The 56900-nt window shown below is 68.0% G+C and carries 44 protein-coding genes, 1 pseudogene and 1 riboswitch (2 of these 46 cut by a window edge); of the genes and pseudogenes, 19 read left to right on the forward strand and 26 right to left on the reverse strand.

What is annotated here, in order from left to right; genetic code table 11:
- Positions 1-1121 carry the start of an acyl-CoA dehydrogenase gene (locus tag JMO03_RS13905; protein WP_202844263.1) on the reverse strand. 1357 nt of this gene lie to the left of the window's left edge, so only the first 1121 of its 2478 coding nucleotides appear in the window; it begins with the start codon at positions 1119-1121; the stop codon falls past the left edge of the window.
- A 162-nt stretch (positions 1122-1283) separates the two neighbouring features.
- Between JMO03_RS13905 and JMO03_RS13910 the strand changes: the two genes are divergently transcribed.
- The gene (locus JMO03_RS13910) at positions 1284-1916 is read left to right on the forward strand and encodes a TetR/AcrR family transcriptional regulator (protein WP_202844265.1); all 633 of its coding nucleotides are present in this window, start codon (positions 1284-1286) and stop codon (positions 1914-1916) included.
- Between the two features lie 248 nt (positions 1917-2164).
- Here the strand turns inward: JMO03_RS13910 and JMO03_RS13915 are convergent, their stop codons facing one another.
- Positions 2165-2980 (reverse strand): DUF2145 domain-containing protein, encoded by an 816-nt coding sequence (locus JMO03_RS13915; RefSeq protein WP_202844267.1) that lies wholly within the window; start codon positions 2978-2980, stop codon positions 2165-2167.
- Positions 2977-3396: a hypothetical protein gene (locus JMO03_RS13920; RefSeq protein WP_202844269.1), complete on the reverse strand. Its 420-nt coding sequence runs from the start codon at positions 3394-3396 to the stop codon at positions 2977-2979. Before JMO03_RS13920 ends, JMO03_RS13915 begins: the two co-directional genes overlap by 4 nt.
- A 117-nt stretch (positions 3397-3513) precedes the next feature.
- On the opposite strand from JMO03_RS13920, the gene JMO03_RS13925 reads away from it, so the two are divergent.
- From JMO03_RS13925 to JMO03_RS13940, 4 genes are all read left to right on the forward strand, one after another.
- Entirely contained in the window at positions 3514-4254 is a 741-nt protein-coding gene (locus JMO03_RS13925; protein WP_202844271.1) for a helix-turn-helix domain-containing protein, read from the forward strand.
- A gap of 114 nt (positions 4255-4368) precedes the next feature.
- Complete coding sequence (locus tag JMO03_RS13930; RefSeq protein ID WP_238346172.1) at positions 4369-6132, forward strand: phosphoenolpyruvate carboxykinase (GTP); 1764 nt, start codon at positions 4369-4371, stop codon at positions 6130-6132.
- Positions 6133-6272: 140 nt separating this feature from the next.
- Complete coding sequence (locus JMO03_RS13935; protein ID WP_337926418.1) at positions 6273-7550, forward strand: aspartyl/asparaginyl beta-hydroxylase domain-containing protein; 1278 nt, start codon at positions 6273-6275, stop codon at positions 7548-7550.
- Entirely contained in the window at positions 7547-8527 is a 981-nt protein-coding gene (locus JMO03_RS13940; RefSeq protein WP_202844274.1) for an aspartyl/asparaginyl beta-hydroxylase domain-containing protein, read from the forward strand. Before JMO03_RS13935 ends, JMO03_RS13940 begins: the two co-directional genes overlap by 4 nt.
- Before the next feature lie 28 nt (positions 8528-8555).
- Here JMO03_RS13940 and JMO03_RS13945 read toward each other — a convergent pair whose 3' ends face one another.
- Together JMO03_RS13945 and JMO03_RS13950 are read right to left on the reverse strand one after the other, a co-directional pair.
- A complete protein-coding gene (locus JMO03_RS13945) occupies positions 8556-9230 on the reverse strand; it encodes a sulfotransferase family 2 domain-containing protein (protein WP_202844276.1) in 675 nt (224 codons plus the stop codon).
- 25 nt (positions 9231-9255) lie between these two features.
- Complete coding sequence (locus JMO03_RS13950) at positions 9256-10767, reverse strand: tetratricopeptide repeat-containing sulfotransferase family protein (RefSeq protein ID WP_238346173.1); 1512 nt, start codon at positions 10765-10767, stop codon at positions 9256-9258.
- Positions 10768-10861: 94 nt separating this feature from the next.
- Between JMO03_RS13950 and JMO03_RS13955 the strand changes: the two genes are divergently transcribed.
- Both JMO03_RS13955 and JMO03_RS13960 read left to right on the forward strand, forming a co-directional pair.
- On the forward strand, positions 10862-11329 hold the full coding sequence (locus JMO03_RS13955) for a hypothetical protein (RefSeq protein WP_202844277.1): 468 nt from the start codon (positions 10862-10864) through the stop codon (positions 11327-11329).
- A 3-nt stretch (positions 11330-11332) separates the two neighbouring features.
- The gene (locus tag JMO03_RS13960) at positions 11333-13177 is read left to right on the forward strand and encodes a tetratricopeptide repeat protein (RefSeq protein ID WP_202844279.1); all 1845 of its coding nucleotides are present in this window, start codon (positions 11333-11335) and stop codon (positions 13175-13177) included.
- A gap of 13 nt (positions 13178-13190) precedes the next feature.
- On the opposite strand, the gene JMO03_RS13965 is transcribed toward JMO03_RS13960, so the two are convergent.
- The gene (locus tag JMO03_RS13965) at positions 13191-14762 is read right to left on the reverse strand and encodes a tetratricopeptide repeat-containing sulfotransferase family protein (RefSeq protein WP_238346174.1); all 1572 of its coding nucleotides are present in this window, start codon (positions 14760-14762) and stop codon (positions 13191-13193) included.
- Here JMO03_RS13965 and JMO03_RS21190 point away from each other — a divergent pair.
- Entirely contained in the window at positions 14761-14937 is a 177-nt protein-coding gene (locus JMO03_RS21190) for a hypothetical protein (RefSeq protein WP_238346175.1), read from the forward strand. The genes JMO03_RS13965 and JMO03_RS21190 overlap by 2 nt on opposite strands.
- Here JMO03_RS21190 and JMO03_RS13970 read toward each other — a convergent pair.
- The 5 genes from JMO03_RS13970 to JMO03_RS13990 form a co-directional block, all read right to left on the reverse strand.
- On the reverse strand, positions 14904-17762 hold the full coding sequence (locus JMO03_RS13970; protein WP_202844281.1) for a TonB-dependent receptor plug domain-containing protein: 2859 nt from the start codon (positions 17760-17762) through the stop codon (positions 14904-14906). The two genes, JMO03_RS21190 and JMO03_RS13970, sit on opposite strands and share 34 nt — an antisense overlap.
- Before the next feature lie 353 nt (positions 17763-18115).
- Positions 18116-19405, reverse strand: a complete 1290-nt coding sequence (locus JMO03_RS13975; RefSeq protein ID WP_202844282.1) for a tetratricopeptide repeat protein — start codon at positions 19403-19405, stop codon at positions 18116-18118.
- 6 nt (positions 19406-19411) lie between these two features.
- The gene (locus tag JMO03_RS13980; RefSeq protein WP_202844284.1) at positions 19412-21370 is read right to left on the reverse strand and encodes an O-linked N-acetylglucosamine transferase, SPINDLY family protein; all 1959 of its coding nucleotides are present in this window, start codon (positions 21368-21370) and stop codon (positions 19412-19414) included.
- Positions 21363-22349 carry a class I SAM-dependent methyltransferase gene (locus tag JMO03_RS13985; RefSeq protein ID WP_202844286.1) on the reverse strand — a complete coding sequence of 329 codons (987 nt, stop codon included), beginning with the start codon at positions 22347-22349 and terminating at the stop codon, positions 21363-21365. The genes JMO03_RS13980 and JMO03_RS13985 overlap by 8 nt, the downstream gene beginning before the upstream one ends.
- Positions 22350-22375: 26 nt before the next feature.
- Positions 22376-23041 carry a putative 2OG-Fe(II) oxygenase gene (locus tag JMO03_RS13990; protein WP_202844288.1) on the reverse strand — a complete coding sequence of 222 codons (666 nt, stop codon included), beginning with the start codon at positions 23039-23041 and terminating at the stop codon, positions 22376-22378.
- A 234-nt stretch (positions 23042-23275) separates the two neighbouring features.
- Between JMO03_RS13990 and JMO03_RS13995 the strand changes: the two genes are divergently transcribed.
- Positions 23276-24478: an ISL3 family transposase gene (locus tag JMO03_RS13995; protein ID WP_238346176.1), complete on the forward strand. Its 1203-nt coding sequence runs from the start codon at positions 23276-23278 to the stop codon at positions 24476-24478.
- Positions 24479-24541: 63 nt separating this feature from the next.
- On the opposite strand, the gene JMO03_RS14000 is transcribed toward JMO03_RS13995, so the two are convergent.
- From JMO03_RS14000 to hslO, 3 genes are all read right to left on the reverse strand, one after another.
- Entirely contained in the window at positions 24542-27208 is a 2667-nt protein-coding gene (locus JMO03_RS14000; protein WP_202844290.1) for a TonB-dependent receptor plug domain-containing protein, read from the reverse strand.
- A gap of 189 nt (positions 27209-27397) precedes the next feature.
- Entirely contained in the window at positions 27398-28252 is an 855-nt protein-coding gene (locus JMO03_RS14005; RefSeq protein ID WP_202844292.1) for an XOO1806 family protein, read from the reverse strand.
- Positions 28253-28361: 109 nt separating this feature from the next.
- Entirely contained in the window at positions 28362-29273 is a 912-nt protein-coding gene (hslO, locus tag JMO03_RS14010; protein WP_202844293.1) for an Hsp33 family molecular chaperone HslO, read from the reverse strand.
- Between the two features lie 90 nt (positions 29274-29363).
- Here hslO and mtgA point away from each other — a divergent pair, with 90 nt between their 5' ends.
- From mtgA to JMO03_RS14025, 3 genes are read left to right on the forward strand one after another with little or no spacing between them, the layout of a single operon-like run.
- Positions 29364-30125 (forward strand): monofunctional biosynthetic peptidoglycan transglycosylase, encoded by a 762-nt coding sequence (mtgA, locus tag JMO03_RS14015; RefSeq protein WP_202844526.1) that lies wholly within the window; start codon positions 29364-29366, stop codon positions 30123-30125.
- A 46-nt stretch (positions 30126-30171) separates the two neighbouring features.
- A complete protein-coding gene (locus JMO03_RS14020) occupies positions 30172-31200 on the forward strand; it encodes a glycosyltransferase family 2 protein (protein ID WP_202844294.1) in 1029 nt (342 codons plus the stop codon).
- A complete protein-coding gene (locus JMO03_RS14025; RefSeq protein ID WP_202844295.1) occupies positions 31160-31588 on the forward strand; it encodes a CBS domain-containing protein in 429 nt (142 codons plus the stop codon). The genes JMO03_RS14020 and JMO03_RS14025 overlap by 41 nt, the downstream gene beginning before the upstream one ends.
- A gap of 60 nt (positions 31589-31648) precedes the next feature.
- On the opposite strand, the gene JMO03_RS14030 is transcribed toward JMO03_RS14025, so the two are convergent.
- The 5 genes from JMO03_RS14030 to JMO03_RS14050 all read right to left on the reverse strand — a co-directional run bounded on the left by JMO03_RS14030 (position 31649) and on the right by JMO03_RS14050 (position 38221).
- Positions 31649-33613: an AsmA family protein gene (locus JMO03_RS14030; protein WP_202844296.1), complete on the reverse strand. Its 1965-nt coding sequence runs from the start codon at positions 33611-33613 to the stop codon at positions 31649-31651.
- Between the two features lie 97 nt (positions 33614-33710).
- A complete protein-coding gene (gene trhA / locus JMO03_RS14035) occupies positions 33711-34367 on the reverse strand; it encodes a PAQR family membrane homeostasis protein TrhA (RefSeq protein WP_202844527.1) in 657 nt (218 codons plus the stop codon).
- Between the two features lie 179 nt (positions 34368-34546).
- On the reverse strand, positions 34547-36151 hold the full coding sequence (locus JMO03_RS14040; RefSeq protein WP_202844298.1) for a peptide chain release factor 3: 1605 nt from the start codon (positions 36149-36151) through the stop codon (positions 34547-34549).
- A gap of 178 nt (positions 36152-36329) precedes the next feature.
- The gene (locus tag JMO03_RS14045) at positions 36330-37244 is read right to left on the reverse strand and encodes a peptidoglycan DD-metalloendopeptidase family protein (RefSeq protein ID WP_337926419.1); all 915 of its coding nucleotides are present in this window, start codon (positions 37242-37244) and stop codon (positions 36330-36332) included.
- Complete coding sequence (locus tag JMO03_RS14050; protein WP_337926420.1) at positions 37241-38221, reverse strand: phytase; 981 nt, start codon at positions 38219-38221, stop codon at positions 37241-37243. The genes JMO03_RS14045 and JMO03_RS14050 overlap by 4 nt, the downstream gene beginning before the upstream one ends.
- Before the next feature lie 208 nt (positions 38222-38429).
- Positions 38430-38556, forward strand: a riboswitch (SAM riboswitch).
- A gap of 98 nt (positions 38557-38654) precedes the next feature.
- On the opposite strand from JMO03_RS14050, the gene metX reads away from it, so the two are divergent.
- Genes metX through JMO03_RS14065 form a run of 3 tightly spaced genes read left to right on the forward strand, consistent with a single transcriptional unit; the run spans position 38655 to position 42012 of the window.
- Entirely contained in the window at positions 38655-39701 is a 1047-nt protein-coding gene (gene metX / locus JMO03_RS14055) for a homoserine O-succinyltransferase MetX (protein ID WP_202844301.1), read from the forward strand.
- Positions 39698-40930, forward strand: coding sequence for an O-succinylhomoserine (thiol)-lyase (locus JMO03_RS14060; RefSeq protein ID WP_202844303.1), 1233 nt, complete (start codon positions 39698-39700; stop codon positions 40928-40930). The genes metX and JMO03_RS14060 overlap by 4 nt, the downstream gene beginning before the upstream one ends.
- Positions 40927-42012: a homoserine dehydrogenase family protein gene (locus JMO03_RS14065; protein WP_202844306.1), complete on the forward strand. Its 1086-nt coding sequence runs from the start codon at positions 40927-40929 to the stop codon at positions 42010-42012. The genes JMO03_RS14060 and JMO03_RS14065 overlap by 4 nt, the downstream gene beginning before the upstream one ends.
- A gap of 34 nt (positions 42013-42046) precedes the next feature.
- Here JMO03_RS14065 and JMO03_RS14070 read toward each other — a convergent pair whose 3' ends face one another.
- The 3 genes from JMO03_RS14070 to JMO03_RS14080 all read right to left on the reverse strand — a co-directional run bounded on the left by JMO03_RS14070 (position 42047) and on the right by JMO03_RS14080 (position 46159).
- On the reverse strand, positions 42047-43597 hold the full coding sequence (locus JMO03_RS14070; protein ID WP_202844308.1) for a sulfatase family protein: 1551 nt from the start codon (positions 43595-43597) through the stop codon (positions 42047-42049).
- Between the two features lie 117 nt (positions 43598-43714).
- Positions 43715-44716 carry an alpha/beta fold hydrolase gene (locus JMO03_RS14075; RefSeq protein WP_202844529.1) on the reverse strand — a complete coding sequence of 334 codons (1002 nt, stop codon included), beginning with the start codon at positions 44714-44716 and terminating at the stop codon, positions 43715-43717.
- Between the two features lie 60 nt (positions 44717-44776).
- Entirely contained in the window at positions 44777-46159 is a 1383-nt protein-coding gene (locus JMO03_RS14080) for an L-serine ammonia-lyase (RefSeq protein WP_202844310.1), read from the reverse strand.
- Between the two features lie 116 nt (positions 46160-46275).
- Here JMO03_RS14080 and JMO03_RS14085 point away from each other — a divergent pair, with 116 nt between their 5' ends.
- Both JMO03_RS14085 and JMO03_RS14090 read left to right on the forward strand, forming a co-directional pair.
- Positions 46276-46503: a glutaredoxin family protein gene (locus JMO03_RS14085; RefSeq protein WP_202844312.1), complete on the forward strand. Its 228-nt coding sequence runs from the start codon at positions 46276-46278 to the stop codon at positions 46501-46503.
- A gap of 44 nt (positions 46504-46547) precedes the next feature.
- Entirely contained in the window at positions 46548-46943 is a 396-nt protein-coding gene (locus tag JMO03_RS14090) for a hypothetical protein (protein WP_202844314.1), read from the forward strand.
- 112 nt (positions 46944-47055) lie between these two features.
- Here JMO03_RS14090 and JMO03_RS14095 read toward each other — a convergent pair whose 3' ends face one another.
- The 3 genes and pseudogenes from JMO03_RS14095 to JMO03_RS14105 form a co-directional block, all read right to left on the reverse strand.
- Entirely contained in the window at positions 47056-47625 is a 570-nt protein-coding gene (locus JMO03_RS14095; protein ID WP_202844315.1) for a YceI family protein, read from the reverse strand.
- Entirely contained in the window at positions 47615-48205 is a 591-nt protein-coding gene (locus JMO03_RS14100; RefSeq protein ID WP_202844317.1) for a cytochrome b, read from the reverse strand. Before JMO03_RS14100 ends, JMO03_RS14095 begins: the two co-directional genes overlap by 11 nt.
- Before the next feature lie 128 nt (positions 48206-48333).
- Positions 48334-48993, reverse strand: a pseudogene (locus tag JMO03_RS14105) (YceI family protein); the annotation flags it as partial.
- A 204-nt stretch (positions 48994-49197) separates the two neighbouring features.
- Here JMO03_RS14105 and JMO03_RS14110 point away from each other — a divergent pair.
- Together JMO03_RS14110 and JMO03_RS14115 are read left to right on the forward strand one after the other, a co-directional pair.
- Complete coding sequence (locus tag JMO03_RS14110; protein WP_202844319.1) at positions 49198-52740, forward strand: sensor histidine kinase; 3543 nt, start codon at positions 49198-49200, stop codon at positions 52738-52740.
- A 244-nt stretch (positions 52741-52984) separates the two neighbouring features.
- Positions 52985-55618: a reprolysin-like metallopeptidase gene (locus tag JMO03_RS14115; RefSeq protein ID WP_202844321.1), complete on the forward strand. Its 2634-nt coding sequence runs from the start codon at positions 52985-52987 to the stop codon at positions 55616-55618.
- A 273-nt stretch (positions 55619-55891) separates the two neighbouring features.
- Here the strand turns inward: JMO03_RS14115 and hemE are convergent, their stop codons facing one another.
- On the reverse strand, positions 55892-56900 hold the 3' portion of the coding sequence (hemE, locus tag JMO03_RS14120; protein WP_202844322.1) for a uroporphyrinogen decarboxylase. It continues 65 nt past the right edge of the window; the window shows 1009 of its 1074 coding nt (coding positions 66-1074); the start codon falls outside the window, past its right edge; it ends in the stop codon at positions 55892-55894.

A 56900-nucleotide genomic window follows, 5' to 3' on the forward strand; every position in this document is an offset into this window, starting at 1 on the left:
AGGCATTCGTTGAGCATGTTCCAGCCCAGGCCGGCCTTCTCCACCCCGCCGATCAGCTGGCTGAGCGGGATGAACACGTCCTTGCCGCGGATCGGGCCATTCTGGAACGGCGAGTTCAGCGGGAAGTGCCGGCGGCCGATCTCGACGCCTTCGGTGTCGTGCGGCAGCAGCGCCAGGGTGATGCCGATGTCGCGCTTGTCGCCGATCAGCCCGTCGGGGTCGTACATGCGGAACGCCAGGCCGATCAGCGAGGCGACCGGGGCCAGGGTGATGTAGCGCTTGTTGAAGGTCAGCCGCAGGCCGAGCACGTTGGCGCCGTTCCACTCGCCCTTGCAGACGATGCCGAAATCCGGGATCGAGGTGGCGTCGGAGCCGGCGAACGGCCCGGTCAGGCCGAAGCACGGCACTTCCTGGCCCGCGGCCAGGCGCGGCAGGTAGTAGTCCTTCTGCTCCTGCGTGCCGTAGTGCATCAGCAGCTCGCCGGGGCCGAGCGAGTTGGGCACGCCGACGGTGGAACTGACCACCGAGCTGATCGACGCCAGTTTCTGGATCACCTTGTGGTGCGCCAGGGCACTGAAGCCCAGGCCCCCGTATTCCTTCGGGATGATCATGCCGAAGAACTTGTTGTCCTTGATGAACTGCCACAGTTCCGGCGGCAGGTCGGCGTGGACGTGGTTGATCTGCCAGTCGTCGACCATGCGGCACAGCGCCTCGACCGGACCGTCGAGGAAGGCCTGTTCCTCTTCGGTGAGCTCCGGCTTCGGATAGGACAGCAACTTGTTCCAGTCCGGATCGCCGGTGAACAGCTCGCCCTCGAAGCCGACCGAACCGGTCTCCAGCGCGATGCGCTCGGTCTGCGACAGCGGCGGCAGCACCTTGCGGAAGAACTTCAGCAGCGGCGTGGTGACCAGCGGCTTGCGCACGAACGGCAGCAGCAGCGGCAACGCGATCGCGGCCAGCAGCAGGGCGGCGACGACGGTCGCGGCCGGGTTCGCCCCGAACAGCCAGCAGGCCACCAGCACGACTGCGGTGACGGCCACCCAGACCGCGAGGCGCAGCCGGTGGTAGGCCGCGAACGCACCCACGAGCAGGAATGCGATGAAGGGTAGGGCGACGCTCATCGGATGCCTCCGGAAAAGGTGAAGAGTGGCCGCGCGGGCGTAGAGTCGCCGCGACGAGCCTGACCGTACGGTTGAGTATGGAACTGCGTCCTGGGCTTGTCAACGTGCCCGCGGATCGGCGACGATACTTTTCCCGACGCCAGCGTATGGACAACGACCGACATGGCCAGATCCGCCGCCAAGCCCCCAGGCTCCGACGCCGCTGCCGCGCCTGGCGATGCGGGCAAGCCGCCCGAACGGACCGGTCGCCTGAGCGCCGAGGACTGGGCGCAGGCCGCGCTCGACCTGATCGCCGAGCAGGGCGTGGCGGCGGTGGCGGTGGAACCGCTGGCGCGCCGGCTGGGGGTCACCAAGGGCAGCTTCTACTGGCACTTTCCCTCGCGCGAAGCGCTGCTGCAGGCCGCGCTGGAACGCTGGGAGAACGTGGAGCAGGAAGCGGTGTTCGGCACCCTCGAGCGCGTGCCCGACCCGCGCGAGCGCCTGCGCGCGCTGTTCCAGATGGTGGCCCACGAATACCAGTCGCACGTGATCTACAGCGCACTGCTCAAGGCGCTCGACCACCCGGCGGTGCAGCCGGTGATCGACCGCGTCTCCAAGCGCCGCCTTGATTACCTGACCGCCTCGTTCCGCCAGACCGGCCTCGGCCGCGAGGACGCCCTGCACCGCGCGCGCCTGACCTATTCGGCCTACGTCGGCTTCCTTCAGCTCAACCTGCAATTGCACCAGGCGCGGATGCCGCAGGAGGAATTCGAGGCCTACGTCGAACACCTGGCGAGGACGTTGGTGCCGGCTTGAGGCATTGCGCGAACGGCCTCGACGTTGTTTCGGCGATCGCAGCCAGCGAACGCAGCCCCATGCCGGGCCTGACGCCCGAGCCCGCAATCGATCCCGGAGCCTGTAGTCGATGCCATCCCGAGCGCAGCGAGGGATCTGCTTCCTGTCGTCTCCAGGCAGATCCCTCGCTGCGCTCGGGATGACAGGGGAACGCACGCGCTGACGCGAAGCCAGCGTTCGTTGCTTCCTGCCTCCCGGTCTCCAGTTCCTCAACCCGGTCCCGGCCTCGCCTGCAGCGCGCCGCCGCGCCACTCCATCTGCGCATCGACGTCTCCACGCTCGTCCAGCCAGCGCAGGATCGAGCGCACCGTGACCACCGGGTAGTCGCCGGACAGGCGGGTGGCCACTGCGTGGTCGGTGAAGACCACGTTGCCGCCGAACAGGCCGCCGAGCACGCGTTTCGAGTAGGGGATGTGGATCGTGTCGGCGCGGAAGCCGTCTCGCGCGGCGACCATCCATGCCGCGTGCCGGTCATGGATCTCACCGGCCCCGGGGCGCGTGGCGGCCAGGGTTTCCAGCACCCAGGCGGTGGAATTCTGGTAGCGGCGGCTGCCGGGTCGCGCGATCAGGTTGTAGTCGGGATGGTAGAGCGGATTGGCCGGAAGCGCAGCCAGGTGCGCGGCCAGGCGTCGTGCGTGCTCCGGCTGCAGCCAGACGATGCGGGCGTCCTGGTTGACGAGGTCGTCGGCGAAGAAGTTGACCAGGCCCTGCGCATACAGCCCGGAGCGCTGGCTGCCGCATTCGTTGAGCAGGTGGACGACCGTCCAGCGGCCGCTGCCATGTTCGCGCAAGGCGAATCCCGCGTGGCTGTAGACCAGTCCGTGTTCCGACAGGTCCCGCCCGATCCGGGCGACCAGGGCGACGGGTGCGTCGACGCGATCCAGCGCCTGCGCGGTGCGCAGGGCCGTTTCGGCTGCGGCGGCCACTTTTTCCGGCGGAATGCGCACCGCGGCGCAGTCGGTGCCGGCTTCGGCCGGCAGCTGCAGCAGGCACAGCGAGGCCAGCAGCGCGAAGCGGAGGATCACAGCGGCAGCCTGTGCGAGTGCAGGTGGGGACGCGCGAGCTCGTTGGCGATGAAGCACAGCGATTCCCCCGCGACGCTCAGGATCCATCCGGTCGACACGGCCGTCACGACGACCACGGTGCCGACCGCGATTCCCAGCGCCTTCGCCGCTTCCGCGGAGATCACGACGACCGCGGAGGCGCCCGTCGCCACCGCCGAGATCGTCAGCGCGACCGCGTCGCCGCTGGCCGCGATCGCGGTGATCGAGAAGCCGGCGCCGGCGGACAGCGCTTCGGTCATCGCGACCGGCACTTCCAGCGAAGCGGCAAGGCTTGCCTCCGACTGCCGGCTGGCGTCGGACTGGATCGTGGCGAGGGCGGGAAAGGCGGTCGCTGCCAGCAGGAGCGCGGCCATCCGGCCGGAGAGGCGGGTACGCATGTCGGCGGATCCTCGCGGGATTGGGTGCGCGGCCAGCCTCCTGGACCGGCCGTGCGCCAGCAAGGGGCACTGTGGAAGTGTTGCGCGTGGGCGCGGCCGGTAGAGTATTTTTGGCCCATGAGCATCTCCGTCGACCTGATCAACGCCCTCAAGCGCGCATTGCGCGCGCAGGGCATGACCTATCGCGAGCTGGCGCAGCGGCTCAAGCTGAGCGAGGCGGCGGTCAAGCGCATGTTCTCGCGCCGCGCGATGAGCCTGCTGCGCCTGGAACAGATCTGCGAGGTGCTCGGCGTCGGCCTGGCCGAGCTCGGCGCCGAGGCCGGGCGCGGGCACGCGCCGATGGCGCAGCTGGGCCAGGCGCAGGAGCAGGCGCTGGTCGACGATCCCGCGCTGATGCTGGCGATGTTCCTGAGCATCAACCGCTGGCGCCAGGAAGACGTGATGGCGCATTTCGACTTCACCCTGCCGCAATGGACCGGGCTGCTGGTGAAGCTCGACCGCCTGGGCATCATCGAACTGATGCCGGGCAACCGCGCCCGTCCGCTGACCGCGCGCAACTTCCGCTGGCTGGTCGACGGGCCGATGGAACGCCACTTCCGCGGCACCCTGCTGGGCGACTACTTCGCCGATCCGTTCGACGGCGAACAGGACCGGCTGCTGCTGCTCAGCGGCAGCCTCAGCCCGGACGGCGTGACCCAGATGAAACAGCGGCTGGAGGACGTCGCCCGCGAGTTCGACGGCCTGCTGGCGCGCGACGCCTCGCTCCCGGCGTCGGAGCGCGTCGGCGTCAGCCTGGTGCTGGCGCAGAAGCCGTGGCTGCTGCGGCTGTTCGGGCCGTACCGGCGGGCGCGGGACTGACAACGCCCTACCGAACTCCCGTGCCGCGCTGCGGCAAGCCCTCGCGCCTCCCGCGCACTTAGACTGTTGCGGTTGAAATCATTTCCGGCGCTCGCCGGTTTCGGGAGGACATCGATGAATGCAGTTCCGCGCCCGCAGGCCATGCCTGCGGCGGGCAGCCGCCTGCAGGTGTTGAACGACTGGGTGGTGGAGGCCGCCGCGCTGACCCGCCCCGACCGGATCCACTGGTGCGACGGCAGCGAGGCCGAGTACGCCCGGCTGCTCGCGCAGATGTCGGCCGACGGCACCCTGATCCCGCTGAACCAGCAGACCCACCCGGGCTGCTACCTGCATCGCTCGCACCCCGAGGACGTGGCCCGTGTCGAACATCTCACCTTCGTCTGCACCCGCGAGCGCGACGATGCCGGTCCCAACAACCACTGGATGGCGCCGGACGAGGCGCACGCGAAGATCGATGCGCTGTTCGCCGGCTGCATGCGCGGGCGCACCCTCTACGTGATCCCGTACTGCATGGGCCCGATCGACTCGCCGCTGGTGCGCTGTGGCGTCGAGATCACCGACTCGCCCTACGTGGTGGCGAGCATGCGCCTGATGACGCGCATGGGCACTGCCGCGCTGGCGCGCATCGAGCGGGAGGGCGCCGACGGCAGGCCGTTCGTCCGCGGCCTGCATTCGACCGGCGAGCTCGACCCCGACCGACGCTTCATCATGCATTTTCCCGAGGAGCTGGCGATCAAGTCGTACGGCTCCGGCTACGGCGGCAACGCGCTGCTGGGCAAGAAGTGCCATGCGCTGCGGATCGCGTCGTGGCAGGCTCGCCAGGAAGGCTGGCTCGCCGAGCACATGCTGATCCTCGGCCTGGAGACGCCGGCGGGCGACACGCACTACATTGCGGCCGCGTTTCCCAGCGCCTGCGGGAAGACGAATCTAGCCATGCTGGTGCCGCCGGAAAGCTACCGCGAACAGGGATGGAAGGTCTGGACGGTCGGCGACGACATCGCCTGGCTGCATCCGGGCGAGGACGGCCGGCTCTGGGCGATCAACCCGGAGGCCGGGTACTTCGGCGTCGCCCCCGGAACCTCCGCCGGAACCAACCCCAATGCGCTGGCGACGATCCAGCGCGACACGATCTACACCAACGTCGCCCTGACCGACGACCGGCAACCGTGGTGGGAGGGGTTGGACGATCGGGTGCCCGCCGTGGACTGGCGCGGTCGGCCCTACGACCCGGCGAACGGCCCGGCGGCGCATCCGAACTCGCGCTTCACCGTCAGCGCCAGGCAGTGCCCCAGCTGGTCGCCGCATGCGGAAGACCCGCAGGGCGTGCCGATCTCGGCGATCGTGTTCGGCGGCCGCCGCTCGAGTCTGGTGCCGCTGGTGTACGAAGCCCGGGACTGGGCGCACGGCGTCTTCGTCGGCGCATCCATGGCTTCGGAAACCACCGCCGCGGCGACCGGCGAGGTCGGCATGCTGCGCCGCGACCCGATGGCGATGAAGCCGTTCTGCGGCTACCACTTCGGCGACTACTTCGCGCACTGGCTGTCTTTCGACAGGCCCGGCGCGCGATTGCCGAAGATCTTCCACGTCAACTGGTTCCGCAGGGATGCCGACGGCAGGTTCCTGTGGCCGGGGTTCGGCGAGAACATCCGCTTGCTGGAGTGGATCGTGGGGCGGGTGCGCGGCGACGCGGCGGCGGTGGAGGCTTCGATCGGCCTGTTGCCGGGCAAGGGCGCGATCGGTCTGCCGGCATCGGCCGGCGACGGTGCATCGCTAGAGGCGATCCTGGGGTACGCGCCCGAGGACTGGGTAGGCGAGCGAGCCGACGTCGATCGCTTCCTGGACTCGTACCGGCCAAGGCTTCCCCTCGACGCCTGGTGACAGGCGGCCGCTCCGGCCACGGCGAAGCGACCGGGGCGATTCCCCGCCGGGAAGGCGTTTGGACGCGCGGCCATGCCGTCGATGCAACGCACATGGCTAGAATGCACCGGTACGTCCCGGGGACATGCTGGATCGCGAACGTGGCCGAAGCTTTGGCGGGACTGGTGAATGCGGCGGGCGCCGCGGCCGCGGCGGGCCGGTGGCAGGAGGCCGAGCGGCTGTGGGCGCAGGTCCGCACGCTCGATCCCGGCCACGTGCAAGCCTTGTTCAGCCTCGGCGTCCACGCCTTCCAGCGGGGCGATACCAGGGGCGCTCTGGAACTGCTGCAAGCGGCGCGCGAGTGCGCGCCGCGCGATCCGATGATCCCGACGACGGTCTCCCGCGTGTTCCGTGAACTCGGCCTGCAGGACCAGGAGTGGGCCGCGATCATCGACGCGCTGCAGGTCGATCCCTATTTCCTGCCCGGCCTGCTCGGCAAGGCTGAATTCCTGGAACGGCAGCGGCGGGTCCGGACCGCCGCCGCGGTGTTCCGCGACGCGTTGAAGATCGCGCCCGAGGAGCCGCAATGGCCGCAGGCGCTGCGACGGCGACTCGAGCACGCCCGCGACGTGGTGCGCAACGACACCGATGAGCTGGCCTCCTACCTCGCACATGAGATCTCCGCGACGCGCGCCACGGTCGATGCGGCGGTGGCAGACCGCTGGCACGAGGCGGTCTCGATCCTCGCCGGCAGGACCCGGCCCTACCACTCCGAGTGCCACCAACTGCACGTCCCGCGCCTCCCCGCGCTCACCTTCTATGACGACACGCTGTTCCCATGGATGGGCGAACTCGAATCGCGCACGGACGCGATCAAGTCCGAACTGCAGGACATGCTCGCCCGCCGCGGCGACGATTTCGTTCCCTACATCCAGTACGGGCCCGGCGATCCGGTCAATCAGTGGGACAAGCTCAACCACTCGCTCAACTGGAGCGGCTTCCACCTGTACCTGCACGGCCAGCCCGTGCACGAACACTTGTCGCAGTGCCCGCGCACGGCCGCGGCGCTGGCGCTGGTCGATTCGGTGGATATTCCCGGTCTGTGCCCGAACGCGATGTTCTCGGCGCTGGCGCCCGGCGCGCACATCCCGCCCCACACCGGAGAGACCAACGCGCGCCTGGTCGCGCACCTGCCTCTGGTGGTACCGGACAACTGCAGCTATCGCGTCGGCTACGATTGGCGGAAATGGCGCGAGGGCAAGTGCTGGGTGTTCGACGACACGCTCGAGCACGAGGCGCGCAACGACAGCGGCCAGGTGCGCGTGATCCTGATGTTCGACGTCTGGAACCCGTTGCTGTCGCTCGAGGAGCGAGAGATGGTGAGCGCTCTGGCCAGCGCGTTCGGCAAGTACCGCGACGAGACGGGAAGCCATCGATGAAACTCCCGGAGCCGTTCATCCAGCTGCCACTGCAATACGATGCCGACAGGCTGTGCGAGGAAGTGGCGGCGCTGGGAAATGATGCGTGGAAGGCGCATCCGATGGGATACCCGGGCAACTCCATGCTGCCGTTGATCGCCGCGTGCGGAGATCCATCCGACGAAGGCTTCTCGGGGCCGATGAGGCCGACGCCGGAATTGCGGCGATGTCCGTATCTGATCCAGGTACTGGCCAGTTTCGGCGCTACCCTGGGACGCACGCGCTTGATGCGATTGGCCGGCCATGCCGAGGTCACTCCCCATGTCGACCAGGGCTATTACTGGGTAGACCGGATGCGGGTTCATGTGCCGGTCTTGACGCAACCGACGGTGCGTTTCGAGTGTGGCGATGCCGCCGTGCATATGGCGGCCGGTGAGTGCTGGATATTCGATACCTGGCGCGAGCACCGGGTGTTGAACGAGTCCGGCGACATGCGCATCCATCTGGTCGCGGATACGGTAGGTGGCGACAGGTTCTGGGGGTATGTGGCGCGTGGTCGCAGCAATCCCTCCGATCGCGGGCCATGGAAGGCCGAACGGCTGGAGTTCACGGAAGGTCGACCCGTCGAGCTTCAGTGCGAAACGATGAACGTACCCAAGGTCATGAGTCCATGGGAGATGGGCGCGCATTTCGGTTTGCTGTTTGGCGATGCGGAGCAGCATCCGCAGTTGGCCACGGTGGCGCAGATGACGAGTTATTTCCTGCGGATATGGAAGAGCCTGTGGATGCGCTACGGCGAATCCGGCGAAGGCGCGGCGGAATACCGGAACGAACTGGCGCGTTACGTCGAGGCGGTGCGGATTCCGGGACAGCCGTTGAACCTGAAGAACGGAATCGGCTGGTACAGCGCGATGATGATGATCGTCGCCAAGCCAGCGCTGCGGGAGGAATCGGCGGGCAGAATTGGAAACGGATACGGGGTCGAGGACAACGCCTGAGGCCCCGCTCACGAGCCACAGGATTGCTTCAAAGCGGATAGCCCAACAGTTCGAAATCGTATCGGTAGAAGTCGCGTACGCCCTCGCGCAACTCCGCGTCGTAGTACTGGCGGAAATCGCCGCGGCGCGACCAGTTGACGCGCTCCAGCGGGCGCGAAGGCAGACCCAAGTGCTCGCAGACGCCGTCGTAACCGGCCTGCATGTCCTCGACGCGGCCGATGTAATCCGTCAGCAGCGCGCCATTGTCGTCGGCGATGAATTCGTGTTGCGGCCGGAACAGGATGTGATGCTCCGGTTTTAGCCGAAACAGGATGTGCTTCATGGCGGCCAGCGGATTCGTGGTGAATTCGCCGCCGTTGCGGGTCATGAAGGCGCAGTAGGAAACGAAGCGATCGTAAGGGTTGCGGACGAACGCGAACTTGAAGAAAGAAGCGAATGCGTGGTCGCCCAAGTGCGGCCTGATCTGCCGCAGGGTCAGATGTCCATGCTGGAGCTTCGCAAGATCCTCGAATGGGAGCCGCCTGTCCACGAACAGGGCGACCTGTTCCATGTCGTCCGCGGCCAAGTGTTCGCGCAGTGCCCGCCTCACCGAATGGGTTCCCGTCTTCGGAATGGCGGTGAAGATGAAGCGATGGGTATTGGAGATGATCATGCGCGAAGGGGAATGCCGCGTTTCCTGTGATGGTGGGAAAGCCCGCTGCATTGGGACTTCGGGATCCTGCCCCGGCTCAGTCCGGTGTTTCGATCCCGGCTAGGGTCAGCGACTCGCGCAATGGGCCAAGGAACTCGGAATAACGTCGCCAACGTCCCGACGCCTCGCCGTAGAGAGGCCGCCGCACCTGCCAGTAGCTGGCGGTCTTGACGGTATTGCCGAGGCGGTGGAACTGCAGGCAGTCATCGTCCCATGCCAGTCCGAGGAATTCGAGCAGGGGACGCAATGTTGCTTCGGGACTGACGACGAAGGCATCGTAGTCGAAGTCGTGGATCTCTTTCGGGTACAGCGACTTCCAATGTGTCATCAGTCGCAGGTACTGGCCATGGTGATGGCCGATGCCGGCCAAAGTGCCTGCGTAGTCGAACACCCGGGGGTTCAGGTGCTGCATGAACACCGAAAGCCCGTTGTCCATCGGGTTGCGGTGCGTGTGCAGGATCTTCGCACGCGGGAACAATCGCTTGATCAGGCCGATCAGCAGGTAATTGTCGGGTCGTTTGTCCGTGGCGTAGCGCCTGCCCGTGCCGGGTCCGGGCAGGCGCTCGAGCAGGCCTCCGTGGTATTGGCGCGCCAGTCGTGCCACGGCAGCGTCGTCCAGTCCGGCTGCCGAGGCGGGGAAGGGGACGAGTTCGCTTCGAATCATGCGCGGAAGCAGATCCAGCTCGCCTGCCGCGGCCACGTCCGGGTGCGCGGCCAGTACTTGCTCGAGCAAGGTCGAGCCGGAACGGAACATGCCGCAGATGAACAGTGGCTGCGGCGATGCATCGAGCGCATTTCCAGGCACGGACGCCGGTGCAGGGAAGGCGTGGATCAGTGCGCGAGTGTTTTGCTCGGCGCGTGCCGGATCGTAGGGCGGATACCGGCGATGCGCCATCCGCTTGCCCGCATCGAATGAGACGAAGGCGCGTGCCGGCTCGCCCAGGGTGTCGAAGGCGCGCCCCAGCGAGAAATGCAGGTTTGCGCGCAGGCCGTCGTCGAGCGGATCGAGGCTCGTCGCCGCCTGCTGCAGGCGCGACAACAACGGATCGTCCAGATCGGCGGGAGGCTGGAGCTGCGCCAACCGTGCCAACGCCTGGCGATCCGCACCCCCAGCCGGCTGCGGGCAGATTTCGAGGATGCGCCGGTAGCATTCGATGGCCGATTCCCGGTGGCCGCGCTCCTCGTGCAGGTTGCCCAGGTTGAGCAGCGCCGGCGCATAGTGTGGCGCGAGCGCCAGCGCCGCCCGAAGTTCGGCTTCGGCCTGGTCGTCCCGGCGCAGGTGATCGGCATGAATGGCCGCGCGATTGAGATGGACTTCCTCCGCGCGGGAGATCCCGTGTCTCAGGGCCTCGCCATAGGCGTGCAGGGCCGGCTCGAACTCGCCGAGCTGTCGCAGCGCATAGCCGAGATTGAACCATGCATTGGCGACATCCGGCTGCAGCTCCAGCAGTTCGCGGTATGCATGGACGGCATCCCGCAGCCGGTCCTTGCGCAGCAGACCATCGGCATGCGCCAGCAATTGGGGGAGATCGTCCTCGCGCCGGTTCAATCGGGTATGCCCACATGCGGGGATCAGGAGCGGATAGTATGCTGGCGCCCGTGTCCAGGTACCGCTCCCTTTGCTTCGCGAGGATCATGCCCTCATGACAACAACGCGCCGGGCCTTGTTGCCGCTGGTGCTGGCTTGCGCCCTGCCACTGCCATCGGCAGCGCAGGCGACACACCCCTGCGCCAGCCAGGCGAATCCGGCCAATCGGCTGGCCTGCTACGACAAGGCCTTTCCTCCGGCACCTGGCGTGCGCGAAGCGGCGGCCCGGCAGGCGGTGCAGGACTTCGGTCTGGAGAAGGAAGCCAGTCCGCTGCGCAATGCGGGCCAACCGGTGGAAGAAATCGATCCTGATCGCATCGAAGGGCAGGTGGCGAAGGTGGTCTATCACGGGGGCAAGCGGGACATCGCCCTGGCCAATGGCCAGGTGTGGGCGACGATCGAAGCGACCAGCACCGGGCACCTGCGGGAAGGCGACGCGGTGACGCTGCGCAAGGGGATGATGGGAAATTTCCTGTTGACCACGCCTGCCGGCGCAACCTTGCGTGTGCGCCGTGTGCGTTGACCGATGGCGGCGATCGGCCGGCCGCTGACACGGGCGCAGGCGGGCCGGTTCCAGGCCGCGGCGGACTTGTTGCGGGCGGGCAGGGCCGGTTCCGCAGTCGATATCGCGCAAGCACTGGTGCGGGAGGCGCCGATGGCGGCGGACGCGCATCAGCTGCTGGGCATGTGCCTGGCCGACACAGGCGATCCCGACGCAGCCGAAGCGGCGTTCCGTCGTGCGTTGGAACTGGCCCCGGGTAGCCCGGTGGTGGCCCTCAACTTCGCCAACTGGCTGCAACGCATAGGTTCCGCCAAGCAGGCGCTGGACGTGCTGATGGGGGCGTCCGAAACCGTGCGGGTCCGCGTCGACCAAGGGTTGATCGCGTTGAAACTGGGCCAGCATGCCGACGCACGCAACGCCTTCGAGCGCGCGATCCAGCTGCAAGCCGACCTCCCAACGGCGTGGCATGGGCTGGGCAGCGCACTGCGTGCCCAGGGAGCGTTGGAGGAGGCCGAAGTCGCCTTCCGCAAGGTGACCATGCTGTCGCCCGAGCATGCCTTGGGGTGGATCAACCTGGGTGGGGTGTTGCGACTGCTGGGACGCATCGACGAGGCGCTGGCGGCGTTGCGCCACGCCGAGCGTCTTGGTCATGCCGGGCCGGAACTGCACGACGCGATCAATGGCGTGCTGACGGATGCCGCCCGACCCGCCGAAGCACTTGCGGGTGCGCGCAGGCTGGTCGCGGCACACCCGGAATTCGCGCAGGGTTACGACACTCTGGCGAACCTGCTATGGGAACACGGGGCCGAGTTGGCACCTGGCGAGGATCCCCTGCATGTCTTGCGCATGGCGGCGCAAGCCCAGCCCGACAACCGCGAGTTGCAACTCAAGTTCCTGCGCATGTTGCTGGCGGCACATCGGGCCAGGGAGGCCTTGTCCCGGATCGAACGGATGCGCAATCCGATGGGAGGCGATCCGATCCTGACCTGGTTTGCTGCCGATGCGCTTGATGCGCTGGGCGAAACCACGCAGGCCTCGAACCTGTACGCCTCGGTGCATCTCCGGCTTGGCAAGAGCGCGGAGTTCCTCAATGCGTATGCCCGGCACTGCTTCCGCGCAGGCAGACCGGACCAGGCGCGCGCTTGTGCCGAACAGGTGCTTCGCCTGGATCCGATCAACCAGGAGGCGTGGGGCCACATGGGGATAGCGTGGCGGCTGGCCGGGGATCCGCGCGAAGACTGGCTATGCGATTACGAACGACTGATCGGATACGTCGAGGTCGCTCCGCCACCGGGACATGCCGACCTGCCGTCCTTTCTGTCGGCGTTACAGGGCCGGCTGGAGGCCTTGCACCTGGCCCGACATGAACCGGTCAACCAGAGCGTGCGCAACGGCACGCAGACCGCAGGCTACCTGTTCGGCCGCGATGACGTCGTCCTGCGCGCAGCGCAAGACGTCCTGCGCGCGGCCGTCGAGGACTGGCTGGCCGGCCTGCCGGATGACCCTGCGCATCCGTTCCTGTCCCGCAAGCGCAGCAGCGTTCGCATCGTTGGCGCATGGTCGGTACGCTTGAAATCCGCCGGGCGGCATTCCAATCACTTTCACAACGAAGGCTGGATGAGTTCGGCGTTCTACGTGGCCCTGCCCGCATCGGTGCGCGATGAGGGGTCGAATGTCAGCCATGCGGGCTGGATCCAGTTCGGCCAGCCCCTGGAAGAGCTCGGGTTGGACTTGCCGCCACGCCGGATGATCCGTCCGAAAACGGGTCATCTGGCGCTGTTCCCTTCTTACATGTGGCACGGCACGGTGCCTTTCGACGATCCCGATCCCAGACTCACCGTCGCGTTCGACATGCAGCCGCAGGGCTGAAGCGGGAAATGCCTCAGGCGTCGATGACCCCGGCTGCGGCCAGCTTGGCGGCCAGTGGCGCCAGGTGAACTGCATACCTGCGCGAACTGTTGACCGAGCGGCTATGCACCGGTTCACGCACCTGCGCTGCGCTGGCGGTCGAAAACACCTTGTGATCCATCGGCGCGTCCAGTACGGCTGGATCCCACGGCAGGTCGCACCATTCGTAAATGCGCCTGGCCTGTGTTTCGGTATCCGTCACCAGGTCCTCGTAGCGCACGTCTAGGATCGCGCCGGGCATCACCGTGTGCCAATGCCGCATCATCTGGCGATAGGCGATGTAGTATTCGGCCAGGTCATCCAGGTCGTAGGAAAAGCTGTAGGAATTGAAGAACAGAGTCTTGAACACCGCATAGCAACTGTCCAGCGGATCGCGCACCAGATGGATGATTCTCGCCTTCGGCAGGGCCTTGCGGATCATCCCGCAATACAGGTAGTTGACCGGCAGCTTGTCGATGAACCATGGACTGCCTTCCGCCGCTTGCCGCGCGTTGCACATGTAGTTCCGCCCCAGCTGGGCGAAGTCGATCTGTAGCGATGCCGACGCTTGCGATTGCGCCGGGTCGGCGTCGATGACCTTCTGCGTGGATGCGGCCAGCAGGTTGCCGAAATCCAGCAGTTCACCGGCGGCGGCCACCTTGCCGGATTGCACCAGCAGCCGTTCGGCCAGTGTCGTACCGGTGCGCGGCATGCCGACGATGAAGATCGCGCCTTCCTCGTCATGGCCCGGTGCCGGTGTGTCCATTGCTCCGCTGGTGTAGGCGTCGCGAATGGCGCGCAGTGATGCGATCTCGGACTGCACGTCGTACTTCATCAGGCTGCGTTTCTTCACCGCGCCGGCGGCAAGGGCGGCGAAGGATCTGTCGTACTCTCCCAGATCCTCCAGTTCCTTGGCCAGTGCATACAGTGCCGAAGACTCGTGCTCCAGCTTGCCGATGCCGGCCTTCAGCCGACGCTCGATATCCTCGATGTGGTTGTGCTCCGGTGTCTGGCGGCGCAAGGTCGCGCGCAGGTACAACGCCGGACCGGACTGCGGCGCAATGGTCAACAGACGATCCAGATCGCGTTCGGCCTGTTCGAAATCACCGCTGAAAAAACGCGCCACCGCCATTCGATACAGAAGTTCGGGAGAATCGCCGACGAGCGCGTGCGCCCTCTCGAACTGGGCGACGGCTTCAGGCTGCATGTTGATGCGGTGGTAGAGATGCCCGACCTGCTGCAGCAGCGGGCCGTTGTTTTCCGCGGCTGCCGTGATCTCCGCCGCCAACGCCTGGACCTCTGGTCGGCGCCGCAGTTGTGACAGCAGGTTCGCTTTCTTGAGCTTGAGGGAGGGGTCGTCGCCACTGGAGGCAATGGCCTGGTCGATCCATTCCAGCGCGCTTTCCGCGTTCCCGTTGGCCAGGCTGGCCTCGGCGGCGAACGACAGGGCGTGCGGATTCGCCGGATACGCACCGGCGACCTCCCTACTCAGTTCCAGCGCTTCGGTGAAGCGGCTCTGGCGAAGCAGTTCGTAACCAAGTCCCACCTTCTGGGCCAGGCTTGACATGGCGTCGGACGCGCGGTTCGAGGATGCAGTCATGCAGGGAAGTCTATCGGATGTGATCGCCTGGGGCGGATCGCGCGGGCAAAAAAAAAAGCGGCGGGCCGAAGCCCGCCGCCAGGTCTTGCATCAGGTTGCAGGCAACGATCAGAACTTCACGCTGACGCTGGTGAAGATGTAACGACCAGCCTGGTCGTAAACGCCCAGCGAGTTGCCGTTCAGCACGAGCGAACCGCCCACCATCGGCGGTTCCTTGTCGGCAATGTTGTTCACGCCTGCGGTCCAGGTGACCGGCCCCAAATCGACGGAGGCGGACAGGTCGAGGTAGCTGTGGGAGCCGATGCCGCCGGCAGGCAACAACAGCGTATCCAGGCTCGGGTTCGGAATGAACGAATTTGCCGTGTAAGGGCTGGTGTACTCCAGACTGCTCAGATAGCGCCAACGCAGACCCAAGGAGTAGCGGTCCCAGCTGTAGCGCGTGCTGGCGATGTGGCGCCATTCCGGCGTATTGCATTCCGGGCTGACGATGCCTGCGCAATCGTAGGTACCCAGCGGATTGCCCGGCAGCTGCTCGAACTCCTTGTTCAGCACGTAGGTGCCCACCAGCGAGGCCGACAAGCGCCCCTGCCCGAGGTCGAGGGCATACGACGCGTTGAGATCCACACCCTTGACCCGGATGTTGCCGTTGTTGACCGTGAAGCTCTCCACGTAATTGCTGGCGCCGCTGCGGAGCGAGCCGGTGGTCGGACTACGGTGGATGGCATCACAGAACTGCGCATCTCCGGTGGTGCCGCACATCAGGAGGGTCACGACCGGGGCCGGTCCGGCAATCTGGTCCTCTACCTTGATGTCGTAGTAGTCCAGGCTGACTTCCAGGTTGTCGATTGGACTGGCGGCAAAGCCGAGCGTCCATGTATCGGCTTTCTCGGGCTGCGAGTCGGGATTGCCCGCGAACAGCTGCTGGTACTGGGCGGCGGGATTTCTCGGCACCGACCCGTAGGCGCCGTCAGGAACGCCGGTCAGCGCGCACTGCGCCTCGGTCAGGATCGGATTCGCGCCGGCACATGGGTCTTCGCCGGCCCACAGGCCCAGCGCCTGGGGATAGAACAGTTCGTTCAACGTCGGGGTGCGGGTGGCGTGATTGAAGCTGGAGCGCAGCCGCAGCTTGTTGTCCAGGAAGTTGGCCCCCAGGCCCACCTTGTAGGTGCTGAGACCACCGAACTTGTCGTAGTCGGAGTATCGGTATCCGAGATCGGCGTCGATACGGCCCAGCGCACCGCTCCCGACGTAGAGCGGAATCTGGCTTTCCATGAACAGTTCGTCGACCCGATAGCCTTCAGAAATCTGCGGATTGGAACTGCCTGAACCGGCGAAGTTGCCAGCCGAGAAGTTGGTGTCGGCCACATAGGAGAATCGCTCCTGACGACGCTCGTAGCCGGTGACCAGCTTGATCGGATCGTTGTCGGCCGACGGCAGCGAGAACGGCAGCGCGCCGGAGACGTAGGCATTGAATACCAGGATGTCGGTGGTCCAGTCTTGTTGGCTGACGCCCTGCAGGGCCTGCGCCTGCTCCGGAGTGACCGAGTCGGTCCAGACCTCGTACGGAATGCAGCCGTCGAACGAGCCGGCGGGGCAACCCAGCAGGGCATCCTGGATCCGCGGGGTCAGGAAGTCGTTGAAGCCGGTGCTGGAACGAACCCAGCGGCCATAGGTGATCGAGGCATCGTAGGTCCAGTTCTCATTGATCTCTCCGCCCAGTCCGGCGGTGATGCTGAAACTGTTGGACTCGTCTTCGTACACCCGGGGGCCGCCTTCCACGTTGCGCTTGGCCACGTAGATGTCGAGAGCGGCATCCGGGTCGATACCCAGGTCGGAGCACAGGGTGCCGATTTGCGGTTGGTCGCAACCCACGCCGACGTGGGTGAAGAAGGCGCCCGACGGGGCGAGCTGGGTCGAACTCTTGCGATTGACGAACAAGGCTTCCATATACGGCTGGAAGTGTTCGTTGATCTCGTACTTGATATTGGTGCCCGCGGTGAATCGCGTGTCGGGGCGCTGGTAGTAGTTGATCGGCGCGTAGTTGTAGATGTAATGGTTGTCGGTGCTCCAGACGCCGCCGACCGGCGCGGCGTAGCCGAAGTAGGCGCCGTCGGTGTAGATCAGGAAATTGGCCGGATCGGCCGTGCCGGATCCGCCGCAGGCGGTGCCGCCGGTGTTCAGGGCGCAGGCGGAATAGTCGCGCTGCCCCTGGAACAGTGCTTCGTTCTTGCGCCAGGTGGCCCAGGCGACAGCGTGGCCACCCTCGCCGAAGGCGCCGCCGATGGCGAGATCGACGTTCTTGGAGATGCCGTCGAAGCCGGAGTTGCCGGTCGGGTAGTCGTAGCCCGCCGCGTCCATCAGACCCTGAATGAACTTGTTGTCGTTGTCGTGCTGGTAGGCCGAGTATCCGGCGTTGATACTGACGCCTTCAAACTCGTCGTCCAGGATGAAATTGACCACGCCCGCGACCGCGTCCGAACCGTACACCGCAGAGGCGCCGCCGGTCAGGATGTCCACGCGCTGGATCAGTGCCGACGGCACGATGCTGATGTCGGAGGTTTCGCCATTGCCCTTCGGGATGCGGCGGCCGTTGAGCAGGGTCAGGGTGCGGATGGCGCCCAGCCCGCGGAGGTCGACTTCGGCATAGCCCAGCGACGGGTTGTTCTGGAAGTTGTCGAACACCGGGCTCAGCTGCGGATACTGATTCACTAGGTCTTCCGCAAGGGTCGCGCCGGCGAACCTGAACTGCTCCGCGCCGATTTCCGTGACCGGGCTCGATGCCGTCATGGTCTGGCTCCTGATGCGCGAGCCGGTGACGGTCACGGTATCGAGGCTGGTTGCGCTGGTTGGCTCGCTCGTCTCCGTCTGGTTCGATTCCTGGGCCAGTGCGGCGCCGGCCAGGGTGGCCGCGCTGACGGCGATCGAGAACGCGATCGCATCTCGAAGCTTGTTTCTCTTCAGTCTCATTCTCTCTCTCCTGTGCGTGGGCGGGAATCCCATGGAAACCTCACCGGAGGAGTCAAGAAAGACGCCAAGATCGGCAAGGTTGCGGCCGATACTACCTCTGCTTCTTGAAGAATTAAAGAGTTGTTAAAAGTTAATATGCTGTGAATTCAGTGCCTGCGATACCGGCACGGGTCGCTCTGCAGGCTTTCGCTGAGGCCGCCTGTCCTGGGTCGCCCGCTCCAGTCCGAAGAAACCTGAGCTAGTCGAGAGCCACGCGGGCCGCAGCGACTTCGCAGCCGGTGCGCCCGCTCGGGCGCGGGGCGGCTCGAGCAGAAAAGATCGGGTGCGATTTGACCCGGTCCGCGGCAGGAAGGCTAGCGCTCTACCGGGATGACGTCGAATGCAAGACTGATTCTGGGGCCGTCGCCGGCGTAGGGCGTGGTGTTATGGAAGAAGTAGGAGGGAAACATCACGAGTTCTCCACCAATCGGCCGATGCCGGCGTTCGGGCATGCGCCGTTGCAGCGGAAGGTCCTGTTGCGCTCGTCCGAATACGAGGTCCCCCGCCCCACTGACGCGAGGCGACCCGGCATCCACGTAGAACACACCGCTGAGCCATCCTGCCGGGTGTATGTGCGGCGTCTGCTGGCCACCTTCCTCGAGAACAGTGATCCACGATTGGAGCCGCCACTTGCGGGGGACTGTGGCGAGCCACGGATGCCCCAGGATGTCGGAACTCTGACCGATGGCGCGCATTCGCCGCTCGACATGCCGGGTGATCATCCGTTGGAACCGGCTGAAGGGCGACGCCTCGGAAAGATCGAGCATCGGACTTTGCTTGCCGGCCTTCGTGGAACGACCCGCTGGCTCCCACAGGAGTTGCTCGTGCTTCAGAACGGTCTCGCGCAGAACGTCCAAGTCGATCTGGTCCTCGGTGGCGACTTTGCCGTAGGCGAGCAGGGATTCATAATCCATCAGCGCCGCAACAACGTCGCCCATGCCAAGCTCGTTGCTGGTCATGTAAATGCCAGCGAGAGCGGTCTGGTCGCCGGGAGCCGTCACCAATGCCCGCTGATACTGCTCATGCGCCTTCACGATCTCGCCGAGCGACAGAAGGCTCAGCGCGTAATCGGTCAAGGCCGCCGGGTCCGCTGGCGTAGACTCGACCACCATTCGGTGTAGCCGGGTGGATTCGCTGTACTCGCCCACGTCCCGCAGGGCGTTTGCCAGCATGCGCAGGACCAGCGGGGACTCCGGAGCCAGCAGACTGGCCCGGCGAAGCGACTTGATTGCCGCCTCGGGACGCCCCTCGCGTGTATGGATGATGCCGATGTTGGTCCAGACGTCGACGCTGTCCGGCTGAATGTCGGCCAGCGTCTCGAAATCGGTGAGCGCTTCGTCCATGCGCTCCAGCCTGAACAATATGAGTCCTCTACTGAAGAGCACCGGGGGAAGGCCGGGCAGCAGTCGTAGCGCCCCATCGAAGTCCGCCAGCGCCGCGCGATTCGCCCCGGCAGCGGCGTTGAGCGTGCCGCGAAGGTAGAGGTGTTCGGCGTGATCCGGATCCCTCTTGAGCGACGCATCCAGCAGTTCACGTGCGTGATCGCCATGCCCCATGCGGATATGGAGCCTGATCGCGTCCGTGAGGGCGTGGTCATGGTTCACGGCTGATCATTGTCCATGAGAATCGCCGAAGGATGCGCGCGCCAGCGGCTCGCCAAAAGTGCTGAGAATGCCCTGCTCGATGGATGATGCGACGCGCCGCGGATCGAATAGGCCGCACGATACCGCGCGTTCCTGCAGCTTTGCACGCACCCGGCTCAACCTTCCGGAGTCGTTGGCGAACGCGGCTGCGAGCTCGACGTAGGAGTCCAGGCCATCACAGACGAGTTCGTCCATACCGAGGAAGCGATTGATACTCAGGCTCAGTCGCGCAAGCGGCGATTCGCCATCGGCCCGTGAGAGGACTGGCAAGCCGTTGCCGATCGCGTTCATGGCGGTCGCGCCGCCCTGGTAGCGAAACGCATCCAGGAACAGATCGCAACTCGCGGCACGATCGGCTTGGGCCTTTGCGGAAATCTGTTCGACCATATGCAGGCGCTCCGCCGGGCCGCCGGCGGAATCCCATTGCCTCAGGAAGCCCTTTCGCGCAGAGTTTGGCACGTAGACCATCAGATGAGCCTCGGGTGCAAGTCCGAGAATCGTGCTCCACGCCTGGATGAGGGGTGCGCTCAGCTTGTGGGTATTGTTGAAGCTTGCGAGTACCGCGACGTCTTCCGGCAGTCCGAAGCGGGCGCGGTCCCTGGTGCCCGGCGCGACTGGCGAGCCGGGAAAGAGGCAGCCTTCCAGCAGCATGATTCGATCTTCGTACGGCCAATGCCGGCTACCAGGCCAAACGTGCCGGTCCAGCAAGAGAGCGTCCAGCCACGGCGCCTGATGGCCATGGATGAAGCCGAGCCATCCCAGCTGGAGCGGCGATGGACGTCGGGCCAGGACCGCGGGCCTGGCGCCGTGGGTGAATCCACCCATGTCGATGAGGACGTCGACCCCGTCCGCCCGGATCGCCTCGGCGACCGCTTCGTCCCCGAGTCCGTCGCATTCGACGAACGAATCGACGCCGGTACGGATAACTTCCGCGGCCTCGCCTTGATGCGAACGAAGCGAGTACGCGGAGACCCGGAACCTGCCCCGATCATGTGCGGCGAAGTGACAACATGAGAGCTCACCGACCGCATGGGGGCCGAGATCGGCGGAGAGGTATGCGATGTGGATGCGACCGTCCGGGCGCCGGGCAGGACGCGTTGGCGGTAACGGTTCGATCGACCGGCGGATCCTGGAGGAATGGCGGCCCAGGGCTGCTGCCTTAGTCGCTACGTCGAGGTCGAGAACGGCCAGCACGAACGGTTCGGGTGCATCGTCGTCCGCGAGCGGACGATCAAGCACGTCGGCGAGCGCGGAACTGCTGGATGGCTCGCGGTCGTGAAGACACAGCATCGCCTGCGCATACGCCAGACGCGCCAGAACGTCCGCGCGACGAGGCATCATGCGTTGGACTGCAGAGTAATGGCGTTCGGCCAGCTCGATCCTGCCCGCGTACTCGTGGCAGAGTGCCACATTGAACGCATCGGCGGGCATCTGTTGCGCGGATGTCGCATAGGCGGCGATCGCCTCGTCCCAGCGCCCCTGCGCCTGCAGGGATTCGCCAAGGTAATGCCAGGCTTCGAACAGGGCCTGTTCGATCCCGATGCACCTGCGCAGGGACGCTTCGGCGTCTCGGAAACGGCCCTGGCGGACTTGCGCGCTCCCCTGCAGCAACCAGCCCAACGAGAGGGTCGGCTCCCTCAGGGTAATACGCTCCGCGATGTCGCCGCTGCGGTCGTAGCGGCCCATCGCCCGCAGGCAAAGCGCAAGAATCGAAAGCGTGTCGGCATCACCTTGCTCAAGCGTCACCGGGTCGTCGATCAGCGACACGGCTTCGGCTTCGCGGCGTGCCTGCATGAGAAGTACCGCGAAGTCGCGGCGGAGCGGGCGATCGTCCGGACGTGCACGCAATGCCGACCTGTACATGACTTCGGCTGCCGCGAACTCGCCGGCAGCATGAAGCGCGCGTGCGCGAGCGGCCTCATTCATTGCCGACAACCACGGTCCATCCCATGCAGATGCTTTCCCGATACAGCAGTCGTCCGGTGCGGACAGGAAGGCCACCGGAGCCGAACCTTCGCGCGACCGCTTCCAGCGCAGGACGGTCAAGGGTCGCCGCATGCATCATGCGCAGTCGATGATCCTCGTCCTCTATCCAGGCACGCAGCCCAAAGCTAATCGCCGAAGCCTCCTCCCGGTTGGAGCAGGGCGTCGCCAGCAGCCGGGGTATCTGCTGGGCGGCGCGTTGCAGGATCTCCGAATCGGGATCGGATTCGATTCTCGACACCAGCTGTGAGGCTGCATCGTTGAATGCCATACGGGCAGCTTCGGCCGATGGGCTGGATCCGAGCTTCGATCGCGCTTCTGGCGTGCCCGCACCAGCCATCTCGGCGATCAGATTCTCCGTATCCTGCACGATGCTGCTTCCCCGCAGCAACCAGTCGCATCCCCGGAGCTGTGCCCGGGTGATCGCAGCAATGACGGAATCGTCGCTGTGCATGACGAGCGCTGCGCACCCCCGTGTGCCAATCACGCGCAGAATCTCGGCCGCCGCAGCGTCGCGCGGCCCGTACTCGAAAGCGAACTGGGAGCACAGCAGGCGAACGCTGCCATCCGCGAACGGAAGGGACGCCATCGAGGTGGACGGATGGAAGCTGATACCGTCATAGAGTTCAGCGCCACCGGGCACATGGTCGACCGGATTGATATCGGCCAGGTCCACCCCGTGGATTTGCGGATAGATGCCGCGCTCCATCGAGAAGGTCTTCGCCAGTAGCGTGATCGCGCCGTTGCCGGTCCCCAGATCCAGCACGATATCGCCGTCCGTGAGAACGCTGAAGCGATCAAGCCAAAATTGGCGTATCTCTCCATCGTAATTGCCGGAGAAGCCGTGACTGCACGAATGGCGGACGCCCGTTTGCCAAAGGCGGGTCCATGAGCTGGCCGCGTCCGAAACGGGGGAATTCATACGCGTAGATCCGGCCGGCCAGTGACTCAGGCGGGCAGCTTGAGCCATTGGGCCCACGAGTTGAGCGCAACGACGATTCTCGGGCGCCGGCCGGTGTACGGGAAGACCTCGTGCACGAGGTAGGAAGGAAACACGATCAGCTGTCCCGGCTTGTGCGTGAGCTGAAAGGCTCCAAGTCGGTAGGGCATCTGCAGGTTCGCGATCGCAGGATCCATGTACATCATGCTGTCACTCTTCGGATCGTGAAATCTCACGATGCCACTCTGCGGATCGTCGCTGTCGCCGGGGTCGACGCAGTAAATGGCCGACCAGCTCGCGTTAGGGTGCCTATGGGAGCTTTGGAAGCCCCCATTACGGGTGATGTGGAACCAGCTATGCATTTCGAAGCGGATGTTCGCCATCTGCGAATCGCTATAGGCGTTGATTCCCTGGACGAGGCTGAAGATCGCCTGCTTGATGTTGCCGAAGAGAATTGAAACGCAGGCTTCAGTTCTCTTGTGCAGATAGAAGTTGCTCTCGAATATGCCGACCTGCGTATCCCGGGGTTCCCTGTCCCGGTGCCTGTCGCCTTCACCTTCCAGGGCGAAGAAAAGTTTCACCAGTTCCACGTTGAGCGACTCGTGCCCCGGGATCAGGCAGTGCATCAGAGGCACGGCATACATCGGATTGATGCTGGCGTTGATAGAACTCATATGGGCCGTGGGCCGAATTCCCTGACGGCGGCGCAAGGGCCGCCTCTGGCAGCCAGTCTAGCTCAAGCTCCGAGGGTGACAGAAGGGCAGTCGCTACCATGCCTGATCGAATGGGCCGTGCCCCAAAAAAAAGGGTTCTTCTCCCAACTGAGGGAAGAGGCGCACGACCGACCCGGCAGAATTGCTGTTGTCTAGGCAACAAAACGGGGATCGGCCGTGGCCGACGGGGATTGTATGGCCCAGCTGGGAGGCTGGGTGGGGGATGGCGTATCGAGTTGGCGGCGTGAGCAGCGGGGCGGTCACTGCTGGTTGATCGTGGGGCTGGAGCCCCAGGCCGATGCGGTGCGTCGTTGCTCGGGCTGTGGCGAGTCGGCCAGCGCAATCCACGACTGTACGACACGTCGTATCCGCGACCTGCCGGTGTTCGACGATTCGGTGGAACTGCAGGTCCCGCGCTTGCGCTTGGCATGCGTGCACTGTGGCCCTCGGCTGGAACACCTGGACTGGCTGGACGCGCATGCGCGCGTCACCCGGCGCCTGGCCGAGAACGTGGCGCGGCTGTGCACGGCGACCTCGATCGTGCATGCGGCGCGCTGGTTCGGATTGAACTGGAAGACGGTCAATGCGATTGACTTCCGGCACCTGGAGCGGACGCTGGGTCCGGTAGACCTGGCCGGGGTGACAGTGATCGCGATGGACGAGTTCGCGATCCAGAAGGGCCACCGCTACGCGACGGTCGTGGTCGAACCTGAGCGTAAGCGGGTGCTGTGGGTCGGCCGAGGCCGTTCGCGAGCCGAGGTCCGACCGTTCTTCGAACTGCTGGGGTCGGAAGGCTGCCATCGCCTGCGCGCCGTGGCGATGGACATGAATACCGCCTACGACCTGGAAGTGAAGCAGCACTGTCCCAACGCGGAGGTGGTCTATGACCTGTTCCACGTCGTGGCCAAGTACGGCCGTGAGGTGATCGACCGGGGTGCGGGTAGACGAGGCCAATCGGCTGCGCGAAGACAAGTCCGCTCGCCGGGTGGCCAAGACGTCACGCTGGCTGCTGCTGCGCAACCGCGAGAACGTCCCAGCGAACAGGCGGTGAAGCTGGACGAACTGCTTGCCGCCAACGGCGCCTTGCTGACCGTCTACCTGCTCAAGGACGACCTCAAGCGTCTGTGGCGCTACCGCCATGCCGGTTGGGCCAAGCGGTTCTGGCACGACTGGAAGCAGCGGGCACTGGACAGCGGCCTGGAGCCGCTGAAAGTCTTCGTGCGCCGCTTGGAACCCTACTTGCCCGGCATCCTTGCCCACTGCCGTTGGCCGTTGGGCACCAATCTGGTCGAGGGTATCAACAACAAGATCAAGGTCATCAAGCGCATGGCCTACGGCTACCGCGATGACGCCTACTTCTTCCTGAAGATCCGTGCCGCCTTCCCCGGACTTGGGTGAAGAACCAAAAAAAAACGACCCGCCGAAGCGGGTCGTCGATGCTGCAACAATCACGCGTGCCGATCAGAAGTTCTGTTCGTAGCGCAGGTACGGAGTACGACCGTAAATGTTGTACAGGGAGTTGTTGTAGAACGGGAAACCCAGCGCGGAACTGAACGGAGGCATCTTGTTGCCGACGTTTCGCACGCCCAGAGTGACGCGGCTGTTCCATGGGGTCGCAACACCGACCTGCATGTCCACCGTGGTCCACGAGGGGTGCAGTGCCGTGGCGCTTCCCACATTGGCGTGGCTGCCGATGTAGTTGCCGATGACGGTGGCCGACCAGTCACCACTGTTCCAGCCCAGACCCAACTGGCCGCGATTCCTCGGGAAGTTGAACAGGCCCGCGCGTTCCTGGGTGCCTGCACCCACGGGAGTGAAGTCGAACTCGAGCGTGTGCGACCACTGCAGCTTCGAACTGAAGGTGCCCGCCGTGGCGGTTTCGAAGCGGTAGTTCGCCTCGAAATCGAGGCCGCGAGCCGTTTGCGAGGCGCCGTTCACGATCGGCAACTGGATCAGGTTCGCCGGACCGGGCAGGACCGTGCCACCCGGCGCGACGATGTTGTCGCCACGGGTCACGCCGTACAGCGGCACGCCGTCGTCGCCGAAGCGGAAGGCAAGGGCGCGGGGGATGGTCGCGATGATGTTCTCGATCTCGATGTCGTAGTAGTCCAACGCCATCGACAGCGTATCGGTCGGACTCCAGACCACGCCCAGACCCCAGTTCTGCGACTCTTCCGGCTCCAGGTCCGGATTGGACAGCTGCAGCCAGGTGTACTGGAGGTTGGTGTTGCAGGGGTCGACCGGATAGGGCTGGTACGCCGCGTTGCCGGATGCGGTGCGGTATGCGCGCAACGCATTGCATGCCAGCTCGTCGCCGCCCTGGTGCGGAATGGAGCTGTCCGGACCGGAGTTCAGGTTGGTCGAGGAGGGGGCGTTGTACAGGTTGGACAGGCTAGGCGCCCTGAAGCCCTTGCCCCACGAGCCACGAACCAGCAGGGAATCCACCGGTCGGAACTCCAGCGAGACGCGCGGCGAGAACTTGGAGCCCACATCACTGTAGTCGTCGTAACGACCGGCCACGGTCAGGTTCAAGGACTCCAGAACCGGGAACAGCGCTTCGAAGTACACCGCCTGGTAGTTGCGCTCGCCATCGGTACCGGCGCCGGCCGAACCGAACACGTTGCCGGCGGCACTCTGCGCGTCGAACGTCTGGTTGAGCGCGTCCTCGCGATACTCGAAGCCGGTGACGAAGCCCGTGGGGCGGCCGCCGATCTCGAAGAGTTCGAAGGAAATGTTGCCGTCGATACCGCGGGTGGTCTGGGTGGACTCCACGAAAACGGTGTGCCCGATGCCCGGGGCGGCGGCGGCGACGCTTGGGTGGGTCGGGTCGAACGGGTTATAGGTGCCCGAATCGATCGCCGCCTGCAACGCGCTGCCGATACCGTAGTTGTAGTTGACCGAAGCCTGTGCCGACTGTCCATAGCCCACGCCCACTTCCCAGTCGGACCCACCGAGGATCTCGGAGTAACCGCGAAGCCCGATCATGAAATCGCGCAGCGTGTCCTTGCGGTGCGAGTCGCGGGTACCCAGCGGTGTGAACCGGTAATACAGCGTACCGGCGACGCCGTACGGATTGAACGGATTGTCCGCAGCGATGGTCGGCAGGATGCCCGGGCCCCGTCCGGAGTTGTCGACCGGCGCAGAGGCGTAGACGCCCAGGCTCTTGGTCTCCGAGGTCAGGCCGCGGAAGAACATCGAGGTGTTGTTCGTGATGTCGTAGGTACCATTGACCAACAACGCGTTGCGCCGAAGCGAGGATTCATTGGCCGAGGTTGCGCCGTGGTCGAAGCCGCAGCTGGTCGGGCTGGTACGGACGCTGTTCTCGAACTGGTCGCAGTTCGCCATGCTTACCAGGCCGGTGCTTCCGCTGAAGAAACCTGCCGAAGAGTTGTAGGCGCTGTACGCCCAGGCCTGTCCGGCATCGATCACGATGTCCTTGATCTCGCGGTTGTACATCATCTCCCGCTCCTGGTGGTCCAGGATGAAGGTGACGTTGCCACGATCGGAACTGATGCCCGCAGACGCGCTGCCGGTCGTGCCGTTGGGACCGACTTTCGGGGTTTCGTAGCCGAGGCTGATGCTGGCGCCTTCGTAATCCCTTCGCGTGATGATGTTGATCACGCCGCCGATCGCATCCGAACCGTAGACCGCGGCCGCGCCCTCTCGCAGGATCTCGATCCGCTCGATCGCCGAGGTCGGGATCATGTTGATATTGGCTGCGGTGCCCGCCAGCGCGCCCGACGGCGTGATGCGACGACCATCGAGAAGCACCAGCGTATAGGCTGCGCCGAGGCCGCGCAGGCTGATGGTCGCCTGCGACCCGGTCGCGGACCCCGAAGACTCGCGGACCGAACCGAAGGAGTTGTAGACATTGTTGCGCAGGAAGTCAGCGACCGAGATTTCTCCGGCTGCATCCATATCGGCGCGCGACACGACGGTAATCGGTTGCGGACCCTCGATCTCCGCGCGCCGGATGCGCGAACCGGTGACCTGGATCCGGTCCAGATCGGTGGTCGGTTCGGTGGCGGCGTCCTGGGCATGCGCGACGCCAACGGTGGCGATCGTTGCAGCACCTGCCGCGAGCGCGAAGACAATGGCGTCGCGGAGCGTGGTGGTCTTAAAAGTCATCTCTCTCTCCAAGTGAGTCTTGGGTGTATCCCCATGGGAACCCCGCCGAAGGAGTCAAGAAAGACGCCAAGACCGGCAAGGTTGCGGGCGATACTACCCGGCACCGGTCAAGAATTAAAGTGTCGTTAACAAATTGGCTGCGTTCTGTGATGACAGGCAGCTTCGCCCCGTGCAGGGCGCCGAGCGGATCTAGAGATCCTGCTCGTACCGCACGTAGGGCACGGCGCCCTCGTCGTTCGTCTCACTGTTGGGAGAGAACGGGTTCTTGCCCCGGGTGACGACGTTCTCGGCACCGACCGTGAGCTGGCCGCTCCAGGGAGTCCGCCAGGTGACGCCGAGGCCGAGGCCCTCGAAGCGGGGCTGGCCGGGGGTTTCGATGACCCGGCCGATGACGTTGGCACTGAACGCGCCATAGCCGCCGCCGACGGCGAGGCTCTTGCTGCTCCAGCGGTCGCTGATGTCGGCAGGGGCTTCCGCGAACGGGATCAGGGTGGCCCTGGCGACCGTACCGGCGATGGTGACGTAGGCCGCGTCGCCGAGGTTCTTCTGGGCGAAGACCGTCAGGTCGTTGAGGTCGATGTCGTTGCTCTGGGGCGTGCTGTCGCGGGTCAGCCATGCCGGAAGGCTGTCCCGGCCCTGGCCGACGGTCACGCCGAAACCGCCGCCGGGCCGGCCGAAGGCCGCGGTGGCGCTGGCGCGGCGACTGCCGTCGCGTTCGCCGAGCGATGCCAGCTGGCAGTTGTGGGCGAGGCTGCTCACCGCACTGAACACGCCGCTGTGCTGGTTGCACAGCAGGGCCAGCGAGTCGCCGGCCTGGAGGCCGAAGGTGGCGTCGAGCGAACTGTCGCCGGTGCGCCAGCGGGCGCCGGCCCGGGTCCCTTCGGTGGTCGGCTCGAGCAGCAGGTACGCCTGCACCTTGCCGCTGCTATGGTCGACGATCGGCAGCACGGTCTGGTCCGCACGCTTGACCTGCGCGTGCGCGCCGGCCGCCATGCCTATGGCAAGCAGTAGGGTGGTGGTCAGTCGTGCGAGATGGCGTGGCATGGCGAGCAATGGACCGGCGGTCGCAACCGGAGTTCCCTCCCTCAAGGGATAAGGATCCTATCCCGTTTATGTTTATTTAACAACGCCACAACACAGGCCGCCTGCATGATCACTGAACGCGTTCAGGCGCGGCGAGGTCCGCCTCCGGGCCGGCCACCAGATCCTCGACCTCCGCCCGCGTGAAGGCGTACCGCTCGCCGCAGAACTCGCAGCGGATCCGGGCGGCGCCGTCGATCACGGCCGCCCGGGCCTCGCCGCCACCCAGCGAGCGCAGCATGGCGCCCACCCGCTCGCGGGAACAAGAGCAGCCGAACGCCAGCGCGCGGTCGCCCAGCTGCTCGACACCGTCCTCATGGAACAGGTGCGTGAGCAACGTTGCAGCGGGCAGCGCCAGCAATTCGCCGCCCGACAGGGTGTCGAACAGCGCGCCGGCCCGGTTCCAGCCGTCCTCGTCGCCTTCGTCGCCGGGCAGTTTCTGCAGCATCAGGCCCGCCGCGTGGCGCTCGTCGGCGGCGAGCAGCACGCGCGTGGGCAGCTGTTCCGACTGCCGGAAATAGTCCTCGAACGCGCCGGCCAGCGAGTCCGCTTCCAGCGGCACCAGCCCCTGGTAGCGGGTCGGCTCGCGATCGCGCAGGCCCGGATTCTCGATCGTGATCGCCAGGAACGCCCCCGCGCCCAGTTCGCGCAGGTCGCGCGAGGGCGGCGGCGTAGCGCCTTCGGCCAGCTGCGCGATGCCGCGCAGCGTGCCGGCCGCGGTGCATTCGGCGAACAGGGTGCGCAGTCCGTTCTCGCCGCGCAGTTGCACCGACAGGCGGCCCTGCACCTTGGCGTGGCCGGTGAACAGCGCGGCGGCGGCGAGCGCCTCGCCCAGCAGTTCCGCCACGGCGGCAGGATAGTCGTCGGAGGCGCGGACCCTTGCCCAGGCATCGTGCAGGTGGACACGCACGCCGCGCACGCCGGCCATTGGCAGGAGGAAGCGGGTCAGCCGGTCGCTGTCGGGAGGAGCGGGAGGCAGGGTCATCGGCGTTGGCGTAGGCGGGCGGGGGCGTGGTCGAATAGCGGGACTGCACGCGAATGCTCGCGTGCCCGAAAAGATGGGGATGTGATGACGATGGCGCAAGGCTCGCCCGAAGCGCGCACGCACGGCCTGCCTCCCGGGCGTCCTCGGCGGCGCTGGCTGCGGCGGTTGCTGCTGCTGCCGGTGTGGCTCGTGCTCCTGAGCCTGTTGCAGGTCGCGGTGCTGCGTTTCGTCGATCCGCCGTTCTCTTCGTTCATGGCGATCCGCCAGGTCGATGCCTGGCTGGCCGGGGAGCGCGGCTTCCGCATCGCCCACGACTGGCGCGACCTGGAGGCGATGACGCCGTCCCTGCCGGTGGCGCTGATCGCCGCAGAGGACCAGAACTTCGCCACCCATTCGGGCTTCGACCTGGCCGCGATCGAGCAGGCGCGCAAGCGCAACGAGCGTGGCGGACGGCTGCGCGGCGGCAGCACGATCAGCCAGCAGGTGGCGAAGAACCTGTTCCTGTGGCAAGGTTCCAGCACGGCCTCGCGCTGGATCCGCAAGGGGCTGGAAACCTGGTACACGGTGCTGGTCGAGCTGATGTGGCCGAAGCGGCGGATCCTCGAGGTCTACGCCAACGTCGCCGAGTTCGGCGACGGGGTGTACGGCGCGCAGGCGGCGGCGCGCAGCTTTTTCGGACGCGACGCGGGCGCACTGACGCCGTCGCAGTCGGCGCAGCTGGCGGCGGTCCTGCCCAGCCCGAAACGCTACAGTGCCGCGCGCCCGGGACCATACGTGCAGCGGCGCGCCCGCGCGATCGAGCGCAACATGCGCCAGATCGGCGGCGCTGCGTACCTCGAGGCGCTGGAATGACGCTCCTGGCGGCGGCAGGCGCGCCACCGTCGGCTAGGATGCCGGCATGACCTGTGACCTGCTGACCGTGGTCGTCGCGGCCCATGACGAGGCCGAGGCGTTGCCGCTGCTGCACCGGCGCCTGTCGGGGGTGCTCGACGGGCTGCTCGCCGACGGCGTCGAGGGTCGCGTGCTGTACGTCGACGACGGCAGCGGCGATGGCACCTGGGACGTCATGCGCGGCCTCGCCAACGGCGACCGTCGTGTCGCGTTGCTGCGGTTGTCGCGCAACTTCGGCAAGGAGGCGGCGTTGACCGCCGGGCTCGACCGCGTCGACGCGGGTGCCGCGGTCCTGCTCGACGCCGACGGCCAGGACCCGCCCGAGCTGATCCCGCTGCTGATCGCGAAGTGGCGCGAAGGCTTCGACGACGTCTACGGCATGCGCGAGCAGCGTGACGGCGAGGGCTGGCTGAAGCGCAGCTCCGCGCATGCGTTCTACCGCGTGATCCAGCGCCTGTCGCGGACCCCGATCCCGACCGACACCGGGGATTTCCGCCTGCTCTCGCCGCGTGCGCTGGCGGCGCTGCGGCAACTGCGCGAGCGGCACCGGTTCATGAAGGGCCTGTTCGGCTGGATCGGCTTCAACCGGGTCGCGGTCCCGTACCGGCGCGAGGCCCGGCTTGCCGGCGACAGCAAGTTCAACCTGTGGAAGCTGTGGAACTTCGCGCTGGAGGGCATCACCAGCTTCTCCACCGCGCCGCTGCGGCTGGCGACCTATGTCGGCCTGGCCGCCGCGCTGGCGGCGTTCGCCTATGCGGTGTGGATCGTGGCCAAGGCGCTGCTCTACGGCGACGCGGTGGCCGGCTGGCCGACGATGATGACGGTCATCCTGTTCCTCGGCGGCGTGCAACTGGTGGCGCTGGGCATGATCGGCGAGTACCTGGGCAGGCTGTACGAGGAGTCCAAGCAGCGGCCGCTGTACCTGGTCGACGACTGGCGTCCGGCGCCGGGCGGAGTATCCTCGACGCTGTCGCAGCCAATGGGAGGCAAGCACCATGCGTACGGTGCGGCAACTGCTGGGAGCCAAGACGCCTGACGTGCATGCGGTCGCGCCGGACGCGCCCGTGCTCGATGCGATCCGGTTGATGGCGCTCAAGGGTATCGGCGCGGTGCTGGTGATGGATGGCGCGCGGCTCGCCGGGATCCTGTCCGAGCGCGACTATGCGCGCAAGATCGTGCTCGAGGGGCGGTCTTCGAAGGACACGCCGGTGAGCGAGATCATGACCGCCGACGTGATCACCGTCGGCCCCGACCATGTCGTGCCGGCATGCATGCAACTGGTCACGAGCCATCGTATCCGCCACCTGCCGGTGCTCGAGGACGGCGTGGTCGTCGGCATGATCTCGATCGGCGACCTGGTCGCCGCGGTGATCGAGGACCAGCAGCACGAGCTGGAACAGCTGCAGCGCTATATCGCCGGCTGAGCGCGATTCCAGTGGCGGCCGCGAAGCGGTCCGCGCCTCGCGCGCGCCGCGCCGCGGTCCTCAGCGCGCGTAGCTGCCGCCGCAGTCGCTGTCCTCGCCGGGCCCCAGCTCCAGCGTGGCCAGCAGGGCGGCCGGCGGCGCGATGCTTCCCAGGGCCAGTGCGATCGCGCCGCGCAGGCCCAGGCGCGCGAAGTCCGGTCGGAAGCTCGGGTCGGCGAACGTGCCGCCGAGATGCAGCGGCGAGCGCAGGGCGAGGATGCTGCGATCCTTGGGTCGCGGGCGCAGCTCGATGTCGAGGGTCTCGTCGCGCAGGTCCACCTGGCCCTCGCCCACGATGATGGTGTCGCTGGTGTCGAACGCGAGCGCGCGCGACTGCATCACGCCGCCCTCGACCCCGAAGTCCGCGAACGCGCAGCGCACCGCGACCTTGCGGTCCTTGCCGATCATGAACTCCAGCGCCTCGTAGATGTCGATGCCGGCGAGTTCGATCAGCAGGTTGCTGATCTGTCCACGACCCATGCCGATCGCGACGTCGCCATTGGCGCTGGCGAGCATGGCCGCCACCGAATTGCCGGTGCCGTCGAGGTTGAAGCTGCCGCCGAGGCGGCCGACCGCATCGTGGGTGAGCTCGGCGTTCGGAAACAGGCGCGCCAGCTCGATCCGGCGCACGTCCGCCTGCAACCGCGTGGTGATGGTGTCGGTGCGCGCATCCATGCGGATGTCGGCGCGGATGTCGCCGCCCGCGACGCCGAAGTTCAGCGGCTCCAGGCGCGCCAGTCCGCCTTCGAGCAGCAGGTGCGCGTCCATGTCGTCGATCGGCAGGTCCGGCGCGTCGATCCGCTGCGCGCGCAGGCGCACATCGGCGTCCATCGCGCGCAGTTTCGTCAGGTCGTAGGGCGTGGAGGGCAGCACCTTGCCGCGCGCCTGCTGCTTGGCCGCCTGCGCCGCCAGCGCCGGGTCCAGGGCCTCGCCGTCCGGGTCCGGGGCGCCGCCGAGAAAACCGGCGAGGTCGTCCAGGTCCAGCCGCTTCGACACCAGGTCGGCCTTGAACAGAGGCCGATCGCGGCCGACCACGGTAAGCGCCGCAGATCCGGCAAGGTCGCTCTGGCCGACCTTGCCGGCGAAGCCGTCGTAATGCCAGGTGTCGCCGTCGCGGGTCAGGCGCCCGTCGACGTCGTAGGGCGGCGAATCCGGCATCGCCACGCCGAACAGCGGATAGAGGTCGGCAAGGTTGCGGCCGGCGAGCGCGAACTCCAGGTCGAGGCCACGCAGGCGCAGCGGGTCGATCAGGGTGCCGCGCGCGTGGGCACGGGTGGCGCCCGCGCGGGCGCGCAGGTCGAGCCGGTAGGGTCGCTCGGTGTCCCGCAGCTCCATGGGCGACTCCGCGGCCCCTTCGAGGGTGAAGGGGTTGCCGGTCCAGCGGCCGTCGCCACGGAGCGCGATCGCGGGCGCGGCGTCGCCTTCGCGGGGTTCGCGGCTGGCCAGGCGGATGTCGATGCCGGTCTTCCGGCGCGCGTCGTCGAAGCGCAGGCGGCCGTCCTCCACCCAGAAGCGCCGCACCCGCAGCGGTTCGCCGCCATCGTCCTCGAAGCCGAAGTCCCAGTTGCCCGGGCCGTCTTCGGGATGCGCCTCCAGCCGCACGTCCGGCCTCCTCAACCGGATCTCGGCCAACCTCACCGAGCCCCGCAGCAGCGGCCAGAGTTCCAGCTGCAGCGCGATGCGGTCGGCAGTGGCCATGTCGGCATGCTCGGACCAGTCGGCATTGCCCAGGCGCACGTCGTCGGCGGTGACGGCGGTGATGCGTCCGAGGTCGACGCCGAGGTTGCCGGCGATCTCGAATTCGCGGCCGGTCCTCGCCTCGACGATCCGTTCGACCGGTCCCTTGAGCCAGTTCCAGTCCCAGAGCAGGACGAGCAGGACGACGGCGCCGACCGCCGCGGCCAGGATCGTGGCGGTGCGCCGCGAAGGCGGCCACTGCCGGCGCAGACGGGCGAACGGAGTACCTGGGCGGTCGGGGCGCTGCATTGCTCCAGTATTCGTGGGCGGTGTTGTCGCGGCGCGAAATCCGCGCCCATGTTCAGCGAGGCGAACGCCTCGTGACGGCCGGATCGCCAGGACGTCGTCAGCGTGGAATGACCTGCGCCATCACCGCCACGTAGTGGCAGACGCTGCCGCCGATGCAGAACAGGTGCCAGATCGCATGCGAGTACCGCACCGATTCGCGGTGGTAGTAGTACGTGCCGAGCGTGTAGAACAGCCCGCCCGCGAGCAGCCAGCCGAGGGTCCAGCCGTCCAGGGTCGCCATCACCGGCTTGATCGCCACGACCACCAGCCAGCCCATCGCGACGTAGATCAGGGTCGAGAGCTTCCTGAAACGACCGGTGTAGAACAGCTTGAACACCACCCCGGCCAGCGCGAGGATCCAGATCGCCGCGAACAGGCTCCAGCCCCAGGTGCCGCGCAGGCCGATCAGGGTGAACGGGGTGTAGGTGCCCGCGATCAGCAGATAGATCGCGCAGTGGTCGAACACCTTCAGGCGACCCTTCGCGATCGGGTGCTGGATCGAGTGGTAGAGGGTGGAGGCGAGGTAGAGCAGCAGCAGCGAAACGCCGAACACGATCGCGGCGCCCAACTGCCAGCCGTCGCCATGGATGGCGGCGAGCGTGATCAGCACCGCGCTGCCGGCCAGCGCCGCCGCGGCGCCCACCCCGTGGGTGAGCGCGCTGGCGAGTTCGTCGCGCAGGTCGAGCGCCCGATGCGCGCGCACGCGGGCACGCATCGAACTGAAACTGGAATGGGGGCGGCTCACGTCCATACGTTACCGCATTGCAACATGGCGCGGCGTGACCGCCGGTCGTCCCGGATCCGGTGGATGGTCAAGAGCCGGACCAGCCACCAGGCGCGATCCGGTCGGACGCGTGCGGCGCGCAGCCGCAGGCACGCCGCGCCGGTGCCGCCTCAGTCGACGGCGACGGCGTGCGCGTGCTCGCGGGTCGCCATGAACCGCACCGCGGGCGCGCGCTCTTCGGCCAGTTGCAGGTTGACTCGGGTCGGCGCGAGGTAGACCAGTTCGCCGGCGCCGTCGATCGCGAGGTTCATCGCGTGCTTGTCGCGGAACTCCTCGAGCTTCTTCGCGTCCTCGCACTTCACCCAGCGCGCGGTCGCCACCTGCACGGGTTCGAAGGCGGCATCGACGCCGTACTCGTCCTTGAGGCGGTAGGCCACCACGTCGAACTGGAGCACGCCGACCGCGCCCAGGATCAGGTCGTTGCTCATCAGTGGGCGGAAGAACTGGGTGGCGCCTTCCTCGGACAACTGCGCCAGGCCCTTCTGCAGTTGCTTGAGCTTGAGCGGATCGCGCAGCCGGGCGCGGCGGAACAGTTCCGGCGCGAAGTTGGGGATGCCGGTGAAGGCGAGTTGCTCGCCCTCGGTGAAGGTGTCGCCGATCGAGATGGTGCCGTGGTTGTGGATGCCGATCACGTCGCCGGGAAACGCCTCGGCGGCGATCTCGCGGTCGCTGGCCATGAAGGTCAGCGCGTTGGCCAGCTTCATGTCCTTGCCGGTGCGGGCGTGGAGCACCTTCATCCCGGCGCTGAAGCGTCCCGAACACACGCGCATGAACGCGACCCGGTCGCGGTGCTGCGGATCCATGTTGGCCTGGATCTTGAAGACGAAGCCCGTGAGCGGGGCTTCGGTCGGCGCGACCACGCGCGAGGTGGTCGCGCGCGGGCGCGGCGAGGGCGCGTGCTCGACGAAGAAGTCCAGCAGGGGTTGCACCCCGAAGTTGTTGACGCCGGAGCCGAAGAACACCGGGGTCTGCCTGCCGGCGAGGTAGGCCTGCTCGTCGAACGGATGGCTGGCGCCCTGCACCAGTTCCAGCTCCTCGCGCAGGCCGGCCAGCATGTCTGCGCCGATCCGTTGCTCCAGTCCCGGCGCATCCAGCGAGGGGAAGATCGTCGAGTCCTGCCGGGTGAAATTGCGGCCGGGTTCGTACAGGTGCACCTCGCCGGTCACCAGGTGCACGACGCCCTTGAGCCGCTGTCCCATGCCGATCGGCCAGGTCACCGGCGCGCACTGGATGCCGAGCACGCTCTCCACCTCATCCAGCAGGTCGATCGGGTCCTTGCCCTCGCGGTCGAGCTTGTTGATGAAGGTCATGATCGGCGTGTCGCGCATGCGGCACACCTCCATCAGCTTGATCGTGCGCTCCTCCACGCCCTTGGCGACGTCGATCACCATCAGCGCCGAGTCGACCGCGGTCAGCACCCGGTAGGTGTCCTCGCCGAAGTCGGCGTGGCCGGGGGTATCGAGCAGGTTGACGATGCGGCCCTCATACGGGAACTGCATCACCGAGCTGGTGACCGAGATGCCGCGCTCCTTCTCCAGCGCCATCCAGTCCGACGTCGCATGGCGCGCGGCCTTGCGGCCCTTGACGCTGCCGGCCATCTGGATCGCGCCGCCGAACAGCAGCAGTTTTTCGGTCAGCGTGGTCTTGCCGGCGTCGGGGTGCGAGATGATCGCGAAGGTGCGGCGGCGGGCGGCTTCGGCGGAAACGTCGGGCATGCTTGGCGCGCACGGGCGTGCGCGGACCGGGGCAGGGAGGGGCGGGGATTATAGGCGCAGCGGTGCCGGCGCTGCGGATGTCGTCCCGGACGGAGGATGGCGGCCCATCCGGTGCGGTCACCGGTGCGTGGACCCCGACCGGTCGGCAGCGGCCTGTGGCCGACGAACGTGGCCGGCCTCAGTCGCCGCCGGCCTGGGCGCTGCCGAAGCGCAGGATCCCCTGCGGCCCGAACATGCGGAACGGCACCGAATGCAGCCGCATGCCGCGGTTGGCCTGGACCACGAAATGCAGGTGCGGCGCCGTGCTGCGCCCGGTATGGCCGGACAGCCCGATCACCTGGCCACGGCGCACCCGCTGACCGAGGCGGACCAGCACGCCGCCCGGTTGCAGGTGGGCGTACAGGGCCATGGTGCCGTCGTCGTGCAGCACGCGGATGAAGTTGGCGCGCGCGACCAGCGCCTCGTCGTCCTCGCCCGGTGCCGCGTCGCCGAAGCCGGCTTCCGACTGCATCACCACGCCGTCGCGCGCGGCGAGCACTGGCGTGCCGACCGGGGCGGCGAAGTCGACCGCGTGCCGATTCTCGTCGTCGGCATGGCTGAAGCCGCCGTCCCAGGCCTGCTGGACGCGCAGCGAGGCGGTCTGCAGCGGGTAGGCGTATTCGACATCGCGCGGCCGCGCATTCGGTGTGCCGGGGACGGCGACCACCCGCAGTTGCGGATTGCCGCGTGGGATCCGCGCCAGCAGGGCGCCCGACTGCGCCGGCACCGTGCCGCGCGCGGGCAGCGGCGGATCGCTCGCCAGCGACCCGCCGCCATCGGCATGCAGCATCACCTCGATCGGCCCGGCCAGCAGGTTGTCGACCCAGGCGAGCGCGCCGGCGTGGCCCTGCTCGACGCGCAGGCGCGCGACCACGGCCGCCTCGACCGGAACCTCGAGCCGGGCGACGTCCTGCGCCGGCACCCGCTCGTCGACGCGGTCGGCGTACTGGGCGTGGCCCTGCGCATCGGTCCAGCGATACACCTGCGAAGCCTGCGCCGCGCCCATGCCCAGCGCGATCAGCGCTATGCCGGGCAGCAGCGTGGCCGTGTTCACCGCACGCAGGCCGGATCGAGCTGCAGCGCGCGGGCGATGTCGCCCAGGTCGAAGGCCGCGACCGCGCGATCGTCGTGGACCGCGAACAGCGCGCCCGCGGGGAAGCGCGCGGTGGCGCCGGCGTGCAGGGCGACGCCGTCGGTCCAGGCCGCGACCTGGCCCGAGAACGTACCGCGCGGCGCCAGCGTGACCCGGTCGAACACGCGGAAGATCGTCAGCGGGCGCAACTGGTCCGCGACGATCCAGTAGCCGGCGTCGGCGGTGCAGGCCCACAGCGCGATGCCCTCGGGTTCAGCCAGGAACGCCCCCGGCGCGACTCCGCCGCCGGTGAAACGGCCGTCGAGCGTGTATTCGCGCAGCGCGGTGCCGTGGCGGCGGTCCTCGTCCGCGACCAGCAGGCGGTCGTGCGCCGGATCGCCGACCAGCGATTCGACGATGCGCAGCGCAGTCGCTTCGCGGGTATCGCCGAAGGCGCCGACAGCGTGCACGGTCGGCATGCCGTCGGGGTCGAAGCGGATGCGGTAGCGGCGCACGCGCTGGTCGAGCGCCTCCAGCGGCGGCACCACGTCGAAACGCGGGCCGTCCATGAAGCTGTCGGTGACGTACACGTGGAGCTCGCCGGGCACGGGTTCGTGGACCCACAGGCCGTAGGGGCTGCGCAACTGGCCCTCGCCGAAGCTGCCCAGCGGCCGGAAATCCGGCAGCGCCAGCATCTGCACGCGGCGGTTGTCGCGCTCGGACACGAACAGCACGTCGCCGTGGACGAAGACGCCGTTGGGGCGCAGGAACTCGCCGTCGGCGCCTCCACGGTGGCCGACGCTGCGCAACTGCTCACCGCTGTCGGCATCGAACACCACCAGTTCGTGGGTGTTCTTGGCGGTGGCGATCAGCCAGGTACCGCCGTCCTCTGTGGGCCAGGTGGCGAGCGAATCCAGCTCGTCCTCGGGGTTCTCGATGGTGACGTACCGCTCGGGCACGGTGACGACGTCCGCGGGGGGCGAAAGCGGGGCCCCGACGGGCGGGGCCGGGGCGCGCGGAGTCGCGCAGGCGGCCAGCAACAGGGCCGCCAAGAGGGGGAGGGCAAGGCGCATGGCCGGATTATCGCCGGAACTCCCGCGCAAACGGAATATCGCTTCATCGGCATGAAGCGATTGACAAACGCCGAAAGGGCCGGCAAGCTGCGTCCATCCATCGAGACCGGCTGAGGGACAGGCCCGAAGACGCCGGGGCAACCTGATGGGGACGACCGCAAGGTCGTGCCTGTCGCGGTGCCAACTCCTGCGGGGACCTGGTGTCCACCGGAAGATGGTTGCGCAACGCCGCTGGCGGTGGATGCGCATCTTGCCGGCAGCCCCGGCGTCTTCCGACCCCCGCAAGCCCGATGGCCGTCCTTTCGCCGGATCGCGCCAGATGAGCCTTGTCGACTTCCCCGCCCGCACGCTGCTATCGGCCGATGCCGTCGTGTTGTCGTCGCTGCGCGCGGCGGGGGTCGACGCGCCGCCGGCACGCCGCGGCGAGTTCGAACTCGACCTGCCGCTGCGCCACGCCGGCGCGCACAGGGTGCGCGTCGCCTGGGAGCTCCTCGGCCCGGCCGGCGCGCCGGTGGTGCTGGTGGCCGGCGGCATCTCCGCGCATCGCCACGTCGTCGCCAGCGCCGCGTTCCCCGAAGCCGGCTGGGCCGGCGACCTGGCTGGCGACGGCCGCGCGCTGGATCCCGCGAAGACCCGCATCCTGGGCTTCGACTACGTCGGTGCCGACGGCCGTACCGACGCGCCGATCGACACCGCCGACCAGGCCGATGCGGTCGCGGCACTGCTCGACGCGTTGCATGTCGACGCACTGAAGGCGTTCGTCGGCTATTCCTACGGCGCCCTGGTCGGCCTGCAGTTCGCCGTCCGGCATCCGCGCCGGCTGGCGAAGCTGGTCGCGGTCAGCGGCGCGCATCGTGCCCATCCCTACGCCGCGGCATGGCGTGCGCTGCAGCGCAAGGCGGTGGCGCTGGGCCAGTTGCAGTGCGCCGACGTACAGGGGCTGTCGCTGGCGCGCCAGTTCGCGATGCTCAGCTACCGCACGCCGGAAGAATTCGAGGAGCGCTTCGACGCGCCGCCGGAAGTGACCAACGGCCGCGTGCGCGTCGCCGCCGAGGATTACCTGGATGCGGCCGGCGCGCGTTTCGTCGCGCGCACCCCGGTCAACGCCTGGCTGCGGCTGTCCGAATCGATCGACCTGCACCGCATCGACCCCGGGCAGGTGCGGGTGCCGACGCTGGTGGTCGCGGTCGAGGGCGACCGCCTGGTGCCGCTGTCCGATTCGGTGGCGCTGGTCGAAGGCCTCGGCCACGCAGGCCAGCTGCGCGTACTGCGCTCGCCCTACGGGCACGACGCCTTCCTGAAAGAAACCGACCGCATCGACGGCATCCTCGCCGGCGTGCTGCACAACCCCGGAGATCCCGCATGACCGCCACGCCCCCCAACGCCGCTGCCGCCGATTGTCGCCGCCCCGCGACCCGTGCCGTGCGGGCCGGCATCGACCGCGATCCCGCGTTCGGTGCGGTCACGCCGCCGATCGTACTGTCGAGCAACTTCAGCTTCGACGGCTTCGGCAACAAGCGCGCCTACGACTACACCCGTAGCGGCAACCCGACCCGCGACCTGCTCGGCGAGGCGCTGGCCGAACTCGAGGGCGGCGCCGGCGGCGTGGTCACGGCGACCGGCATGGGCGCGATCACCCTGGTGCTCAACGCGCTGCTCGAGCCCGGCGACACCCTGGTGGTGCCGCACGATGCCTACGGCGGCAGCTGGCGCCTGTTCAACGCGCTGGCCGCCAAGGGCCACTTCAGGCTGGTCACGGCCGACCTCACCGATCCACGTTCGCTGGCCGACGCGCTGGCGCAGTCGCCGAAGCTGGTGCTGATCGAAACCCCCTCCAACCCGCTGTTGCGGGTGACCGACCTACGCTTCGTGATCGAGGCCGCGCAGCGCGCCGGCGCGCTCACCGTGGTCGACAACACCTTCCTGTCGCCGGCGCTGCAGACCCCGATCGCATTCGGTGCCGACGTGGTGGTGCATTCGACCACCAAGTACATCAACGGACACAGCGACGTGGTCGGCGGCGCGGTGGTGGCCCGGACCGCGGAACTGCACGAGCGCCTCGCCTGGTGGGCGAACGCGCTGGGCATCACCGGCGCGCCGTTCGACGCCTTCCTGACCCTGCGCGGCCTGCGCACGCTGGACGCGCGGCTGCGCGTGCACCAGGAGAATGCGCAGGCGATCGCGCAGCAGCTCGAGGCGCATCCGGCGGTGGCCAAGGTGCATTACCCCGGCCTGGCCTCGCATCCGGGGCACGCGCTGGCCGCGCGGCAGCAGACCGGCTTCGGCGCGATGCTGTCGCTGGAACTCGACGGTGGCGTCGAGGCGGTGCGCGCCTTCGTCGACGGGCTGCAGTACTTCACCCTGGCCGAGTCGCTGGGCGGCGTCGAGAGCCTGGTCGCGCATCCGGCATCGATGACGCATGCGGCGATGACGCCCGAAGCGCGCGCGGCGGCCGGCATCCCCGACGGGTTGCTGCGGCTGTCGGTCGGCATCGAGGCGCAGGTCGACCTGCAGGCCGACCTGGCCGCGGCACTGGTGCGTGCACAGGGCGCTGTCGACAGCCAGGGTGCGGCCCTGAAGCGGGTGGACGCATGAGCACGGTGACCCGGATCCGCACCGCAGCCTCCGGCGCGCGCGAGGGGCGTATCGCCCTGCTCGGCACCGGCGTGGTCGGCAGCGCAGTGGTGGCGCGCTACCGGCAGTTGGTGGGCAAGGGCGTGGCGCTGCCGCCGTTCGCCTGGCTGAGCAATTCCCGCGCGCAGGTGGTCAACGAAGGCTCGCTGGACGAGGCGATCGCCACGGCGCGCGCCGCCCCGCAGCTGTCGTCCACGGTGCCGCCCTGGGCCGAGGGCGAGGCGCTGGCGCGCGGCGACATCGTCATCGACGCGACCGCGAGCGACACCGTCGCCGGCTGGCACGCGGAATGGCTGCTGCGCGGCATCCACGTGGTGACCGCCAACAAGCTCGGCAACGGTGGCGACCTGGCGCGCGCGCAGGCGATCGTCGAGGCGCAGAAGGAGGGCGCGCGCTACGGCGATTCGGCCACGGTCGGCGCGGGCCTGCCGCTGCTGCGCCTGATCCGCGAGCTGGTCGCAGGCGGCGACCGCATCCATGCGGTGGAAGGCGTGCTGTCGGGGTCGCTGGCGTGGCTGCTCTCGCGCTTCGACGACACCCGTCCGTTCTCCGACCTGGTGCGCGAGGCGCGCGACGCCGGCTATGCCGAGCCCGACCCGCGCCAGGACCTGTCGGGCGAGGACGTGCGCCGCAAGCTGCTGATCCTCGCCCGCGCGGCGGGCCTGCCGCTGGAGGGCCGCGACATCAACGTCTCGTCGCTGGTGCCCGACGCGCTGCGCGACGCGCCGGCCGACGCGGTCGACGCCCAGCTGACCACGCTCGATACGCCGTTGCGCGAGCGCTTCATCAATGCCTACCGCAACGATGCACGACTGTGTTTCATCGGCCGCTTCGATGCCGAGCGCGGCGCCAGCGTGGGGCTGCGCGCGCTGCCGCTGTCGCATCCGCTGGCCAGCGGGCACGGCACCGAGAACCGTGCGGCGATCTTCAGCGACCGTTACCCCGACCGGCCGCTGGTGATCCAGGGTCCGGGCGCGGGGGCCGGAGTGACCGCAGCGGCGCTGCTCGACGACGTGCTGCGGATCGCCCAACAGGTCGTCTGAGCGCCACGAGCGGACGCCGTCCCGCGGCTGCCGCTCAGGCCGGGCATTTGCCCGGCTGCAGCGACGCAGCGACGTGGCCCGGCGGGTCGACGTCCCCGATCGATGCGCGCAGTTCGGTGATGCGCGCCTGCAGCCGCGCGACGGTTCCGGCGTGCGCCGGATCCGCGTACAGGTTGTCGCGCTCCAGCGGATCGTTCTCCAGGTCGTACAGCGCCCACTCGTCCGGCTGCTCCCAGAAGTGGATCAGCTTCCAGCGCCGCGTGCGCACGCCGCGGTGCTTGCGCGCGCAGTGCACCGCCGGATACTCGTACCACTCGTACAGGAAATCCTCGCGCCAATCCGCGGGCTCGCCCTCCAGCAGCGGTTTCCAGCTGCGGCCCTGCATCCAGTCGGGCGCGTCCACGCCGGCCAGTTCCAGCAGCGTCGGCGCGACGTCGACGTTCAATACCATGTGCCGGTCGTTCACGCCGCCGGCGCGGATCCTGCGCGGCCAGCGCATCAGCATCGGTACCCGGATCGAGGGCTCCAGCATCAGCCGCTTGTCGTAGAAACCATGCTCGCCGAGGAACATGCCGTTGTCGGAGGTGTAGAGGACGATGGTGTTGTCGGCGAGCCCGTGTTCGTCGAGGAAATCCAGCACCCGACCGACGTTCTCGTCCACGCCCAGCAGCACGCGGTAGTAGTTGCGGACGTAGGCCTGGAACACTTCGCGCAGGCGCTCCTCGTCGGGCAGGTCGCGGTCGACCTGGGCCTTGCGGCGCTCGTTGTCGCGGAAGAAGTCGTCCATGTGGGCGATCTCCTGCGTGGTCTTGGAGAACGCGACCGGCGCGTCCCCGGGCTGCGGCTCGCCGAAGCCGGGCGGCAGCGGCACCTCCACCTCCTTGAACGCGTCGTAGAAGCGCGGGTCCGGTTCCCACGGCCCATGCGGCGCCTTGAACTGGTAGCACAGGCAGAACGGCCTGTCCTTGGGCCGCTGCTGCAGGTAGTGCAGGGCCTGGTCGCCGATGACGTCGTCGGTGTGGCCGCGGAAGTGCACCGGCGCACCGTTGACGATGAACTGCGGATCGAAGTAGCTGCCCTGTCCGCGCAGGATCGCCCAGTGGTCGAAACCGGTGGGCATCGACTTGATGTGCCACTTGCCGACCATCGCGGTGTGGTAGCCGGCCTTCTGCAACAGCATCGGATACGTGATCTGGTCGTGGCGCAGCCCCATCTGCTCGTACCAGCCCGGTTCCTCGCCGTTGCTGGTCACGCCGTGGGTGTGCGCGTACAGGCCGGTCAGGAAGCTGGCGCGGCTGGGCGCGCAGACCGAGGTGGTGACGAACGCCTCGTCGAAGCGCAGGCCTTCGTTGCCGATGCGGTCCATGTTCGGCGTCTTCAGCACTGGGTTGCCGTAGATGCCCAATGCGCCGCGCGCCTGGTCGTCGGTCATGACGAACAGGATGTTGGGTGCGCCGTCGTGGGCCTTGCGCACGGGGCCGGCGGCCTGCTCGCGGGCTTGTGCCAGTACGCCCGGCAAGGCCATGCCGGCGGTGGCGGTGCCCATGAGTTGCAGCAGATGACGACGGCTGAGCGTGGCGGGCATGTTCGGCCTCCTCGGTGACGCGGCGGACTGGGCACACGCGCGCGGAACTTCAAGATACCGCCGCATGTAACCGATTACATCGTGCGCTGCACGATCCTCCGGAGCGCGCAGTCCGGCTCAGGGGCGCAAGGACTCGATCAGTGCCGCGTTGAAGCGCGCGGGCGCTTCCACCTGCGGCGAATGGCCGAGATCCTCGAACTCGACCAGGTGCGCGCCGGGGATCGCGGCCACGGCTCGCCTGCCGAGCGCGGGATAGTCGCCGAGGCGCCGCGCGAGTTCCGGTGGCGCCAGGTCCTTGCCGATGGCGGTGCGGTCCTTCTGTCCGACCAGCAATGTCGTCGGCACCGCGATGTCCCCGAATTCGTGGACCACCGGCTGGTTGAACACCATGTCCGAGGTCAGTGCCTGGCTCCATGCCACCGCATCCCGGCCGGGGCCGGCATACATGCCGCCGAGCATCCGCACCCAGCGTTCGTACTGGGGCGCCCATTCGCCGCTGTAGTACACCTCGCGCTGGTAGTCGCGGATGCTGTCGAACGTCGTCCCGGCTTCGCGCTCGCGCCACTGGTCGATACTGCGCCAGGGCACGCCTTCGGCTTTCCAGTCCTCCAGCCCGATGGGATTGACCAGGACCAGGCGCTCGCTGGCCTGCGGATACTGCAGCGCGTAGCGCGTCGCCAGCATGCCACCCATCGAATGACCGACGATGATGGCGCGCCCGATGCCGAGCGCCTCGAGCAGGGCGTGCGTATTGCCGGCGAGCTGGGCGAACGAGTACTGGTAGCGCTCCGGCTTGCTGGACTTGCAGAATCCGATCTGGTCGGGCGCGATCACGCGATAGCCCGCGGCCGCCAGCGCGCCGATGGCCGATTCCCACGTGGCCGCGCAGAAGTTCTTGCCGTGCAGCAGCACCACGGTGCGTCCGTTGGCGGGCGCCGTGGGCGCGACATCGAGATAGGCCATTTCCAGCGCCTGCCGTTGCGACTCGAACGCATGGATCCGCACCGGATGCGGATAGTCGAAGCCCTCGAGCCGCGCGCCGTAGCGGGGGTCGGATGCCAGGATCTGCGCTGGCAGCAGCAGGGCCGCGAGCGCGGCGATGGAGGGCGACAGGCGCATCGTGGTCTCGCAGGCCGTGGGAACCGGCATGCTAGCGCGCGATGCGTCGACGCGACGACGTCAGCACTCGATCACGTTCACCGCCAGCCCGCCGCGCGAGGTCTCCTTGTACTTGTCCTGCATGTCGCGGCCGGTGTCGCGCATGGTCCTGATCACCTTGTCGAGGCTGACCTTGTGCTTGCCGTCGCCGCGCAGCGCCATGCGCGAAGCGTTGATCGCCTTGACCGCGCCCATCGCGTTGCGCTCGATGCAGGGGATCTGCACCAGGCCGCCGATCGGGTCGCAGGTCAGGCCGAGGTTGTGCTCCATGCCGATCTCGGCGGCGTTCTCGATCTGGCTGGGCGTGCCGCCGAGCGCGGCGGTCAGCCCTGCGGCGGCCATCGAGCAGGCCACGCCGACCTCGCCCTGGCAGCCGACTTCGGCGCCGGAGATCGAGGCGTTCTCCTTGTAGAGGATGCCCACGGCGGCGGCCGTGAGCATGAAGTCGAAGATGCCCTGTTCGTTCGAGCCCGGGCAGAAGCGGTCGTAGTAGTGCAGCACCGCGGGCAGGATGCCGGCGGCGCCATTGGTGGGGGCGGTCACGACGCGGCCGCCGGCGGCGTTCTCCTCGTTGACCGCGAGCGCGTACAGGTTGACCCAGTCGAGCGTGGTCAGGGGATCGCGCATCGCGGCCTCCGGCTTGGCAGCCAGCTCGGCGTGCAGCGCCGGCGCACGGCGCGCGACGTGCAGGCCGCCGGGCAGGGTGCCGGTCTCGCGGATGCCGCGGGCCACGCACGACTGCATCGCCGCCCACAGCTCGCGCAGGCCGGCGCGGATCTCGTCGGGCGTGCGCCAGGCCTGCTCGTTCTCGAACATCATCTGCGCGATCGTCAGCCCGCTGCGCGCGGCCCCAGCCAGCAGTTCGTCGCCACTCGAGAACGGGTGCGCGAGGGGCGTGGTGTCGGCGACGATGCGATCCTCCGCGGCATCGTCCTGGTTGACCACGAAGCCGCCACCGACGGAGTAGTAATCGCGCGTGGCCAGCACCTCGCCGCCGGCGTCGTATGCGGTGAAGCGCATGCCGTTGGTGTGGTAGGGAAGCTTCTGGCGCTTGTTCATCGCCAGGTCGCGCTTCTCGTCGAAGGCGACCTCGTGGCTGCCGCAAAGGTGGATGCGCCTGTCGGCGCGGATGCGCGCCAGCGCGGCGGGGATGAGGTCCGGATCGATCAGGTTCGGCAGGTGACCCTCGAGGCCCATCAGCAGCGCCTTGTCGGTGCCGTGGCCGCGACCGGTCAGCGCCAGCGATCCGAAGACCTCGGCGCGGATGCGCGCGACCCGCGGCAGCAAGCCCGGCCCGGCCAGCCGACGCTCGACGAAACGCGCCGCCGCGCGCATCGGCCCGACGGTGTGCGAGGAGCTCGGTCCGATGCCGATCTTGTAGAGGTCGAAGGTGCTGACGGCCATGCGGGGCGCCTGCGTGCGGAAGTGGCGGTATTGTATTGGTTGCGCTCGAAACCGACGTGACGCGGTGCGCGGTCGCGCCGGGCGGTTTACCTTGTGCCCCCGACGTCCGGCCCGCCATGTCCGAGTACATCCTCTACCAGCGCGACGACTGCCACCTGTGCGACCAGGCCATCGACCTGCTCGCGCGGGCGCGGCTGCCGGAGCCGGACAGCGTGTTCATCGACGACGATCCCGCGCTGGAGGCGCGCTACGGCCAGCGCGTGCCGGTGCTGCGCCTGGTCGACAGCGGCGCCGAACTGGACTGGCCGTTCGACCTGGTGGCGCTGCGCGCGCAGTTGCGATGAGGCGATGGCGCCTCGTCCTCGGAATGCTGCTGGCGGGAGGGGCGATGGCGGCGGACGTGAACCTGGCCAAGCCCGGGCGGGACGACCCGGCGCGATGGCGGGGGAAAACGCTCGGCGACGTGGTCGATGCGTCGGAGGTCGAGCGCGTGATCCTGCTGCGCGCGGCGACCAGCGCGCCGGCGGACCTGGACCTGCGCAACGTGCGCCGCATGCTGGCCGCGCATGCGGACGCGCCATTGCAGGCCACGGACGAGCATGCCGTTCCCTGGCGGGTACGCGACGGCATCTGGCACGCGGTGCTGCTGATGCGCTCGGGACGCGTGTTCGAACTGGAGATCGATGCCGACGGCGGCGGCCGGCGCGGTTGCCTGCTGGCCGACGACGGAGCGCGCGGCTGCTTCGATCTTCACCGAAGCCGCCTTGTGCCGACCGAACCGTAGGAGCGCCTTCAGGCGCGATGCTTTTTCGCCCGGTCCCGCGACAGCCCGAAGGGGGTCGCGCCTGAAGGCGCTCCTACGGCGATAGATCGTCGGCGCGTGCGGCGCCAGGTCCTCAGCGCGCGGGTCGCAGGAACACCCGCGTGCTGATCGCGACCTCGTCCGGGATCGCGCCGGTGTCGGCCCAGTCGCCGCCGCCGACGCCGAACTCCAGCCGCTTCACCGAAGCCCGGCCGGCCAGCGTCGCCGGCGAGCCCGGCGTCCAGGTGAAAGTCAGCGTGACCGGCTTGCTGACCCCGCGCAGGGTGAGCGTGCCGTCGGCGGCGTATTCATCGCCGCCGAGCGCGCGGAAGCGCTCGGCCACGTAGCGCGCCTGCGCGAACTTCGCGACATCGAAGAAGTCGCTGCCGGCCAGGGTCGAGTCGCGGTCGTCGTTGCCGGTCGCCGTGCCGGCGAGCCGGATCGTCACGTCGAGCCGGGCGGCATCGAGGTTCGCCGGATCGAAGCTGAGCTTCGTGGAGAAGTCGCCGAAGCGGCCGGTGAAGACCTCGCCGTCGTACTTCGTCGCGAACACCAGCGAAGAGCCGGGCGCCTGCACGTAGTCGGCAGCGGCGGCGGCGGGCGTGGCCATCATCGCCACCAGCATGGCGGCAACGGCGGAGGGGGAGGTCAGCTTAGGCGACATGTTCGGATTCCGGAGGGGGGACGGGTCGCGCCGGGCGCCCGGGCAGCATGCGCGCGAGGGTCTCGTCGCGGCGGAACAGGTGGTGGTAGAACGCCGCGCCGGCGTGCACGGCGACGAGTAGGACCAGCACCCAGAACAGGAGTTCATGCGCATCGCGCGCGCGCTCGGCCAGCCATTCATTCGGGCCGGACAGCTTGGGCATGGCGAACAGCCCGAAGTAGCGGAACGGCCGCAGGCCGCTGGCCGAATCGTAGAGCCAGCCCGACAGCGGCATCGCCAGCGCCAGCGCATACAGCGCCCAGTGGGTGGCGGACGCGACCGCCGCCTGCCAGCGCGGCGTGCCCGCCACCGGTGCGGGTGCGCCGGCGTACAGGCGCCAGCCAAGCCGCAGCAGCATCAGCGCCAGCACGCTGATGCCCATCGACTTGTGCGCGGTGTACACCCAGAAGTATTTCGGTGTACGCGGCAGTTCGCCCATGGTCAGACCGACGATGGCCAGGCCCAGGATCATCAGCACGATCAGCCAGTGGAAGCCCTGGCTGACGCCGCCCCAGCGCTCGCGGGTGTTCTTCAGGGTCATGGCACGGGCTCCGGGTCGGGCGGGCTGGGCAGCGGGTCGGAATCCGGCTTGGCCTCGCGTGCGGCGGCTTCGGCCGCTTCGACGAGGTCCGGGGACGCTTCCGGCCCCGGCGACGGATCCGCGGCGCCTTCACTCGTGGCGGGGGCACCGGGCGTGTCCGGCGCCGGTTCCGCCGCGTCCGCTGCGGACGCGACGTTCCGCGTCCGCGTCGCCTCCGCCTCGATCCGGAGCTCGACCGTGTCGCCGATGATCGACCTCCAGGCGTCGACCCCGAACGCGGCGCGGCTCAGCGTCGCGGTTGCAGAGAATCCGACCGTACGGCGGAATGGGGGCATCGGATGGCGCCTGGCGGCGTTCAGCCGCACCTCCATCGCCACCTCGCGCTCGATCCCGCGCAGGCCCAGCTGGCCGTAGACCCGCGCGCGTTGCGCGTCGATCGGCTCGACGCGGGTCGAGACGAAGCGGGCCACGGGATGCGCCTGCGTATCGAGCAGGCCGCGCGCGAGCGTGGCGCGGTTCCAGGCCGCGTCGCCGAAGTCGAGCTGTTCGAGCGGGATCTCGACCTCGACCCGCGCGCTGCGCCAGTCTTCCGGATCGAACCACAAGGTACCGCGCGTGCCCGAGAGTGTGCCCAGCGCGCTCGAGAAACCGGCGTGGTCGACGGCGACCAGGACGCGCGTGTGCACCGGGTCCAGTGCATAGGTGGCGAGCTCGGCGCGTCCGGGCCCGGCCAGTGCGATCAGCAGCCAGGGGAATGCGGACAGCGGGAAGCGCAGGCGGCGTGGCATCGGCGTGGCCGTGGCGGACGGGTCCATCTGCGTTGCATTCTAGGCCGCCTGACACGACCGGGCCGGGGTTGCGCCGGCAACGTTGCGTTGCGAGGATGCCCGGGCACGTGCCGGCAACGCCAGGGACAGGGGCACGACGGGGACCGGGGAGGCCGGGTGCGGGCGATCGTCTGGACAGCATGCGCGTGGTGCCTGCTTGCGGTGATGGCCGTGCACGCGCGGGTTCCCGGCCAGGCCGCGCGCGCGGGCGCGCCGCTCGCCGCGCCGCAACTGCCGATGCCGCGCCAGCTCAGCGTCTACGACGGCCTGCCCTCGAACCGGATCAACGCGCTGGCCGAGGATCGGCAGGGCTACCTGTGGATCGCGACCCGCGACGGCCTGGCGCGCTACGACGGCGTCGGGTTCCGCGTCTGGCGGGTGGGCGACGGATTGCGCGACAACCACGTCTGGACGGTGTTCGTCGACGACCGCGACCGGGTCTGGATCGGCACCCAGAACGCCGGCCTGTCGATGCTGGACGCGCAGCGCCGCGGGTTCACCCACTTCGACCGCAGCTCGCATCCGCAGATCGCGAGCAACGACGTCTGGTCCCTGGCGCAGACGCGCGACGGCGCGATCTGGTTCGGCACCTCGGATGGCGGCCTGCACCGGCTCGACGACGACGGCATCGTCACCCGGTTCGCGCCCGGCGACGATCCCCGCAGCCTGCCGTCGCAGGCGGTGACCTGGCTGCGCGTGGATGGGGATGGACACCTGTGGGTGGGCTCCTACCAGGGGCTGGCGCGCTGGACCGGCGACGGCTTCGACCGGATGCTGCAGGACGTGCGCCCGAGCTCCGCGGTGAACGGGCTGGTGCTCGACGACGCCGGCGACCTGTGGATCGGCACCTCCGGTGCGGCCTATGTGTATCGCGCCGCAAGCGGCAGGATCGACCCCGCCCCCTGGCGCGATCCGGTGCAGGGCGAGCCCGTGCTGGCGATGCTGGTCCAGGACCGCCAGGGCGCGCATTGGCTCGACACCCGCAGCGGCCTGGCCATCGAACGCGACGGCGTGGTCCAGGACGTCCCGCTGTACAGCAACACCAGCCGCGGTCTGGTGCGGCCCACCTGGTCGGCCGCACTGGAGGATCGCGAAGGTGGCCTGTGGTTCGCCAGTTCCGAGACCGGGCTGTGGCACCTGCCGGCGAACTGGCGCAATTTCACCGTGTTGCGGCGCGACCTGGACGATCCGGCCTCGCCCGGCAACGCCTTCGTCTACAGCGCTTCGCCCGCACTCGATGGCGGCCTGTGGCTGGTCGGCACCGGCGGCGTACTCGACTGGCTGGATCCGCAGACCGCGCGGATCGAGCACCGGCTCTCGGGCGTGTGCGGCGACCTGCTGCCGTACGTGGCGCGCGAAATGCGCGACCGGAGCGTCTGGATCGGCTGCCCGGCCTCGTTCACGCGGTTCGTGCCCGCCACGGGCGAGGTCCAGCGCTGGAGGCACGGGGATGCGGTCGACCCGACCACGGCGCTGAGCGTGACCGAACTGGCGGAGGAGCCCGATGGCTCCGTCTGGCTCGGCGCCACCGACGAGCTGCAACTTCGCGCACCCGACGGACGCCTGCTCCGCGTGGTGCGGGCCGGTGGTCCGGAGGGCTTCCCGGTCAACAACGCGCTGCAGCAGATGTCGCACGGGCCCGACGGCGCCCTGTGGCTGGCCACCAGCGCCGGGGTGCTGATGTGGAACGCCGGCGAGGGCCGCTTCCAGCCCGTCCCGGGGGGGCCGGAGTGGCAGGTCTTCGCGTTCGGCTTCGCTCCCGACGCCAGGGTGTGGATCGCGGGCAATGGCGTGCTCATGTCCTACCACTGGACCGGCGCGGAGCTGGTGGCCGAGCGGACCGTCGACGCGCGCCAGGGCATGCCCGCGGTGGCTCCCGGCGCGCTGATCCCCGATGAGCTCGGCGTGGTGTGGATGACCACGCCACGCGGTCTGGTGCGCTACGACCCGGCGCGCGACCGCCTGCGTCTTTACAGCGTGCTCGATGGCCTGCCCAGCCAGCAATTCAGCGATCTCCAGTTCCAGCCGTCCGCCCGCGGCTATATCGGTGCCGGCACCGCCGACGGCCTGCTTCTGTTCCATCCGCGCCACGTGCAGGTGGGCGCGGGGGAGCGCACGCCGACGCTGTCGATCGAGTCGGTGAGCGTGCGCCGGGGCGAGGATCGGCTGGAGCTTTCGACCACCGAAGACAACGTTCTGCGTCATGACGACCGTGACCTGCGCGTGGCCGCGCGGCTGCTCTCGTTCACCGATGCGCATGCCCACCGCTATCGCTTCCGGCTGGCGGACTACGACCCGGACTGGGTCGAGGTGGACGCGGTGGGCGAGCGCCTGTTCCCCAGCCTGCGCCACGGCCACTACATGCTGGAGGTGCAGGCGCGCACCGCGGACGAGGACTGGACGCCGGCGATCGAACTGCGGTTCAAGGTGCAGGAACCCTGGTGGCGCACGCCCTGGGCGAAGGTCGGATGGGTGGTGGGCGCGCTGCTGCTGCTGGCGTTGCTCGCCGGACAGTACCGGGCCCGGCTCAAGCGTCGACACGCCTGGCAACTGGCCGAGGAGAAACGCGAACTGGCCGAGCAGGCATCGCTGGCCAAGACCCGGTTCCTCGCCACGCTCGGCCACGAAGTGCGCACGCCGATGACCGGGGTGCTGGGCATGAGCGAACTGCTCGCCAGCACCGACCTCGACGCGCGCCAGCGCGGCCACGTCGAATCGATCCGGCGTGCCGGCGAGCACCTGCTGCGCCTGGTCAACGACGCGCTGGACCTGGCGAGGATCGAGGCCGACCGGCTGGAACTCGACGAACAGCCGTTCGACCTGCATGCGCTGATCCGCGAAACCGTCGAGTTCTGCCGGCCGCTGGCGCAGCAGCGCGGCCTCGCCTTCGACAGCACCATCGCCGACGGGGTGCCGCGCTGGGTGCTGGGTGATGTCGGGCGCGTGCGCCAGATCCTGCTCAACCTGCTCGGCAACGCGGTCAAGTTCACCGAGCGCGGCAGCGTGACCCTGAAGGCCGAGCCGCGACGTGCCGCCGGTGTCTGCCTGACGGTGCGCGATACCGGGCCCGGGCTCAACGAGGAGCAGAAACAGCGCTTGTTCCGCCGCTTCGAGCAGGCCGAGGGCGCGCGCACCACCGCCCGCTATGGCGGCAGCGGCCTGGGGCTGGCGATCTCGCAGGAACTCGCTGCCGCGATGGGCGGGCGCATCGACATCGACAGCACGCCGGGGGTAGGCACCAGCTTTCTGGTCGAACTGCCGCTGCAGGCCGTACGTGCACCGGCAGGCGCCGGCATCGAGCGCCTCGCGCGTGCCGATCGCCTGTCGCTGCTGCTGGTGGAGGACGATGCCACGATCGCCGAGGTGGTGGCGGGACTGCTGGAGGGCCAGGGCCATCGCGTCGTCCACGTCGCGCACGGCCTGGCGGCGTTGTCGGAGATCGCGGCGCAGTCGTTCGATGCCGCGCTGCTCGACCTCGACCTGCCCGGGATCGACGGCCTGACGCTGGCCCAGCTGATGCGGCAGAAGGGATTCTCGCAGCCGCTGATCGCGGTGACCGCGCGCGCCGACGGCGAGGCCGAGGCCGCGACCCAGCAGGCGGGATTCGACGCCTTCGTGCGCAAGCCGGTGACCGGCGCGATGCTGGCCGAAGCGCTCGCTTCCGCATTGCCGGCGGCGGGAACGGACTTCCAGGATTCGCGTGGTTGATTCCGAAAGGGTCGGGGAACCGAAAGCGACCGGACGTGGTGCTCCACGGCATCGACCTGGAGTGGAAAGCGACACTCGTCGCCTGGCCTCACTATCGGCAACGCCTGTGAGTGGACGAATGCCGGGAGAAGGGAATGCCAGGAACTGATGCCGCGTCTCCGGGGACTGTCGCGGCTTATGTTGTCGCGACCCTGCTGCTTGCTATGATCCTCAGACCAGCGTAGGGGCCGGGCGGGGGGCAAGGATGAAGCGATGGGGACTGGCCGGCGTTGCGCTGGCCGTGGTGGTGTTGCTGGTGCTCGTCGCCCAGATTGGCCGGAGCACCGGACAAGCGGATTCGGCCGAAGACGGTAGGGCAGAATCCGCTGTGGCAGCGTCGGGCGCCGCCTCGGCCACGGCCGGCAGCGATCGGCGGCGCAGAGCGGGCCCGCGACAGGTCGCAGTGATCCAGCTCCCGACAATGCGGGCACAGGACCCACAGCCGCTGCAGTTGACACGGGCCGTGCTCGAACAGGCCTGGCTGGACGGCAACCTCGAGGTGCGCCTGCCCGACGGCGATCGCTATGTGGTGGCGCTCGAAAGCGAACAAGTCGATCCGGGCGGCCTTTGGACCGTTGTGGGCCGTGTGCAAACCCGTCTGGGCGCCCAGGCGATGGTCATGACGGTCGGCCCCGAGGCCGTTTTCGGCGTCCTGCCGCAGCCGGATGGCTCGCTGCTGCAGGTCACGACAACGCGTGGGCGCACCGGGATCGTTGCCGCCGGAGGCCTGCTGCCGCCCGGAAGTAAGCGCTCGCTTGCCAGCGATCCGGACTATCTGCTGCCCGACGTCGGCCGGGCACGGAACGTGGCCAGCGATTCGACTCGCGTCCTGGATGCTGTGCGAACCAAGTCGTCGTCCATCATTCACATCGTGGTTCTGGGTCTTTACACGAGCGACCTGGTCGAGCTGCGCGGCAGCATCTCCGCCGCGGAAACCGAGGTCACGAACCTGTTCGCCACCGCCAACCAGTCCCACATCGACAGCGGGACACGCGTACGGCTGGTGTTGGCAGCGTTGCGCCAGATCGACATCGACCCTTCCATGGACAACAGCCAAGTCCTCTACGCGGTCACCGACGACACTGTCGCGGGCGTCGACCTGGCGAGGCTGCGCGACCAGATGGCGGCCGACCTGCTGGCCGTGGTGCGCCCCTATCGAGATGCGCATGGAAGTTGCGGTATCGCCTGGCTGAACGGCGCTGGGCGTGCGCCGCAGTACGTCTCGGATCGTTACGGTGTATCGGTCAGCAACGTCGCTCCCTGCGGGCCGCATGTGCTGGCCCACGAGATCGGGCACAACATGGGATCGGCGCACGACCGCGAGACCCAGTCGATCAACGGCTACCTCGAGTTCGGGGCGTTCCAGTACTCCTTCGGACACCGTCAGAACGGGCCGTCGGCCTTCGCCACGATCATGGCCTATTCCCACGGAGAGCCGTGGCTCGGATATTTTTCCAATCCCGACTCCACGGTGTGCGGCGCACAATGCGGCGTCGAGAACCGCGCGGACAACGTCCGCAGTTTCGACGCCTTCGCACCCGTGGTCGCAGCGTTCCGGGGGCCGCCGGGTACATTGTCGATCGAGGATGCGGAAGCCTACGAACCGGATCCCGGGAGCCGCAGTGTTCTGCTGTTCCGCGTGAGGCTGTCCGGGCCGGCGCCAGTCGGCGGCGTGCAGTTCGACGCGGTAGTGTACGGAGGAACCGCCAGGGAGGGCACGGATTACTCCGTGGGTACGACGAACGTGGGCATCGTGATCCCCGAGGGCGACCGTGAGGCGAATGTCGTGTTCGAGATCATCGGTGACGACGCCAGGGAACCGGACGAAACCATCCTGCTGCGGCTGGCGAACGTCGTCGGTGCCGCGGTGCACGATGGCGAAGCCGTTGGCCGTATCCTCAACGATGATCCCCGACCGACGGTATCCGGACGCATCCTGTTCGACCATGGCGTGCCCGTGCCGCAGTCCCCGTTCTGGATGACCGTAAGCGGTGCGTCGAACGGGTACGAGAGCGTCGAGGTCGCGCTGTCGCCACCTGACTTCGCCTATGAAGTGCCGCTGGTGAAGGGATCGAGCCTGACGTTCAGCATCAGGCCGCCGCCGCCCTTCGCTATCCTCCCTTTCACCATCGATGAGATCGAATCCTCGCGGGTACACGACATCCCGCTACGCAAGGGCTTGCGCATTTCGGGCGCGGTCAAGCTTCCGGATGGGCAGCCTGCCCTCACGGCCCCGTTGACCCTGGACATCCGGGCCTCGATCGATGGTGTCTACCAGTACCAGCCGTACCCGCAGCTCGAACCACCGGATTTCCGCTATACCCACTGGGTCGTTCCAGGCGCATGGCTGTACATGGAGGTGGTACCGCCGGCGCCCTACGAGCGTTTCTTCGCTGTGCACAGTTATGTCGACTCTGATCTCGTGCAGGACATCGCGCTGTCGACACGTCCAAGCCTCGTGATCTGGGGAGGCGGCAAGTACCGGGAAAGTCCGTACGGCACGAGCATCTCGCTCCAGCTCGTCATCCAGTTGTCGGCGCCCGCGCCCACGGGTGGCGTTCGCCTGCGCTACCGCACCGTGGCCGGCACGGCCACGGCGGGCAGCGACTACACCCACATCGACGGCATCATGGAGATACCGGAAGGTGCAACCTTCGGCTATACCGACACGATCGAGTGCTTCAGCGACAGTGAGCCCGAGGGCGACGAAGAGTTCCATGTCGTCCTCAGCGAAATCACCGGCGCGAATCCCGTGGTGACACGCGCGCGAGTGGTGCTGCAGGACGCACCCACCCTCCGACAAATGAGCACGCCATTGCCGCCGCGCAGGAAACGGTAGGCATGCCGCCGGACGAATGAGGATTCGGCGGGAGCTGGATCCGGAGGTCTGATCCCGGCTCGCCCGAGTCGGGTCCATTGCCGCAGGCCGTTACTCTCGCCTGGATCGCGGATCGCGGATCGCGGATCGCGGCAGAGCATTGCCTGCCGGAAAGCCCCCTCTCCGGGAGCTCCCGAGCTCTGAATCAGACCTCGCGGGGGATGCCCGCGCGGCAGCCGAAGCCATGGCCACCAGACCAGCGGATTCGGTTGAGTCGCTGGGTCCGGGCGACCCTCAGCGCGCGCTGTAGCCGTGCACCTCGTCGACCAGCACCGCGACGTGGTCCGGGTTCATGTCGGGCGACATGCCGTGGCCGAGGTTGAATACGTGGCCCTCGCGCGAACCGTCGTTGCCGTCGCGGTAGCTGTCGAGCGCGCGGCGCACTTCGTGGCGGATGGCGTCGGCCGAGCCGTACAGCGTGGCCGGGTCGAGGTTGCCCTGGAGGGCGACCTTGCCCTGCGTGCGCCGCGCCGCTTCGCCCAGCTCGACCAGCCAGTCGACGCCGACGCCTTCGGCGCCGGAGTCCGCGAGTTCGGATAGATACGCGGCATTGCCCTTGCCGAACAGGATCAGTGGCGTGCGTTGGGCACCATCGCCACGCTCCAGCTCGTGCGCAATGCGTTGCAGGTAGGGTAGTGAGAACTCGCGGTACATCGCAGGCGACAGCACGCCGCCCCAGGTGTCGAATACCTGCAGCGCCTGCGCACCCGCCGCACGCTGCGCGGCGAGGTACGCGATCACGGCGTCGGTGTTCACCGCCAGCAGCCTGTGCAGGGTGGCCGGATCGTTGAGCGCCATCGCCTTGATGCGCGCGAAGTCCTTGCTGCCGCCGCCTTCGACCATGTAGCAGGCCAGCGTCCACGGACTGCCGGAGAAGCCGATCAGCGGCACCGAACCGCCCAGTTCGCGGCGGATCACGCGCACTGCGTCCATCACGTAGCGCAGCTCTGTTTCCATGTCCGGCACGCCCAGCCTCTCGGCATCGGCGGCGCTGCGCACGGTGCGCTCGAACTTCGGGCCTTCGCCTTCGACGAAGTACAGCCCCAGGCCCATCGCGTCGGGAATGGTGAGGATGTCGGAGAACAGGATCGCGGCATCGAGGTCGAACCGACGCAGCGGCTGCAGGGTCACTTCGCAGGCGATGTCGGGATTCTTCGCCATGCCGAGGAAACTGCCGGCAGCCTTGCGCGTGGCGCGGTACTCGGGCAGGTAGCGGCCGGCCTGGCGCATCAGCCAGACGGGC

It is taken from the genome of Luteimonas saliphila (assembly GCF_016774335.1).
Classification (GTDB): Bacteria; Pseudomonadota; Gammaproteobacteria; order Xanthomonadales; family Xanthomonadaceae; genus Luteimonas; species Luteimonas saliphila.

What these genes read in the sequence shown, in the direction of transcription:
- hslO (WP_202844293.1), bottom strand. Translation starts at nt 29,273, where the DNA reads ATGACCCTGCCTCCCGCTCCTCCCGACAGCGACCGGCTGACCCGCTTC.
- mtgA (WP_202844526.1), top strand. Translation starts at nt 29,364, where the DNA reads ATGGCGCAAGGCTCGCCCGAAGCGCGCACGCACGGCCTGCCTCCCGGG.
- JMO03_RS14110 (WP_202844319.1), top strand. Translation starts at nt 49,198, where the DNA reads ATGGCCGTGCACGCGCGGGTTCCCGGCCAGGCCGCGCGCGCGGGCGCG.
- JMO03_RS14000 (WP_202844290.1), bottom strand. Translation starts at nt 27,208, where the DNA reads ATGACTTTTAAGACCACCACGCTCCGCGACGCCATTGTCTTCGCGCTC.
- JMO03_RS13940 (WP_202844274.1), top strand. Translation starts at nt 7,547, where the DNA reads ATGAAACTCCCGGAGCCGTTCATCCAGCTGCCACTGCAATACGATGCC.
- JMO03_RS13995 (WP_238346176.1), top strand. Translation starts at nt 23,276, where the DNA reads ATGGCCCAGCTGGGAGGCTGGGTGGGGGATGGCGTATCGAGTTGGCGG.
- JMO03_RS13910 (WP_202844265.1), top strand. Translation starts at nt 1,284, where the DNA reads ATGGCCAGATCCGCCGCCAAGCCCCCAGGCTCCGACGCCGCTGCCGCG.
- JMO03_RS14065 (WP_202844306.1), top strand. Translation starts at nt 40,927, where the DNA reads ATGAGCACGGTGACCCGGATCCGCACCGCAGCCTCCGGCGCGCGCGAG.
- JMO03_RS14040 (WP_202844298.1), bottom strand. Translation starts at nt 36,151, where the DNA reads ATGCCCGACGTTTCCGCCGAAGCCGCCCGCCGCCGCACCTTCGCGATC.
- JMO03_RS13955 (WP_202844277.1), top strand. Translation starts at nt 10,862, where the DNA reads ATGACAACAACGCGCCGGGCCTTGTTGCCGCTGGTGCTGGCTTGCGCC.
- metX (WP_202844301.1), top strand. Translation starts at nt 38,655, where the DNA reads ATGAGCCTTGTCGACTTCCCCGCCCGCACGCTGCTATCGGCCGATGCC.
- JMO03_RS13925 (WP_202844271.1), top strand. Translation starts at nt 3,514, where the DNA reads ATGAGCATCTCCGTCGACCTGATCAACGCCCTCAAGCGCGCATTGCGC.
- JMO03_RS14095 (WP_202844315.1), bottom strand. Translation starts at nt 47,625, where the DNA reads ATGTCGCCTAAGCTGACCTCCCCCTCCGCCGTTGCCGCCATGCTGGTG.
- JMO03_RS14090 (WP_202844314.1), top strand. Translation starts at nt 46,548, where the DNA reads ATGGCGGCGGACGTGAACCTGGCCAAGCCCGGGCGGGACGACCCGGCG.
- JMO03_RS14115 (WP_202844321.1), top strand. Translation starts at nt 52,985, where the DNA reads ATGAAGCGATGGGGACTGGCCGGCGTTGCGCTGGCCGTGGTGGTGTTG.
- trhA (WP_202844527.1), bottom strand. Translation starts at nt 34,367, where the DNA reads ATGCGTGCCCGCGTGCGCGCGCATCGGGCGCTCGACCTGCGCGACGAA.
- JMO03_RS13920 (WP_202844269.1), bottom strand. Translation starts at nt 3,396, where the DNA reads ATGCGTACCCGCCTCTCCGGCCGGATGGCCGCGCTCCTGCTGGCAGCG.
- JMO03_RS13970 (WP_202844281.1), bottom strand. Translation starts at nt 17,762, where the DNA reads ATGAGACTGAAGAGAAACAAGCTTCGAGATGCGATCGCGTTCTCGATC.
- JMO03_RS14025 (WP_202844295.1), top strand. Translation starts at nt 31,160, where the DNA reads ATGCGTACGGTGCGGCAACTGCTGGGAGCCAAGACGCCTGACGTGCAT.
- JMO03_RS13965 (WP_238346174.1), bottom strand. Translation starts at nt 14,762, where the DNA reads ATGTCAAGCCTGGCCCAGAAGGTGGGACTTGGTTACGAACTGCTTCGC.
- JMO03_RS13990 (WP_202844288.1), bottom strand. Translation starts at nt 23,041, where the DNA reads ATGAGTTCTATCAACGCCAGCATCAATCCGATGTATGCCGTGCCTCTG.
- JMO03_RS13985 (WP_202844286.1), bottom strand. Translation starts at nt 22,349, where the DNA reads ATGAATTCCCCCGTTTCGGACGCGGCCAGCTCATGGACCCGCCTTTGG.
- JMO03_RS13960 (WP_202844279.1), top strand. Translation starts at nt 11,333, where the DNA reads ATGGCGGCGATCGGCCGGCCGCTGACACGGGCGCAGGCGGGCCGGTTC.
- JMO03_RS13930 (WP_238346172.1), top strand. Translation starts at nt 4,369, where the DNA reads ATGAATGCAGTTCCGCGCCCGCAGGCCATGCCTGCGGCGGGCAGCCGC.
- JMO03_RS14060 (WP_202844303.1), top strand. Translation starts at nt 39,698, where the DNA reads ATGACCGCCACGCCCCCCAACGCCGCTGCCGCCGATTGTCGCCGCCCC.
- JMO03_RS14020 (WP_202844294.1), top strand. Translation starts at nt 30,172, where the DNA reads ATGACCTGTGACCTGCTGACCGTGGTCGTCGCGGCCCATGACGAGGCC.
- JMO03_RS14005 (WP_202844292.1), bottom strand. Translation starts at nt 28,252, where the DNA reads ATGCCACGCCATCTCGCACGACTGACCACCACCCTACTGCTTGCCATA.
- JMO03_RS14080 (WP_202844310.1), bottom strand. Translation starts at nt 46,159, where the DNA reads ATGGCCGTCAGCACCTTCGACCTCTACAAGATCGGCATCGGACCGAGC.
- JMO03_RS14070 (WP_202844308.1), bottom strand. Translation starts at nt 43,597, where the DNA reads ATGCCCGCCACGCTCAGCCGTCGTCATCTGCTGCAACTCATGGGCACC.
- JMO03_RS14085 (WP_202844312.1), top strand. Translation starts at nt 46,276, where the DNA reads ATGTCCGAGTACATCCTCTACCAGCGCGACGACTGCCACCTGTGCGAC.
- JMO03_RS13945 (WP_202844276.1), bottom strand. Translation starts at nt 9,230, where the DNA reads ATGCAGCGGGCTTTCCCACCATCACAGGAAACGCGGCATTCCCCTTCG.
- JMO03_RS14030 (WP_202844296.1), bottom strand. Translation starts at nt 33,613, where the DNA reads ATGCAGCGCCCCGACCGCCCAGGTACTCCGTTCGCCCGTCTGCGCCGG.
- JMO03_RS13980 (WP_202844284.1), bottom strand. Translation starts at nt 21,370, where the DNA reads ATGAATGAGGCCGCTCGCGCACGCGCGCTTCATGCTGCCGGCGAGTTC.
- JMO03_RS14075 (WP_202844529.1), bottom strand. Translation starts at nt 44,716, where the DNA reads ATGCGCCTGTCGCCCTCCATCGCCGCGCTCGCGGCCCTGCTGCTGCCA.
- JMO03_RS14100 (WP_202844317.1), bottom strand. Translation starts at nt 48,205, where the DNA reads ATGACCCTGAAGAACACCCGCGAGCGCTGGGGCGGCGTCAGCCAGGGC.
- JMO03_RS21190 (WP_238346175.1), top strand. Translation starts at nt 14,761, where the DNA reads ATGGCGTCGGACGCGCGGTTCGAGGATGCAGTCATGCAGGGAAGTCTA.